The organism is Alloalcanivorax sp. C16-2, assembly GCF_046507615.1.
GTDB lineage: Bacteria > Pseudomonadota > Gammaproteobacteria > Pseudomonadales > Alcanivoracaceae > Alloalcanivorax > Alloalcanivorax marinus_A.
The window spans coordinates 401,947-458,300 of sequence record NZ_JBKFTL010000002.1 but is presented as its reverse complement, the minus strand read 5'-3'; the positions used below and the strand labels follow the sequence as shown (position 1 = coordinate 458,300).

Annotated in this window: 49 protein-coding genes and 1 tRNA gene (2 of these 50 only partly in view); 26 read left to right on the top strand and 24 right to left on the bottom strand. The window is 66.0% G+C overall.

The features are described 5' to 3' along the window. The 8 genes from flhA to ACLD02_RS12285 all read left to right on the top strand — a co-directional run. Positions 1–1,243, top strand: partial view of a flagellar biosynthesis protein FlhA gene (gene flhA / locus ACLD02_RS12320; RefSeq protein WP_203105123.1) — the 3' portion only. The gene continues 842 nt to the left of window position 1, outside the view; 1,243 of the gene's 2,085 nt are visible here — the last part of the coding sequence; its start codon lies off the left edge, out of view; it ends in the stop codon at positions 1,241–1,243. Between the two features lie 10 nt (positions 1,244–1,253). Further along, positions 1,254–3,200 (top strand): hypothetical protein, encoded by a 1,947-nt coding sequence (locus ACLD02_RS12315; protein WP_410298831.1) that lies wholly within the window; start codon positions 1,254–1,256, stop codon positions 3,198–3,200. 34 nt (positions 3,201–3,234) lie between these two features. After that, positions 3,235–3,651, top strand: coding sequence for a flagellar protein FlhE (locus ACLD02_RS12310; RefSeq protein WP_203105121.1), 417 nt, complete (start codon positions 3,235–3,237; stop codon positions 3,649–3,651). Positions 3,652–3,740: 89 nt separating this feature from the next. Then, the gene (locus ACLD02_RS12305; protein ID WP_203105120.1) at positions 3,741–4,445 is read left to right on the top strand and encodes an RNA polymerase sigma factor FliA; all 705 of its coding nucleotides are present in this window, start codon (positions 3,741–3,743) and stop codon (positions 4,443–4,445) included. 81 nt (positions 4,446–4,526) lie between these two features. Further along, positions 4,527–6,107 (top strand): peptide chain release factor 3, encoded by a 1,581-nt coding sequence (gene prfC / locus ACLD02_RS12300; protein WP_410298830.1) that lies wholly within the window; start codon positions 4,527–4,529, stop codon positions 6,105–6,107. Between the two features lie 398 nt (positions 6,108–6,505). Then, the gene (locus tag ACLD02_RS12295; RefSeq protein WP_203105118.1) at positions 6,506–7,984 is read left to right on the top strand and encodes a SulP family inorganic anion transporter; all 1,479 of its coding nucleotides are present in this window, start codon (positions 6,506–6,508) and stop codon (positions 7,982–7,984) included. A gap of 26 nt (positions 7,985–8,010) precedes the next feature. Then, entirely contained in the window at positions 8,011–8,856 is an 846-nt protein-coding gene (locus tag ACLD02_RS12290; protein WP_203105117.1) for a universal stress protein, read from the top strand. Positions 8,857–9,012: 156 nt separating this feature from the next. After that, positions 9,013–10,608 carry an isocitrate lyase gene (locus ACLD02_RS12285; protein ID WP_203105116.1) on the top strand — a complete coding sequence of 532 codons (1,596 nt, stop codon included), beginning with the start codon at positions 9,013–9,015 and terminating at the stop codon, positions 10,606–10,608. A gap of 191 nt (positions 10,609–10,799) precedes the next feature. Here the strand turns inward: ACLD02_RS12285 and ACLD02_RS12280 are convergent, their stop codons facing one another. Further along, complete coding sequence (locus ACLD02_RS12280) at positions 10,800–11,000, bottom strand: CsbD family protein (RefSeq protein WP_203105115.1); 201 nt, start codon at positions 10,998–11,000, stop codon at positions 10,800–10,802. A gap of 199 nt (positions 11,001–11,199) precedes the next feature. On the opposite strand from ACLD02_RS12280, the gene ACLD02_RS12275 reads away from it, so the two are divergent. Next, a complete protein-coding gene (locus ACLD02_RS12275; RefSeq protein ID WP_410298829.1) occupies positions 11,200–11,487 on the top strand; it encodes a hypothetical protein in 288 nt (95 codons plus the stop codon). Between the two features lie 48 nt (positions 11,488–11,535). Here ACLD02_RS12275 and guaD read toward each other — a convergent pair whose 3' ends face one another. The 5 genes from guaD to ACLD02_RS12250 form a co-directional block, all read right to left on the bottom strand. Continuing rightward, the gene (gene guaD / locus ACLD02_RS12270) at positions 11,536–12,918 is read right to left on the bottom strand and encodes a guanine deaminase (RefSeq protein WP_410298828.1); all 1,383 of its coding nucleotides are present in this window, start codon (positions 12,916–12,918) and stop codon (positions 11,536–11,538) included. 1 nt (position 12,919) lies between these two features. After that, entirely contained in the window at positions 12,920–13,873 is a 954-nt protein-coding gene (locus ACLD02_RS12265; protein WP_410298827.1) for an isopenicillin N synthase family dioxygenase, read from the bottom strand. 32 nt (positions 13,874–13,905) lie between these two features. After that, entirely contained in the window at positions 13,906–14,943 is a 1,038-nt protein-coding gene (locus tag ACLD02_RS12260) for an ABC transporter substrate-binding protein (RefSeq protein WP_410298826.1), read from the bottom strand. Between the two features lie 216 nt (positions 14,944–15,159). Further along, on the bottom strand, positions 15,160–16,611 hold the full coding sequence (locus ACLD02_RS12255; protein WP_410298825.1) for a phospholipase D-like domain-containing protein: 1,452 nt from the start codon (positions 16,609–16,611) through the stop codon (positions 15,160–15,162). A gap of 350 nt (positions 16,612–16,961) precedes the next feature. Further along, a complete protein-coding gene (locus ACLD02_RS12250; protein ID WP_410298824.1) occupies positions 16,962–19,469 on the bottom strand; it encodes a membrane-bound PQQ-dependent dehydrogenase, glucose/quinate/shikimate family in 2,508 nt (835 codons plus the stop codon). Between the two features lie 254 nt (positions 19,470–19,723). On the opposite strand from ACLD02_RS12250, the gene ACLD02_RS12245 reads away from it, so the two are divergent. Continuing rightward, on the top strand, positions 19,724–22,399 hold the full coding sequence (locus ACLD02_RS12245; protein WP_203105111.1) for a DUF6351 family protein: 2,676 nt from the start codon (positions 19,724–19,726) through the stop codon (positions 22,397–22,399). Positions 22,400–22,430: 31 nt separating this feature from the next. Here ACLD02_RS12245 and ACLD02_RS12240 read toward each other — a convergent pair whose 3' ends face one another. Continuing rightward, positions 22,431–24,233, bottom strand: a complete 1,803-nt coding sequence (locus ACLD02_RS12240; protein ID WP_410298823.1) for a beta-ketoacyl synthase — start codon at positions 24,231–24,233, stop codon at positions 22,431–22,433. A 114-nt stretch (positions 24,234–24,347) separates the two neighbouring features. Next, positions 24,348–25,529, bottom strand: a complete 1,182-nt coding sequence (locus ACLD02_RS12235) for an acetyl-CoA C-acyltransferase (protein WP_410298822.1) — start codon at positions 25,527–25,529, stop codon at positions 24,348–24,350. Positions 25,530–25,806: 277 nt separating this feature from the next. Here ACLD02_RS12235 and ACLD02_RS12230 point away from each other — a divergent pair, with 277 nt between their 5' ends. The 3 genes from ACLD02_RS12230 (at position 25,807) to ACLD02_RS12220 (ending at position 27,821) form a co-directional block, all read left to right on the top strand. Beyond that, positions 25,807–26,391, top strand: a complete 585-nt coding sequence (locus ACLD02_RS12230) for a superoxide dismutase (protein ID WP_203105108.1) — start codon at positions 25,807–25,809, stop codon at positions 26,389–26,391. Positions 26,392–26,758: 367 nt separating this feature from the next. Next, a complete protein-coding gene (locus tag ACLD02_RS12225; protein ID WP_410298821.1) occupies positions 26,759–27,661 on the top strand; it encodes a hypothetical protein in 903 nt (300 codons plus the stop codon). Between the two features lie 75 nt (positions 27,662–27,736). Continuing rightward, positions 27,737–27,821: transfer RNA gene (locus tag ACLD02_RS12220), tRNA-Leu, on the top strand. Positions 27,822–27,863: 42 nt separating this feature from the next. On the opposite strand, the gene ACLD02_RS12215 is transcribed toward ACLD02_RS12220, so the two are convergent. After that, entirely contained in the window at positions 27,864–28,682 is an 819-nt protein-coding gene (locus tag ACLD02_RS12215) for an enoyl-CoA hydratase-related protein (RefSeq protein WP_410298820.1), read from the bottom strand. Positions 28,683–28,719: 37 nt separating this feature from the next. After that, positions 28,720–29,223: a hypothetical protein gene (locus ACLD02_RS12210; RefSeq protein ID WP_203105105.1), complete on the bottom strand. Its 504-nt coding sequence runs from the start codon at positions 29,221–29,223 to the stop codon at positions 28,720–28,722. 85 nt (positions 29,224–29,308) lie between these two features. Between ACLD02_RS12210 and ACLD02_RS12205 the strand changes: the two genes are divergently transcribed. From ACLD02_RS12205 to ACLD02_RS12195, 3 genes are read left to right on the top strand one after another with little or no spacing between them, the layout of a single operon-like run. After that, complete coding sequence (locus ACLD02_RS12205) at positions 29,309–29,887, top strand: TetR/AcrR family transcriptional regulator (protein WP_410298819.1); 579 nt, start codon at positions 29,309–29,311, stop codon at positions 29,885–29,887. Between the two features lie 3 nt (positions 29,888–29,890). Further along, entirely contained in the window at positions 29,891–30,157 is a 267-nt protein-coding gene (locus tag ACLD02_RS12200) for a PaaI family thioesterase (RefSeq protein WP_203105103.1), read from the top strand. After that, complete coding sequence (locus ACLD02_RS12195) at positions 30,150–30,746, top strand: DUF6436 domain-containing protein (protein WP_410298942.1); 597 nt, start codon at positions 30,150–30,152, stop codon at positions 30,744–30,746. Before ACLD02_RS12200 ends, ACLD02_RS12195 begins: the two co-directional genes overlap by 8 nt. Here ACLD02_RS12195 and ACLD02_RS12190 read toward each other — a convergent pair. After that, positions 30,686–31,255, bottom strand: a complete 570-nt coding sequence (locus ACLD02_RS12190; RefSeq protein WP_203105101.1) for a TetR/AcrR family transcriptional regulator — start codon at positions 31,253–31,255, stop codon at positions 30,686–30,688. The genes ACLD02_RS12195 and ACLD02_RS12190 overlap by 61 nt on opposite strands. A gap of 130 nt (positions 31,256–31,385) precedes the next feature. On the opposite strand from ACLD02_RS12190, the gene ACLD02_RS12185 reads away from it, so the two are divergent. Both ACLD02_RS12185 and ACLD02_RS12180 read left to right on the top strand, forming a co-directional pair. Then, on the top strand, positions 31,386–32,180 hold the full coding sequence (locus tag ACLD02_RS12185; protein WP_410298818.1) for a crotonase/enoyl-CoA hydratase family protein: 795 nt from the start codon (positions 31,386–31,388) through the stop codon (positions 32,178–32,180). A gap of 38 nt (positions 32,181–32,218) precedes the next feature. Beyond that, positions 32,219–32,662 carry a hypothetical protein gene (locus ACLD02_RS12180; protein WP_203105099.1) on the top strand — a complete coding sequence of 148 codons (444 nt, stop codon included), beginning with the start codon at positions 32,219–32,221 and terminating at the stop codon, positions 32,660–32,662. A 27-nt stretch (positions 32,663–32,689) separates the two neighbouring features. Here the strand turns inward: ACLD02_RS12180 and ACLD02_RS12175 are convergent, their stop codons facing one another. From ACLD02_RS12175 to ACLD02_RS12160, 4 genes are all read right to left on the bottom strand, one after another. After that, positions 32,690–35,152, bottom strand: a complete 2,463-nt coding sequence (locus ACLD02_RS12175; RefSeq protein WP_203105098.1) for a TonB-dependent siderophore receptor — start codon at positions 35,150–35,152, stop codon at positions 32,690–32,692. An 84-nt stretch (positions 35,153–35,236) separates the two neighbouring features. After that, complete coding sequence (locus tag ACLD02_RS12170; RefSeq protein ID WP_410298817.1) at positions 35,237–36,232, bottom strand: FecR domain-containing protein; 996 nt, start codon at positions 36,230–36,232, stop codon at positions 35,237–35,239. After that, complete coding sequence (locus ACLD02_RS12165) at positions 36,225–36,752, bottom strand: sigma-70 family RNA polymerase sigma factor (protein WP_410298816.1); 528 nt, start codon at positions 36,750–36,752, stop codon at positions 36,225–36,227. The genes ACLD02_RS12170 and ACLD02_RS12165 overlap by 8 nt, the downstream gene beginning before the upstream one ends. Before the next feature lie 67 nt (positions 36,753–36,819). Next, positions 36,820–37,623, bottom strand: coding sequence for an SDR family NAD(P)-dependent oxidoreductase (locus ACLD02_RS12160; RefSeq protein WP_203105095.1), 804 nt, complete (start codon positions 37,621–37,623; stop codon positions 36,820–36,822). Between the two features lie 144 nt (positions 37,624–37,767). Here ACLD02_RS12160 and zigA point away from each other — a divergent pair, with 144 nt between their 5' ends. Beyond that, positions 37,768–38,979, top strand: coding sequence for a zinc metallochaperone GTPase ZigA (gene zigA / locus ACLD02_RS12155; protein WP_410298815.1), 1,212 nt, complete (start codon positions 37,768–37,770; stop codon positions 38,977–38,979). 84 nt (positions 38,980–39,063) lie between these two features. Further along, a complete protein-coding gene (locus ACLD02_RS12150; RefSeq protein ID WP_410298814.1) occupies positions 39,064–39,519 on the top strand; it encodes a Fur family transcriptional regulator in 456 nt (151 codons plus the stop codon). 8 nt (positions 39,520–39,527) lie between these two features. Here ACLD02_RS12150 and ACLD02_RS12145 read toward each other — a convergent pair whose 3' ends face one another. Beyond that, positions 39,528–40,028 carry a DUF1289 domain-containing protein gene (locus tag ACLD02_RS12145; protein ID WP_410298813.1) on the bottom strand — a complete coding sequence of 167 codons (501 nt, stop codon included), beginning with the start codon at positions 40,026–40,028 and terminating at the stop codon, positions 39,528–39,530. A 98-nt stretch (positions 40,029–40,126) separates the two neighbouring features. On the opposite strand from ACLD02_RS12145, the gene ACLD02_RS12140 reads away from it, so the two are divergent. Together ACLD02_RS12140 and ACLD02_RS12135 are read left to right on the top strand one after the other, a co-directional pair. Further along, entirely contained in the window at positions 40,127–40,909 is a 783-nt protein-coding gene (locus ACLD02_RS12140; protein ID WP_410298812.1) for an AraC family transcriptional regulator, read from the top strand. A 68-nt stretch (positions 40,910–40,977) separates the two neighbouring features. Further along, positions 40,978–41,592, top strand: a complete 615-nt coding sequence (locus ACLD02_RS12135; protein ID WP_203105090.1) for a LysE family translocator — start codon at positions 40,978–40,980, stop codon at positions 41,590–41,592. 96 nt (positions 41,593–41,688) lie between these two features. Here the strand turns inward: ACLD02_RS12135 and ACLD02_RS12130 are convergent, their stop codons facing one another. The 3 genes from ACLD02_RS12130 to egtB form a co-directional block, all read right to left on the bottom strand. Beyond that, positions 41,689–42,231, bottom strand: coding sequence for an acyl-CoA thioesterase (locus ACLD02_RS12130; RefSeq protein ID WP_203105089.1), 543 nt, complete (start codon positions 42,229–42,231; stop codon positions 41,689–41,691). Positions 42,232–42,418: 187 nt separating this feature from the next. Continuing rightward, positions 42,419–43,393, bottom strand: a complete 975-nt coding sequence (gene egtD / locus ACLD02_RS12125) for an L-histidine N(alpha)-methyltransferase (RefSeq protein ID WP_410298811.1) — start codon at positions 43,391–43,393, stop codon at positions 42,419–42,421. Next, positions 43,365–44,669 (bottom strand): ergothioneine biosynthesis protein EgtB, encoded by a 1,305-nt coding sequence (gene egtB / locus ACLD02_RS12120; RefSeq protein ID WP_410298810.1) that lies wholly within the window; start codon positions 44,667–44,669, stop codon positions 43,365–43,367. Before egtB ends, egtD begins: the two co-directional genes overlap by 29 nt. A 160-nt stretch (positions 44,670–44,829) precedes the next feature. On the opposite strand from egtB, the gene ACLD02_RS12115 reads away from it, so the two are divergent. Further along, the gene (locus ACLD02_RS12115) at positions 44,830–45,600 is read left to right on the top strand and encodes a 3-hydroxyacyl-CoA dehydrogenase (protein WP_203105086.1); all 771 of its coding nucleotides are present in this window, start codon (positions 44,830–44,832) and stop codon (positions 45,598–45,600) included. 45 nt (positions 45,601–45,645) lie between these two features. On the opposite strand, the gene ppnN is transcribed toward ACLD02_RS12115, so the two are convergent. Further along, complete coding sequence (gene ppnN / locus ACLD02_RS12110; protein WP_203105085.1) at positions 45,646–47,010, bottom strand: nucleotide 5'-monophosphate nucleosidase PpnN; 1,365 nt, start codon at positions 47,008–47,010, stop codon at positions 45,646–45,648. Between the two features lie 225 nt (positions 47,011–47,235). Here ppnN and ACLD02_RS12105 point away from each other — a divergent pair, with 225 nt between their 5' ends. Beyond that, positions 47,236–47,469, top strand: coding sequence for a hypothetical protein (locus ACLD02_RS12105; RefSeq protein ID WP_203105084.1), 234 nt, complete (start codon positions 47,236–47,238; stop codon positions 47,467–47,469). Between the two features lie 25 nt (positions 47,470–47,494). Here the strand turns inward: ACLD02_RS12105 and dinB are convergent, their stop codons facing one another. Further along, the gene (gene dinB, locus ACLD02_RS12100) at positions 47,495–48,586 is read right to left on the bottom strand and encodes a DNA polymerase IV (RefSeq protein WP_338015227.1); all 1,092 of its coding nucleotides are present in this window, start codon (positions 48,584–48,586) and stop codon (positions 47,495–47,497) included. 106 nt (positions 48,587–48,692) lie between these two features. On the opposite strand from dinB, the gene ACLD02_RS12095 reads away from it, so the two are divergent. Further along, positions 48,693–50,348: an FAD-dependent monooxygenase gene (locus tag ACLD02_RS12095; protein WP_410298809.1), complete on the top strand. Its 1,656-nt coding sequence runs from the start codon at positions 48,693–48,695 to the stop codon at positions 50,346–50,348. Positions 50,349–50,441: 93 nt separating this feature from the next. Here ACLD02_RS12095 and ACLD02_RS12090 read toward each other — a convergent pair whose 3' ends face one another. Both ACLD02_RS12090 and ACLD02_RS12085 read right to left on the bottom strand, forming a co-directional pair. Continuing rightward, the gene (locus ACLD02_RS12090) at positions 50,442–52,124 is read right to left on the bottom strand and encodes a trypsin-like serine protease (RefSeq protein ID WP_410298808.1); all 1,683 of its coding nucleotides are present in this window, start codon (positions 52,122–52,124) and stop codon (positions 50,442–50,444) included. Positions 52,125–52,219: 95 nt separating this feature from the next. Further along, on the bottom strand, positions 52,220–53,179 hold the full coding sequence (locus ACLD02_RS12085; protein ID WP_203105080.1) for a GGDEF domain-containing protein: 960 nt from the start codon (positions 53,177–53,179) through the stop codon (positions 52,220–52,222). 120 nt (positions 53,180–53,299) lie between these two features. On the opposite strand from ACLD02_RS12085, the gene ppc reads away from it, so the two are divergent. After that, positions 53,300–55,963 carry a phosphoenolpyruvate carboxylase gene (gene ppc / locus ACLD02_RS12080; RefSeq protein WP_410298807.1) on the top strand — a complete coding sequence of 888 codons (2,664 nt, stop codon included), beginning with the start codon at positions 53,300–53,302 and terminating at the stop codon, positions 55,961–55,963. Positions 55,964–56,053: 90 nt separating this feature from the next. Here the strand turns inward: ppc and ACLD02_RS12075 are convergent, their stop codons facing one another. Then, positions 56,054–56,354: the end of a hypothetical protein gene (locus tag ACLD02_RS12075; RefSeq protein WP_410298806.1), read on the bottom strand. Its footprint extends 314 nt past the window's final position; 301 of the gene's 615 nt are visible here — the last part of the coding sequence; the start codon falls outside the window, past its right edge; the stop codon is at positions 56,054–56,056.

Here is a 56,354-nt window from a genome sequence, read left to right as displayed (position 1 = left end):
GATCGAGCAACTGCTCGTCAATCCCAAGGTGTTGATCCTGTCCGCCGGTGTCATGGGCCTGCTGGGCCTGGTGCCGGGCATGCCCAACTTCGTGTTCCTGCTGTTCACCGCCGGGCTGGCCGGCGCCGCCTGGTATCTGAGCCGGCGCAACGACCAGCGCCTGGTGGAAGAACGGATCCAGGCCGAGCCGCCGCCCCAGCCGGAGGCGCCGGAGGCGAGCTGGGACGACGTCCAGTTGATCGACACCCTGGGCCTGGAAGTGGGGCACCGCCTGATCCCCATGGTCGATTACCGCCAGCAGGGGGAATTGCTCGGTCGCATCAAGAGCGTGCGCAAGAAATTCGCCCAGGAGGTGGGGTTCCTGCCGCCGGTGGTGCACATTCGCGACAACCTGGAACTGGGCGCCAACACCTATGTGATCACGCTCAAGGGGGCCGAAGTAGGGCGTGGCGAGGCCTATCCGGGCAAGTGGCTGGCCATCGATCCGGGCCAGGTGTCCGGCGAGGTCAATGGCACCGCCACCCGCGACCCGGCCTTTGGCTTGCCGGCGGTGTGGATCGAGGAAAAACAACGGGAGCAGGCCCAGGTGTATGGCTACACGGTGGTCGACGCCAGCACCGTGGTGGCTACCCATCTTAATCACCTGCTGCACGGCCACTCCGCCGAAATGCTCGGCCGCCAGGAAGTGCAGCAACTGCTCGACAAGCTCGGCGACGCCAACAAGGGGCTGGTGGAGGATGTGGTGCCCAAGGTGGTCTCGCTCACCACCCTGCAGCGCATTTTGCAGAACCTGCTCGACGAGGATGTCTCGATTCGCGATCTGCGCACCATCCTCGACACCCTGGCGGAGCACGCGGCGGAAGGTGCCGGGGCCCATGATCTTACCGCCCTGGTGCGGGTGGCCCTGGGCCGGGCCATCACCCACCGGTATTTCCCTGGCCAGGAGGAGTTGCGCGTGATCGGCCTGGACAACCAGCTCGAACAGGTGCTCAACCAGGCCCTCAATGGCGGTGGCGCCCTGGAGCCCGGCCTGGCGGACACGCTCATGAATCAGGCCGCCGTCGCCCTGGAGCGTCAGGAAGCCGCCGGCGATCCTCCGGTGCTGGTGGTGCCCCACAATCTGCGGCCATTGCTGGCCCACTTCCTGCGCCGTCGTCTGCGTCACCTGGCGGTGATGTCCCAGGCGGAGATCCCCGACGACCGGGGGGTGCGCGTGACCCAACTGATCGGCGGACCGTCCTGAGGGAGCCTGCATGAGCGTACAGCGATTCACCGGCGCCAATAACCGCGAGGCCATGGGCCGGGTGCGTGCCGCCCTCGGCGACGATGCCCTGATCCTGGCCAACCGCAGCACCCCGGAAGGGGTGGAGATCCTGGCGGTGTTGGAGGAAGACGCGGGCCCGGCCCCGCCGCGCCGACCGGCGGCGCCCCGATCGTCCGCCGGCGCGCCCGCCGGCGACGCCGGTCCCGACGAACAACTGCTGCGCGAGGTGCGCGAACTACGCGCCAGGCTGGACGCTGGCGGCGAGCAGGAGGCGCCGGCGCGCCGGGCGTTGCGCCGCCGCTTGGCGGCGCTCGGCTTCAGCGCCGCCCTGAGTGACGATCTGTTGGCCGGCTGGCCGGAGGAAGCCGGCGTCGCCGGTATCGAACCCTGGCTGCGCCGGCAACTGCAGCGCCGTCTCTTGATTGGAGACCGTCTGGAACGGGCCGGCACCCTGGTTCTGCTGGGCCCGGCCGGGGTTGGCAAAACCAGCATCGCCCTGAAGCTGGCCGCCCGCGCCGGCGCCACCCGCGCGCGGCTGTGGATGGAAACACCGCCGCCGCCCATGCTGGCGCGCCGGGCGGAGCATTTAGGCCTGACCTGCCAGGTTCTGGAACACGGTCAGTCTCCCGCCGTGGATGATGCCACCCTCTGCCTGATCGATACCCGTGGCCTGGGCTTGCGTGATCCAGACCAGGGCGCGCTGCTGCACCGGTTGGGGCCGAATGCGCGCCCGCTCCTGGTGTTGGCGGCCGGCACCGCTCTGGAAACTCTGGAAGAAACCCTGGCGGTGCACCGGGGCCTGGCCCGTGCCGCCGGTCTGCGGCTGGACGATATCGTCGTTACCGGGCGGGACGACGCCGCCCGCCTGGGGCCGTTGCTGGATCTGGTGATACGCCACGGCTTGCGCCTGCATTACGTGAGCGGTGGCCAGCGCATTCCCGAGGACCTGACCCCGGCCCGCGCCGACGCGTTGCTTGACGACCTGCTGGCGACGCCGGACGGCGATGGAGAAGACCGGTTACCGGCGGTGGGCGACCGCCGCTGGGCGGCCCGGCTGCTGGATCAGAGCCGGGCCCTGGACGCCGCCAGCCGTCTGCTGCGAGAAGGCGTGCCGGCGTTCCGCGAATTGCTCGAGGCGGCCCCCGGTGGCGGCCTGGCCACCGCCGGCCCGGACGCCATCGTGCAGGGTGCCGAGGACGCCCGGGTGCGCCTTGCCCTGGACCCCGGCGGCCTGCCCCTGGGCCCGGTGAGCGACCATGGCGATGGCGCCCGGTTATTGCCGTCGCTGCCCGACGCGGCCCTGTGGCATCGCCTGGACAACCGCCCTTGGTTGGCCACCGCGCGGGGCAATAGCCGTGTCTTGCATCGTGGTGAACGGCGCGCTTTGGAAGAAAGCCAGGCCCAGGCCATGGCCTGGGACAGCCGCTTGCTGCGCCACCGGGGCCGCGCCGTGCAGGCGCGCCTGCGCCGTCTGGAGGTGGCGGCGCCGGTGGCCGGCGGCGGTGGGGCGCCGCTCAGCGCCCGGCTTGGCGCCTGGTTCGCCAGCCTGCATGACCTGGATACCGGCGCCGAATTGGGCCGCCGCTACTGGCTGGCGCCCGGCGACCAGGACCGTGAACGCACCCTTTCGTTGCTGGTGGCGTCGCTCAGCGCCGAGGGGCTGGTGTCCCTGGAGCGGCGCGCCCGCCTGGCGTTGCAGCGGGAAGGGTTGGCCGCCCCGGGCGGTGCCGCCGGGCTGCTGGCGTCCCTGGCCCTGCGCCTGGACCTGGACGACGGCGACTGGGCCCTGGACGCCCGTGGTCAGTTACTGGCCCTGCTCGGCGGGCCGCGCAGGCGTAAGCCGGAGACCCTGCTCGATGCCCTGCTGGCCCTGCTGCGCGCCCGCCACAGCCTGCGCGATCTGGGCCACGATCTGGGGTTGGAGCCCTCAGCGTGAGGAAAGCCCTCAGCGTGAATAAAAGGCCCTCAGCGTGAGGAAAGCCCTCGGCGCCGCTTTGCTGTTGCTGGCCGGGCTGGCACCGGCGGCGCCGGGAAGCTGGACCGCCAGCGCGCCGGCGGTGCGCGTGGCCGGCCCGGACCGGGATTACCTCAGCCGGCCGCTGACACCGCCACCGTTGGCCGCCGGGGCCACTCCGACCCAGGTGAGCTGGCGCTATCGGCTGCCCATCGGGCCGGCGCCGCGGGCCTGGCTGTGCCAGGGGCGACATTGTCTGGCCCTGGATCAACCCCGTGGGCGCGCCCCGGTGCCCGCCGACTGGCGCGGTGACCGGCCACTGCGGTTCCGGTTCCGGCTCGCCGAAGGCGCCCGGCAGCCGCTGCGAGTGCGCGATCTGCGCCTGACGCTGGCTTACCAGGCGCGCGCCGGTATGGATCGATCCGACAAATAAGCCCGCCCAACGGGCGTTATTCCCCGCTTCCAAAGCCCGCCATATCCCAATAATGAAAGCAGTCACCGGCGCCCCTTGCGGAGAACTTCATGTACACGGCACAGGGTAAAATCGATCACCAGGCGCTGCTGGAACAGCATCTTCCGGCGGTGCGACGCCAGGCGCTGGCCCTGCAGGTCAAGCTGCCCGCCGGTATCGACCTGGACGATCTTATCCAGGCCGGTACCGTCGGTTTGCTGGACGCCCTGCGTCGTTTCGACCCCCACGCCGGTGCCAGCTTTTCCACCTTCGCCAGCCAGCGCATTCGTGGCGCCATGATCGACGAACTGCGCACCCGTGACTGGTTGCCGCGCAGCGTGCGCCGTAATGCCCGCAACCTGGACCAATGCGTGCACCGTCTGGAGCAGCGTCTCGGGCGCCCGCCGGAGGAACGCGAAATCGCCGCCGAGATGGGCATGGAGCTGGCCGACTACCAGCAACTGCTCACCGACACCAATAACGGCTACCTGCTGCCCTATGAGGAAATGGTGGAAGAGCGGGGTGAGCCGGAAGCCGGCAGCGGCGCGCCGCCGTCGCCGTTCGCCGCCCTGGTGGACGGCCGGCAACGCGAGTGCCTGACCGCCGCCATCGAGGCCCTGCCGGAGCGCGAGAAGCTGCTGGTGGCGTTGTACTACCAGGAGGAGCTTAACCTCAAGGAAATCGGCGCCGTGCTCGGTGTTACCGAATCCCGGGTCTGTCAGCTGCACAGCCAGGCGGTCAGTCGCCTGCGCGCCCGGCTCGCCGAATCTGGTTGAGGTGGGGCGTCCGGCATCCCCCCGCCTACAAGATTTCCCGGCCCGGTTGTACAATGCGCGCCGACGCAGACCGAGGATTCTATGAACCCCAGCGACGAGATTCACCAGCGGCGCACTTTCGCCATCATTTCCCACCCGGACGCCGGTAAGACCACCATTACCGAGAAGTTGCTGCTGTACGGCAACCAGATTCGCATGGCCGGCACCGTCAAGGGCAAGAAGAGCGGCGTGCACGCCACCTCCGACTGGATGGAGATGGAGAAGGAACGGGGCATCTCGGTGACCACCTCGGTGATGCAGTTCCCCTACCGGGACGCCACCGTGAACCTGCTCGATACTCCCGGCCACGCCGACTTTTCCGAGGACACCTACCGCACCCTGACGGCGGTGGATTCGGCGCTGATGGTGATCGATGCCGCCAAGGGCGTGGAGGAACGGACCGTCAAGCTGATGGAGGTGTGCCGGCTGCGCGACACGCCGATCCTCACTTTCATCAACAAGCTGGACCGGGACGTGCGCGATCCCATCGAGGTGCTTGATGAAATCGAGGACGTGCTCAAGATCGAGTGCGCGCCGGTAACCTGGCCGATCGGCATGGGCAAGAGCTTCAAGGGTGTCTACAACCTGTTACGCGATACCACCGTGCTGTACAAGACCGGCCAGGGCCACACCGTGCAGGAAGTGCGCGAGGTGAAGGGGCTGGACAACCCGGAGCTGGACCAGGCGGTGGGCGCCGACTATGCCCAGGAACTGCGTGACACCCTGGAGCTGGTGCAGGGCGCCAGCCACGAATTCAACCTTGAGCGGTTCCTGGCCGGCCAGTTGACGCCGGTGTTTTTCGGCACCGCCCTGGGTAACTTCGGCGTCGATCATATGCTCGACGGCCTGGTGGACTGGGCACCGCCGCCCCAGCCCCGCGACGGCGGCGCCCGCCAGGTGCAACCCGACGAAGGCAAAATGACCGGCTTCGTGTTCAAGATCCAGGCCAACATGGACCCGCGCCACCGGGATCGCATCGCCTTCCTTCGCATTTGCTCCGGCAAGTACCAGAAGGGCATCAAGCTCAAGCAGTGCCGCACCGGCAAGGATGTGCGCATCGCCGATGCCCTGACCTTCCTCGCCGGGGAGCGTGACAACGTGGAGGAAGCCTTCGCCGGCGACATCATCGGCCTGCACAACCACGGCACCATCCAGATCGGCGACACCTTCACCGAAGGCGAGGAGCTGCGCTTCACCGGCATCCCGCACTTCGCGCCGGAGTTGTTCCAGCGGGTGGTGCTCAATGATCCGCTCAAGAGCAAGCAACTGCACAAGGGTCTCACCCAGCTGGCGGAGGAAGGCGCTACCCAGGTGTTCTTCCCACTGCGCAACAACGACGTGATTCTGGGCGCCGTGGGCACCCTGCAGTTCGATGTGGTGGCCGCCCGCCTGAAGGCGGAGTATGGCGTGGACTGTCGCTACGAGGCGGTCAACGTGAGTACCGCCCGCTGGACCGAGGCGGACAGCGACCGCGAGCTGGAAGCCTTCGAGCGCAAGGCCTACGAGCACCTGGCCCGGGACGGCGCAGGCCACCTCACCTATCTGGCGCCGACCCGCGTCAACCTGCAGCTTGCCCAGGAACGCCACCCGGAAATCCGCTTCCGGGAAACCCGCGAGATCTGAGGCGCAAGCGCGCGCAACACGCTTGCACGCATACACGCTTGCACGCTACCCCCTCATCCTGAGCGGTGGGGTGTGTTTCCTGCCGTTCAGGAAACACACCGAACCTTCCAGCTCCGGGTTTAGCGTGCAAGCGTGCAAGCGTGTATGCGCGCAAGCATGTTGCATGCCCGCGTGCTGTGCTAGACTCGCCGCCCTCTTTGGCACCGACCCCGATTTCGATATGTTCATGGCGTCCAATCCGCCCTAGCGTTCCCGCCCCCCGGCCACTCTGAGTGGCTATCGTCGGCCGTCCTTCCGTGACGGCGTATCCCGGCCGCCCGGCCGTCATTTTTGTTGTTTATGGTTTGCCGCGTCGGCGTGGCCGTCGTCGTGTTCCGTGCTGTTAAAAGGATTCCGTTTTGCTGCCGTTGAAAGAAAACTGGTTTTCCAATCTCCGTGGTGATGTGCTCTCCGGTATCGTGGTGGCGCTGGCCCTGATTCCGGAGGCGATCGCCTTCTCGATCATCGCCGAGGTGGACCCCAAGGTGGGGTTGTACGCCTCGTTCTGCATCGCCGTGGTCACCGCCTTCGCCGGTGGCCGGCCGGGAATGATCTCCGCCGCCACCGGCGCCATGGCGTTGCTCATGGTGACCCTGGTGCGCGAGCACGGCCTGCAGTATCTGCTCGCCGCCACCATCCTCACCGGGGTGCTGCAGATCATTTTCGGCCTCTTCAAGCTGGCCACGGTGATGCGCTTCGTATCGCGCTCGGTGGTCACCGGCTTCGTCAACGCCCTGGCGATTCTGATCTTCATGGCCCAGATCCCGGAGCTGATCGGCGTCACCTGGCACGTCTATGCCATGACCGCCGCCGGCCTGGGCATCATCTATCTGTTCCCGCTGCTGACCCGGGCGGTGCCGTCGCCGCTGGTGTGCATTCTGGTGCTCACCGCCGTGGCGGTGTACTTCGGCCTGGAGATGCCCACGGTGGGTGACAAGGGCGAGTTGCCCAGCAGCCTGCCGGTGTTCCTGCTGCCGGATATTCCCCTGTCCCTGGAGACCCTGCGCATCATCTTCCCGGTGTCGCTGACGATGGCGGTGGTGGGGCTGCTGGAGTCGATGATGACCGCCACCATCGTCGACGACATCACCGACACGGACAGCGACAAGCACCGCGAGTGCCGGGGCCAGGGCATGGCCAACATCGCCTCCGGCTTCCTGGGCGGCATGGCCGGCTGCGCGATGATCGGTCAGTCGGTGATCAACATGAAATCCGGCGGTCGCACCCGGCTGTCCACGTTGATCGCCGGGGTGGTGCTGCTGGTGCTGGTGGTGTTCCTGGGCGACTGGGTGTCGCGGATTCCCATGGCCGCCCTGGTGGCGGTGATGATCATGGTGTCCATCGGCACTTTCAGTTGGGAGTCGATCCTTAACCTGCGTCGCCACCCGCCGAGCAGCAGCGTGGTGATGCTGGTCACCGTGGCGGTGACCGTGTTCACCCACAACCTGGCCATCGGGGTGGGCATCGGCGTGCTGCTCAGCGCTTTGTTCTACGCCAACAAGGTGGGCCGGGTGTTCTATGTGTCCAGCGAGGCGGACGACGCCGGTTACCAGCGCCATTACCAGGTGGTGGGGCAGGTGTTCTTCACCTCGGCGGACCGTTTCCTGGCGGCGTTCGACTATAAGGAAGGGTTGGAAAAAGTCACCATCGACGTACACCGGGCCCGCTTCTGGGACATCACCGCCATCGGCGCCCTGGACAAGGCGGTGATCAAGTTCCGCCGCGAAGGCACCGAGGTGGAAGTGATCGGCCTGGACGAGGCCAGCGCCACTCTGGTGGATAAGTACGCCGTCCACGACAAGCCCGACGCCGTGGAAAAAATGATGGGCGGCCACTGAGCCACCCCCGGATTCGAGGATCGACCATGAGTCATGTGATTGCCTGCATCGACGGTTCCGCCGCGGCGGACACCATTTGCGACCACGCCGCCTGGGCGGCCCGGCGCCTGGACGCCCCCCTGATGTTGCTGCACGTGTTGGACGAGGAACGCTACCCCAGCGAGCCCAACCTGAGCGGCAGCATTGGTCTGGGCACCCGGGAAGCCCTGCTCAAGGAGCTGGCGGACCTGGATGCACGCCGCAACCGGCTGGCCCTGGAGGAGGGCAAGGCGCTGCTGGAGGCGGCCAAGGAGCGGCTGGCGTCGGCCGGCCAGCCGACGCCGGTGCTGCGCCAGCGCCATGGCAAGCTGCTCGACGCGGTGCGCGAGCTGGACGATGAGACCCGCCTGCTGGTGATCGGCAAACAGGGCACCGATCACCCCGGCCACGACCGGATCGGCGACAATGTGGAGAAACTGATTCGTGGCGTGGACCGCTCCGTGCTGGTGGCGGTGGGAGCGTTCAAGGCGCCCACCGGGCTGATGCTCGCCTACGACAACAGTCCTTCCATGCGCGACGGCGTGCGCCTGATCGCCAGCAGCCCGCTGCTGCGCGAGCTGCCTTGTCACCTGGTGCAGGTGAACGGTTCCGAGCGGGATCGGGAAGGCGCGGCCTGGGCGGCGCGGCGCCTGGAGGACAACGGGCACCCGGTGACCGTCGCGGCCCTGAAGGGGGATGTGGAAACGGAGTTGCACCTTTACCAGGAGGAGCACGATCTCGACCTGGTGGTGATGGGCGCCTACGGGCACTCGCGAATCCGTGAGTTCCTGATTGGCAGCACCACCGACCGGCTGATCCGCCATGCCCGGGTGCCGCACCTGATTCTGAGGTGACATTCATCGCGCGAATACCGGTTATCATCAAGATTGATTGTTTTTATGAGAAACGCGCTCCTAGAATGCGCGGCATCGGTAGTCGGCGTCGGGCGGGGCATGCCCCCGCGTGACCGGCGGCTTCGGTGTTCATTCTTCTACTGACAAGGATTGACCATGTCACAGTACCTCAAAGAGATCGAAGCACTGAGCTCCGTGGTTGGTGCCAACAAAACCTGGCACGACATCAACCCGGAATCCGCTGTCCGCATGCGTCTGCAGAACCGTTTCAACACGCATCTGGATATCGCCAAGTACACCGCGAAGATCATGCGCGAGGACATGGCGGCGTATGACGCGGACAACTCCAAGTACACTCAGTCCCTGGGTTGCTGGCACGGTTTCATCGGTCAGCAGAAGATGATTTCCATCAAGAAATACTTCGGCAACACCAAGGGCCGCTACCTGTACCTGTCCGGCTGGATGGTCGCCGCGCTGCGTTCCGAGTTCGGTCCGCTGCCCGACCAGTCCATGCATGAGAAGACCGCCGTCGCCGACCTGATCCGTGAACTGTACACCTTCCTCAAGCAAGCCGACGCCTGGGAACTGAACCACCTGTTCCGTGGCCTGGACGCCGCCAAGGAAGCGGGCGACGAAGCCAAGCAGAAAGAAATCATCAGCAAGATCGACAACTTCGAAACCCACGTTGTGCCGATCATCGCCGACATCGATGCTGGCTTCGGTAACCCGGAAGCCACCTACCTGCTGGCCAAGAAGCTGATCGAAGCCGGTGCTTGCTGCATCCAGATCGAGAACCAGGTTTCCGACGAGAAGCAGTGCGGTCACCAGGACGGTAAAGTGACCGTTCCCCATGCCGACTTCATCGCCAAGCTGAACGCCGTTCGCTACGCGTTCCTGGAACTGGGCGTTGACGATGGCGTGATCGTTGCCCGTACCGACTCCGAAGGCGCCGGCCTGACCAAGCAGATCGCCGTGACCAACGAGCCGGGCGACCTGGGCGACAAGTACAACAGCTTCCTGGATGGCGAGTTCATCGACTCTCCCGAGCAGATCAACAACGGCGACGTGGTGATCAAATCCGAAGGCAAGCTGCTCAAGCCGACCCGTCTGGCTTCCGGCCTGTTCCAGTTCCGCGAAGGCACCAACATCGACCGCGTGGTTCTGGACTGTGTCACCAGCCTGCAAAACGGCGCCGACCTGCTGTGGATCGAAACCCCGACCCCGAACGTGGCTCACATCAAGCACATGGTCGATCGCATCCGCGAGCAAGAGCCGAGCGCCAAGCTGGTGTACAACAACAGCCCGTCCTTCAACTGGACCCTGAACTTCCGTCAGCAGGTATTCGATGCCTGGAAGGAAGAAGGCAAGGACGTATCCGGTTACGACCGTGCCGACCTGATGAACGCCAAGTACGACGACAGCGATCTGGCCGCCGAAGCCGACCGCTGGACTCAGGAGTTCCAGGCCAAGGCATCCCGTGAAGCCGGTGTGTTCCACCACCTGATCACGCTGCCGACCTACCACACCGCTGCTCTGTCCACCGACCAGCTGGTGGAAGGCTACTTCGGTGAGGAAGGCATGCTGGCCTACGCCGCCGGCGTTCAGCGCAAGGAAATCCGCCGTGGCATCGCCACCGTGAAGCACCAGGACATGGCCGGTTCCAACATCGGTGATGACCACAAAGAGTACTTCTCTGGTGAAGCCGCTCTGAAAGCAGCGGGTAAAGACAACACCATGAACCAGTTCGGCTAATACGGTTCGGTGTTAAAAAAGAAGGGCGGGGTCCTCGGACCCCGCCCTTTTTTTATGTTGCTTGGTTCAGGCTGTGAAAGCCGTGCTAACGCGCCCTGGGAGAGGCTGTAGGAGCGACTTCAGTCGCGACTGAAGTCGCTCCTACGGTCGCTCCTGCGGTTTCTACAGCCGTTCCTGCACGTCCGCTCCCGTCAGCCTTTCTTGCCCAGCCATTCATCGGCCTGACGTTCCGCGTCCTCGCGGGTGGAGCCGTAACGCTCCTGGATCTTGCCCACCAGCTTGTCCTTGTGACCCTCTATCTGCTTGAGGTCGTCATCGGTGAACTTGGCCCACTGTTTTTTCACATCGCCTTTCAACTGTTTCCACTGGCCTTTCAGCGTGTCGCTGTTCATTACTACCTCCATGCGGTAACGATTTCGGAGCCTTCAGTATGCGCTGATGGAGGCGGTCCGTAAGGGGGTGAGACGAAGATTTAGCAGTTTTTATCGTACTTGCCGGCGGCGGGCGTTGGCCCCATCATGGGCGCCGCGCGGCCCCGGCGGACGGGGGCGCGGCGTGAATTCGGCGTGACCAGCGGAAGGAGAGGCATTCATGGCGGCGGTACTGGCGGGCGGCATCATCGTGATCTGGCTGGCGTTAAGCGGCGGCCGGGCCTTGCTCGGCGCCCTGGGCGTGACCTTGCACCGCCGCGCCGCCCTGACCGCGCCGCTGGCTCTGGCGGCGGTCGAAAGCGCGCTGTTCCTGCTGGCGGTGCCCGCCGGAGAGTTGCTGCCCGAGCCCCAGCGCTGGCCGGCGGCCTGGGCCCTGGTGGTCCTGGCCTGGCTGATCAACGGCGCCGTCAGCGCCCGCCTTTGGCGCGTTCGGATCGATCCGCTTTAGCCGCTATACCGCGACGCTCCGTCGAGCGTGCTGCACCATGGGGCGCGCTCAGCTTTCCCCTTTGGCCGCCACGACCCGGCCGTTCACCCAGGTGCGGCGGATGTCACCAGGGGTGGCGTTCAGAACGATCTTCTCGAACCATTGCTCATCGCTGGTGCGGCCTGGCCAGTAGCGCAGGCCGGAGCCCGATGATCCGGCGGCGATTTGCAGGGCGTCGAACTTGTAGCCCTCCGCCAGCCGACCCACCGGCAGGCCCAGGGTGTCGGCGCCGCCGGCCGTGGCCAGCCAGAAGGCCTCGCGCGCGGAAAGGGCGTCACCGGGCAGGCCTCTTTGTTCCGGTGCCAGGGTCGGGTCCACCCCCGAGGAACGCAGCCGTGATACCGCGATGCCCTGCCGGGCGCTGTCCAGAAGGAAGGGGCTGTACCCACCGGAAATGTCCGTGCCCAGGCCCACCCGCGCGCCGTGTTCCAGGGCGTGCCGCAACGGAAACACGGCGTTGGCGAAGTACAGATTGGAGAGCGGGCAATGGGCGACCCCGGCGCCCTGCGCGGTGATCAGCCGCAGGTCGTCGTCGCTGACGAAGTTGCAGTGCGCGAGCACGGTATGCTCGCGCAGCAGGCCGTGGCGATGCAGCACCTGGCAATCGGTACCGCCGTGTTCGGCTCGCACATAGCCCACCTCCCAGTCGCTTTCCGAACAGTGGGTCTGTATCCGGCAGCCGGTTTCCTCCGCCAGCCGGCCCAGACCACTCAACAATGCCGGCGTGCAGCTGGGGATGAAGCGGGGCGTGATCACCGGTTGCACCAGGGGCGTGTCGCCGTCGCACAGGGCGCGCACGTCCTCGATGAAAGCACGGCTGTCGGCCAGGGCGCGGGTGGCATCCGCGTCGCGGCAGTTGTCGGGGTTGGCGCGAGGGTCATCCATGGCCACCTTGCCGACCAGCGCGCGCTGGCCCCGGACGGCGCAGATTTCCGCCAGTGCCAGGGACGCTTCCCGATGCACGGTGGCGAAGTACAAGGCCGTGGTGGTGCCGTGATGGAGCAGGGTGTCCACCAGATCCTGGTACACCCGGCGGGCGAAATCCACGTTGGCGTATTCCGCTTCCAGCGGGAAGGTGTACTTCTGGAGCCAGACTTCCAGGGGATCATCCAGGGCGCCGCCCAGTTGCGGCCATTGGCTGGCATGGATGTGCAGGTCCACCAGACCTGGAATCAGGCAATGCCCGGTGGGCAGCGTGGATAACCGGCCCTGTTGCCGGGCCGCCCGCAAGCGCCGCTCGTAATCCGGTTGCCCGGGGACCGACACCCGTTCGATCCAGCCCTCGCCATCCACCAGAATCAGGGCGTCCTTGAGAACTTCCAGGTGCCCTTGCTCGGGGGTGTGAAAGGCGGTGCCGAGGATGGCGCCGCCGCGCGGATCATCGCCGTCCATTTCAGTAGGTCACCCCGAGCCGCTCCAGCAAATAGGTCTTGGAGTTGATCGGTGGGTAACGGCCAGCACCGCTCTCGTCCGCGCAGGCGGGCAGGCATTGGATATCGGATTCGTAGTTCGGGTGGCCGAAGAAGGCGATGGAATAGCGGTCCCGATGGGCATGCTCGGGCAGTGATGCGCCGACCCGGTGCGGCGTGGACTGGAACACATCGTTGGTCCATCGCTGCATCAAATCGCCGGTATTGACCAGGATGGTGCCGGGCAGCGGCGGGGCCGGACGCCATTGGCCGGACAGGTCGCGCACCTCCAGGCCGCCCACGTCATCCTGGAACAGCAGGGTGATGCTGCCGTAATCTGTGTGGCCGCCAGCGCGCGGCGCCGTCTCCGGCTTGCCGGCGCTCACTGGTGGGTAGTGCAGCAGTCGCAGGCCATGGTCATGCTTGTCATGGTGTTCGACGAAAAAGTCCCGGGGCAGATCCAGGTCCAGGGCGAAGGCGCGCAGCACCTGGTCGGACGTGGCCAGGCAGGCCCGGTAGAAGGCTTCCATCAGCGGCCGGAAACCGTCCGGCCGGTCCGGCCAGTAATTGTCCGGGCGGCGGCCCGCCGCCACCGGGTCCATGGCGGCGTCCTCGGTAATGTTGAAGGCTTCCTTGAAATCGCCGGGCTGCTCTGGGTCCAGGCTTTCCCGGCCGGTGGCCACATAGCCGAGATTGTCCTCGGCGGTGCGCCAGGCGACCCGGTTCTTGGCCTCGGCGGGCAGCGCGAAAAAGGCGGCGGAGGCCTCGAATACCGACCTGAGCAGCGCCGGGTCCACGCCATGGTGGCTGAGATAGAAAAATCCCACCTGCCGACAGGCGCGACCGATTTCCTCGGCCACCCTGGCCTGGTCCCGTGCGTTTCCGGTGATGAAGGCGGAGAAATTCACCACCGGAACCGGGTTGTTGCTGGTCTTCATGCACGTCTCCCCGTGGGCGGTCATTGCTGGTATCAGGGGCAAAGCGAGGCTTTGGCGGCGTCCGCCTTGGCGTCCTGTTCCGGGTGGTTGACGAAATGCAGGGTGTAGCCTTGCTGGTAGTCGAGATCCTCCGGCAGCACGCCGGCATCCACCATTTGTTCGAAGAAGGTTTCCCAGCGGGCGTGGTTCATGGTGCCGATGCCGTATTCCTCTGCGTCGCCGGAATCGACAATGCGGTACTCATGCATCTTGTCGAAGGAATACTGGATCAGGTCGTCGGTGAGCTCCGGGTTGCGTTTCTTGGCCTCGGCGTTGCCCAGCCGTGGATCCTCCAGGTAGCTTTTGTAGCCCTCGATGCTGGCGGCCACGAAGCGGCGCACGATGTCCGGGTGTTCGCACACCATTTCCCGGGTGGTGTCGATGGTGTAACCGTAGGGGCTCCAGCCGTAGTCGGCGATCAACAGGCTTTTGCCGTCCACCCCCGCCTGCGCCATGTAGTAGCCGTCGTTGGTGATGTAGCCCTGCTGGGCGGCTTTCGGGTCCTGGGCGAAGGGGCCGAGGGTGAAAGCGTAGGGGCGCAGCTGGGAATCGTCGAAGCCGTATTTGGATTTCAGCCACGGCCAATAGGCCACCCGGCCGGTGGTGGGGATCATCATGTAGGCATCGTCCAGATCGCCCAGGGAATCATAGCCCTGGCCATCGTGCACGATCAGAGTCTGCGGGTCGGTCTGCATAACCGCCGCCACGCTCACCAGGGGAATGCCTTCGCGCACAGCGTTGAAGGTGTTGAGGCTGAAGCCGGTGTGGAAATCCACAGCGCCACCCATCAATAGCTGCATGCCGTTGGTGCTGGGGCCGCCGTCGCGCACGGTCACGTCCAGGCCGTGCTTCTCGTAGAGGCCTTCCGCCAGAGCCTGGTAGAAGCCGCCTTGCTCCGCTTCGGCGTACCAGCTCATGCCGACGGTGATCTTATCCAGGCCATCGTCGGCGATGGCCTGGCCGGCGATCGCGATCAAGGCCGCGGCCAGCAGGCTCCGCGCTCGGGTGTCCGGCAGGTAGGTGGCGCGCATGGTGTTTCCCCCTTTTTTCATGACCGGTGGACGTTGATGACCGGCGAGGATGCAGATTCCATGCCATGGCGGGAGACAGTAATGTATACAGAATTTCGGAAAAACGGTGGGGAAGGGCCCGTTAAAGGCCCATCTTGGGGACGGGGAGGACCGGTTTTGGTGCAAGGCGCCCGGTGGAAGGTCGGGCGGTCGATTCAGAATGTATACAGGAAATCGTCAGAAAGTGGACCAGCCGGTGAACTCCATCACCCGGTACAGCCCGTAGCGCCAGCGGGAGTCGTCCGCGAATGCCTCGTAGGGCAGGCTGAACACCTCGCCGTCCGGATTCGACCAGCGTTTTTGAAACGTCTCCCGGGCCGCGCGAATCGCCGGGTTGGCGGCATCCGCCACCAGCTCCACGCTGGTTTCCAGATTCAGATTGTCCAGGTTGCGGCGTGTGTAGTTGGCCGAACCCAGGATCAGCATGGCCGGCCCCTGGCCACCGTGGCGCAACAGCATCTTGGTGTGGCATTGCTCGCCGTGGGTGGCGCACCAGCGTATCGGCACGCCGGCACGGTGCAGTTCCCAGGCCACCTGGCGGTTGGGCACGCCATTCTTCTCGCGGCCAAAGGCATCCTTGTTGGGGTCCAGCAGCAGACGCAGCCGTACGCCCCGTTCCCGGGCGGCCGCCAGGGCCTCCACCAGCGGTCGGTGGGACAAGTAGAACACGCCCACCTCCAGCTGCTGGCCGGCGCGGGCGCCGTTCACCGCGTCCAGCAGGGCGTCGCGGATCGCGCCTTCGCTGAGCACCCGCAGGCGGGCGCCGTTTTCCGGGGCGTCTTGTTCCGGCGGCATGGGCCAGTCATCCCCCAGCCGGACGCCGGAGAAACGTGCCGCCGCCAACTCCGAATGGAGCAGGTCCAGCGCCGCCGGGCCGCTGAAGCGCAGCGCCAGATTGGAGTGGGCACTGCTGGCGTCGTGGGCATTGGCGGAGGTCACCAGGCCGGTCCACCGGTCTCCCTCGTCCACCACCAGGGTCTTGCGGTGGTTGGCCTTGAAGTTGATCAGGGTGAGATAGGTGCGCAGGGTTACCTTGCCGTCGCCGGTGGGGTTGGGCAGCCAACCGCCCTGTGTGGTGTTGCCGAGCCACTGGCAGCACAGCCGCCACAGGCCGGACCAGGTGGGGTTGGAATCACGCAGCCGGTTGAGATCGGTGAACACCACCTCCACACCGGCCTGGCGCAGGCGCTCCAGATGCGGCGCGGCCACGCCACCGTACAGGGTGTTGAAGGGATCGGTGATCAGCACCATGCGCAGGTTCGGGCGCTGGCGTTTGCGGGTTACCAGGGCTTCGGTGAGCTGCTCGCTGAGTGGTCGCAGGCTGTCGGTGGTGGCGCCGGCCATGTTGTTGTAGAGGAACATGTCCACCACCACCAGTTTTTCCGCCTGGCCGATAAGGCGGAAGAATTCATCGAAGATCGCCTGGTCATAATGGCGTGCCGGGTCGTCGTCGGCGTTCGCGTCGACCCAGGTGTCGTCGGCCAGCAGCGCCAGGTTTCGCGCGTCGCGCGCCGGCCAGGCCCGGCCCACGTCCTCCGGGAGCGGCTTGTAGCGGTGATAGAGGGCGGTGAGCAGCCAGGCGGAAAGCAGTAGAAGCAGAAGCACGCGGATCGGGTGGCGTTTTTTCATGGGTTTTTGGGGCCAGCGGGCGAAGGGGGTAAAGCTACCTGTTCGGGGGTGTGGGCCGCAAGCGCCCGCGTCCTGGGTTCTCCATCCGGGCCGCGTCTCGGTGTGGGCCCCTTTCCGGGAACGCCGTGAACCCGTCCCTGGGGGCTCCCTGTTTGACATCCTGTCAAACAGGGTCCCGGAAAGGGGCCCACACCGAGACGCTTCGAGGTAGCGTCCCGTGCGGCTCCGTAGGGTGGGGGTTGGTGTAGGAGCGGCCGGGCGGCGTTCCGCTTCAGTGGCGATGCCGATGGCACGGCTTGTGATCGCGGCTAAAGCCGCTCCTACGGCGGTCTGCCTCCCGTGGCGGGCGCCTACCGATCCGGGAGGGCGTAGGTGATGACGTAGTCGCCGCTTGGGGTTTCCATGAAATGGTGTCCGGTGGCGACGATCATCAGGTACTGGCGTCCGTCCGCCTCGTAGATCAGCGGGTTGGCCTGGCCGCCGGCGGGGAGGGCGTCCTGCCAGACGGTCTCGCCGGTTTCGATATCAATGGCGCGGATCAGGTCGTCGGTGGCGGCGGCGATGAAGATCAGGCCGCCGGCGGTGACCACGGCGCCGCCATTATTGGGCGTGCCGATGGTGATCGGCAGACCGCTGCGAATGCCCCAGGGGCCGTTGGCGCGGGCGGTGCCGAACGGGCGGTCCCACAGGGTTTCGCCGGTTTTCACGTCCACCGCGCGGATGCCGCCATAGGGCGGCTGCTTGCACAGCAGGCCGGTCCATTTGACGCGCCAGCCGGCGTTGACGTCGATGGCGTAGGGCGTGCCGGCCTGCGGGTCGCCCTGGCCCTCGGCGCCGCCGTGGTCGCCGCCTTCCTTTTCCTCACGCGGTACCCAGCCGTATTCATCGGCCTTTTCCCGGGGCACCAGCCGGTTGTAGTTGGGGGTGATGTTGTAGTTGGCGATCATCACGCCCCGGTTCGGGTCAAGCGCCACGCTGCCCCAGTCGGAGCCGCCGTTGTAGCCGGTGAATTCGATCCAGGGCCGGTTGGCGTTGGGCGGTGTGTACATGCCCCGGTAGTCGGCCTGGCGGTATTGGATGCGGCAGTACATCTGGTCGAAGGGCGTCATGCCCCACATGTCATGTTCGGTGAGGTCCGGCTGTTTGAGCGAGTGATAGTTGGAGAACGGCTGGGTGGCGCTGCGTTGTTCCGGCTCGGCGCCGCCCTGGGGCACCGGTCGCTCCTCGATGTCCACCAGCGGTTCACCGGTGCGCCGGTTGAACACGTACACCTCGCCTTGCTTGGTGGGCAGCAGCAGGGCCGGCACCGGGCCGTCGTCGGTGGGGAAATCCAGCAGGGTGGGCTGGGAGCCCAGGTCGTAATCCCACACGTCCTTGTGCGCCACCTGGAAATGCCACACCGGCTTGCCGGTGGTTACGTCGAGGGCGACCAGGGACGTGCCCCATTCATTTTCCGCGTCGCTGCGCGGCGTGCTCCAGTAATCGGCGGCGGAATTGCCCATCGGCAGATAGACCAGGCCCAGTTGGTTGTCGCCCACCGCGGTGGTCCACATATTGGGAGAGCCGCGAGTATAAATCGCATCGCCGGTCAGCGGTTCGCTGTGGTCCGGGCGGCCCGCGTCCCAGGCCCATTTCAGTTCACCGGTGATGGCGTCGTACGCCTTGATGACGCCGGAGGGCGCGTCGCGGCGCTGGCCGTCGAGCACCTGATGGCCGGTGATCAGGGTGTCGCGGACGACCACCGGCGCCGAGTTGATGGACACGTAACCCGGTGGGGTTTCGCCCATGTTGTTCTTGATGTCGACCTGGCCGCCGTCGCCGAAGTCCTGGCAGGGTTCGCCGGTGGCCGCGTCCACGGCGATCAGGCGGCCGTCCAGGGTGCCGGAAAAAATGCGCTTGGCGCAGGCGCCGCCGTCGTCGACGTTACCGGTGCGCCGGGCGGCGGCTTCGCCGCTGGCCGCCACCAGGTGGTCGCCGTCGTTGTCCGGCGCGTCGCCGCCGGCTTCATTGCCGTCGCGACCGCCCGGCGGCACCTCATAGTAGGTAACACCCCGGCAGGCGGCGGTGTAGGGGATGGCGTCCTTGGACACCTCGGGGTCATGGCGCCAGTTTTCCTCGCCGCTGGCGGCGTCCAAGGAGATCAGGATGTTGCGTGATGTACACAGGAACACATCGTCGCCCACTTTCAAGGGCGTGGTCTCCGCGCCCCAGCGTTCCTCCAGCAGGTCGCCGGTGCGATAGGTCCAGGCCCGTTTCAGCTCGCCCACGTTGTCGCGGTTGATTTGCTCCAGAGTGGAATAGCGCTGGGCGGCGTGGTCGCCGCCATAGGCCGGCCAGTCGCCCGGTTCCGGGCGGTCGGCGGTCTGGTCCTGGCCGACATGGGTGCCCAGGGCGGCGCTGCCTGGCGCCGGCACCGGGTTCGGGTGGCTCACTCCGAACGGCATCAACACCAGGCCGAAACCGGCCACCACTGCCAGCACCAGCAGCCCGGCGACGCCGTAGCTGGCGCCACGGGCCACCCCGTCGCGCACCCGTGGCGCCACCAGGGCGACCAGCACCGCCAGGCCAGCGATCACGTCCATGCGCGGAATCCAGCCCCAGACGTTGGCGCCGGCTTCCCACAGGGTCCAGAGCAGGGAGCCGACGAACACCAGGGCGTACAGAGTGACCCCGAGACGCCGGCCGGCGGCCAGCAAGCCGCCGGAAAACAGCATCCCCAGGCCGGCGATCAGGTAGTACCAACTGCCGCCCAGCGATGCCAGCCAGCCACCACCGCCAATAAAGGCGGCGCCGACCAGGGCCACCAGAACGCCGATGAACATCAGGGGGAGGTCCCGCTTGCGAGCGTGATCGGCCATGATGCGACTCCTTCCTTTGTTTGTTTCCGGGCCATCCTTAGCCGGTCACTGTAACCACGAAAGAGGGTCAACACCTTATACGCTTCCGCCGGGTTCCCGCTTTTTAACCAATTTTTAAATTTGCCGCCGTCGCCGTGTAACACAGCTTTAACCGGTGTAACCAGGACGCAACGGTTGCGCAATAGTGTTCCTATCGCCCGCCGCCGACACTGGAATTCTGCCGGGTGACCGGCCTGAATCCAGGAGTCATAACAATGAAAAAAACGACCATGGCCGCCCTGCTGGCGGCGCTCTTCACGGTGACCGCCTGTGGCGGCGGGGGAGGTTCCTCCAGCGGCGCTGCAAGCGGCGGCGGTAACGACGGTGGCGGCACGCCGACCCCCTCGCAGCCGGACCCGGAACCGGAGGCCGGTGAGGGCCGCGTCCAGGTGCTTTCCAACCGCGCGGATCTGATCAGCGGCGGTGACGCCCTGATTCGCGTGGAAGCCGGGGACCCGGCCAACCTGCAAGGCGCCCGCCTGCTGGTCAACGGTGAACCGGCCACGGTGACCTGGGCGACCGGCACCGACGGCGCCGTCAAGGGCCTGGTCAGCGGCCTCGCCCTGGGCGAGAACCGGTTGCGCATGGTGCTCGCCGACGACACCGTGCTCGACCGCACCGTGATCAATCACCCCAATGGCGGGCCGGTGTTTTCCGGGCCGCAGGTCCAGCCCTGGCGCTGTACCAACGAGGCGGCGGTGGACGCGCAGTGCAATCAGCCGGCGGAGTACCGCTTCAAGTACGTGCCCGCCGATCGTCTGCAGGCACTGATCACCGGCTTCGATCCGATGAACCCGGGCTTGCCCGCCAGCTTCCTGGACTATGACCCGGCACAGCCGCCGGCCGCCGGGGACATCGCCACGGTGACCACCGACGAAGGCGTGGAGGTGCCGTTCATCGTGCGCGTGGAAACCGGTGTGCAGAACCGCGACCGCTACCAGATCATGACGCTTTACCGGCCTGGTGAACCCTGGACCGCCACCGCGCCCCAGGATCAATGGAACGGCAAATTGCTGATCCATCACGGTGGCAACGTGGGCGTCAGCTTCGGCATGGGCTCGCCGCCCAACGGCGATATCGCCGGCACCGCCCCGGACGGCGCCGAGCTGCTGCTGGGCGACAGCATCAGCGTGGCGCTGGGGCGCGGCTTCATGACCCTGTCCACCGCCCAGGCCAATCTGGGCCACAACGTCAATCTGGTGACCGCCGCCGAATCGCTGATGATGGCCAAGGAACGGATCGTCGAGCAGTACGGTGAGCTGCGCTACACCATCGGCACCGGCTGTTCCGGCGGCGCCATCGCCCAGCAGCATATCGCCAACGCCTACCCCGGTATCTACCAGGGGCTGATCGTGCAGTGCTCCTACCCGGATGTGTGGACCACCGCTTCTCAGTTCGCCGACTACAACCTGCTCAGTCGTTACTTCGGCAACCAGATCCCGGAAGGGCCGGAGGATTTCGTCTCGGTGATCAGCCGGCTGCTCGGCTCCGGCGTGATCCCGGTGGCCCAGTGGTCCGCTTTCTACGGCCATCTGCCGCTCAATCCGGTGGTGTCCGATCTGGCGTTTTTCCCGTCCGCCTATCCGGACCAGGACGACTGCCCGGGGCTGGAGGAAGGCGTCACCGTGTATGACAAGGAAGAAGCTCCGGACGGGCTGCGCTGCGGCTTGCTGGATTACATGAAGAACCAGTTCGGCACCCGCCCGCCGGAAGTGTGGAGCGCCAACGAGTCGCTGCTGTCGCGGGGCTTCACCGGTATACCGCTGGATAACACCGGCGTGCAGTACGGGCTGCGCGCGTTGCAGCAGGGGCTGATCAGCGGCGACCAGTTCATCAATCTGAACCGGGATATCGGCGGCCTGGACGTGGACATCGATCCGCAGCCGGCGCGCACCCTGGCCGACCCGCAAACCCTGGAAAATGCCTACCGCACCGGCGCCATCAACACCGCCGAGCACCTGGCCAGCGTGCCGATCATCGATCTGCGCGGGCCGGACCCGGGGCTGGCCCACGACGCCTACCATTCCTGGCAAATGCGCGCCCGGTTGGAAGCCGCCCAGGGCCATGCCGACAATCAGGTGATCTGGTACGGCGCCTTCCCGCTGGCCGGCGACACCGTTTACACCACCGAGGCGCTACTGGTGATGGACCGCTGGCTGGCCGACATCGAAGCGGACGATGGCGAGGCGCCGGTGGCGGACAAGGTGGTGGCGCACAAGCCGATCCAGGCCCGCGACCGCTGCCTGTCGGTGTCATCGCTGTTGGGCGCCGACGGACCGATCGTGCCGTTCACCGGCAATCTGCTGTACCCGGACCCGATCCTTCCGGGCCTCGACCCGGGCCTGCTGCCGCCGCCGCCCTCGGAGCTGGGCGTGGTGGTGGACGCGGTCACCGGGCAACTGTGCGGCCTGGACGTGGACGGGCTGGTGGACACGGTGGGCGGGTCCCTGGGCCTGGACGGCCTGCTGGGCCCGATTCTCAATCCACTGCTGGAGCTGGCGGACCCGCTGCTGGCGCTCACCGACCCGGTGGTGGACCTGCAACAACTGCTGGTGCAAACCCGCTTCGGCACGCCGCGCACCGTGGCCGGCGACGACGTCACCACGCTCACCAACAAATGCGCCCTGCGACCGGTGGACCCGGCGGATTATCCGGTCAATCCGCTGACAGGGGTGTTCAGTTCCGAGGCGTTCGCGGCCCGCGTCAGTGAAATCTTTCCGGACGGTGTCTGCGACTACTCACAACCGCCGGTGGGCCGGGTACCGACCCTGACCTGGCTGGGCTACGGCGATGCCGACAAGGTGATCACCGGCGGTGAACCGATGAAAGACGAAAGCGCCGGCGACTCCCGTGACGGCTGGGCCGCGCCGGCGTTTCAGGTGGGGATGTGATCATGGCGTATCGCGGTCGTTCGACCGCGATTCAACGGTACTCGTCGAAGCCGTGGTCGTCCTGGAACGTCAGCGGCTGGTCCCAGCCCGGCAGGCGAATGTCCTTGTCGGTGACGGTCAGGTCGTCGCCGTTCAGAACGCCGTCGTTGAAATGGTATTCCGGCACCACCTGGCCGGCCAGGGCACGGCGGTCGTAGTCGGCGGCGGCGTCCCGGGTGGCGGCCACCCGGTCGCGCCAGCCGTCCAGCGCCGCTTTGCCGTGGCGTCGGCGCAGCAGCTCGGTGGCACTGTCCGGCGACAACACCACGGCGGTGGCGTTATTACCGCCGAAGCCCTTGGAGTTGAGCAGTGCCGCCGAGGGGCGTCGTTCCTGATGGGTGATCGACAGCGACAGCCGGTCGGCGTGAAGGTCATCGGCGAAGCGGTCCACGGTGGCGATGCCCGGCAGGATGCCATCGTTGAAGGTACCCAGGCTGGCGGCCAACTGGTCGCCGCCGGCGCTGCCCAGGGAATGCCCCACATAGGCCTTGATCGCCGCCACCGGCCAATCGCGGATGCCGAACGCCTCCGCCACCTGGTTGATGACGTGGGATTCGGTAATCCGGTTCTGCGGCGTGCCGGTGCCATGGGCGTGCACCAGGGTGCCCTGGCGCAGGCCGTCCTCGCCCAGCAACTGGCGGACCAGGTGAGCGCCACGGCCCAGGGTCAGATAGTTGCCGATGCCCGGGGAGGAAATGGATTTCTTGGCGCCATCGGCGTGCACGAACACGTCCGGCACGGCGCCCAGGATGTCGGCGCCCAGCTCCAGGGCCAGTTCATCGTCCATCAGCACCGCGAACTGGGCGGATTCCGCCATGGTGAAGCCGCAGTTGGCGCCGAACGGCCGACAGGCCCGGCGCAGGTCCGCGGTGGCGGCGCCGTCCAATGCCGCCAGGGCCTCGTCCTCGGCCAGGGCGCCCATGGCCCGGTAGCCTTCCATCACCTCCGGCACCAGCGGCGCCTCGCTGGTGCCGACCACCACCAGCCGCGCGCGACCGGCGCGGATCGCGTGCACCGCGCGCTCCAGGTTATAGAGGAAGGTGGCGCAGGCGCCCAGCAGGCCGCCGGTGCCGCCGGCGCTGCGTAGCACATAGGCGTTGATGAAGTCCGCGGTCATCTCGCCGAGGCCCAACGGGCATTGCTTGGAGGTGGTGCGTTGGCCCAGGGCGGGGGCGCGCATCATGCCACCCAGGCCCTGATCGTCGAGCTGGGCCATGGCGTTGGAGGCGAACACCGCCACCTGGTCCGGCGCCAGCCGACCGCGCAACTGCTCCCAGGGAATGCCGAGCATGCCGAAGGCATCGCTGACGCCATAGATGGCCATCTGCAGAGCCCGGGGATGGTTGCGCGACGCATACAGGGCACTCGGGTCGAAACCGTCCGGCAACTGGCCGGCGGCGCTCACCCGGCGAGCGATGGGGGTGGGCACACGCAAATCAGCGCCGGCGGGCACCGTGACCCGGCTACGCTGGCGGTTGATTGCTTCCACCCGCCAGCCGGCGGGCAGCGGGTCCGGCAGATCCAGGTTGCGCATCTCAAGGGTCACCGGCCCATCGCTATGGCCGTTCACCGCCAGGTTCAGGCGCCGGTCCTCGGGCAGGCCACGGATCAGCGTGCCGTCGAGCAGCGCCTGCCGCCCGGAGGCACCGGTCAGCGCCGCCAGGGCGCCCAGGGTGCTCTCCTGCCGGGCCGAATCCAGGGCATCGAACACCAGGCGACGGAAACCGTGGTGCATGGAAGTGCGGCCGGCGGCATTGATGCCACCCATGGCGGTAATGACGGGCAGGGCGGACATAGAACTCCCCAGAATGTGACTGAACGGTCAATTCTAGGCGTCCACGCTGGCTTTGCGTATTGGTCAGAGGGGTTGATGTTGCAACCGGATATTACGGCCGCCGCCACCCGCCGCTCAGATGATTTCCACCGCCACCGCCGTGGCCTCGCCGCCACCGATGCACAGGCTCGCCACGCCGCGCTTGCCGCCGGTGCGCTTGAGCGCGTGGATCAGCGTCAGAATGATGCGCGAACCGGTGGAGCCAATCGGATGACCCAGGGCACAGGCGCCGCCATGGATGTTGAGTTTCTCGTGGGGAATGCCCAGATCCAGCATCGGCATCATCGCCACCATGGCGAACGCCTCGTTGATCTCGAACAGATCCACGTCGTCCACGCTCCAGCCCACTTTCTTGAGCAGTTTCTCGGTGGCGCCGATGGGGGCCACGGTGAACTCGCTGGGATGGCGGCTGTTGGTGGCGTGGCCGAGCATCCGCGCCAGCGGTTGCAGGCCGCGCTGTTCGGCCACGCTTTCCCGGGCCAGCACCAGCGCCGAGGCGCCATCGGAAATCGAGCTGGCGTTGGCGGCGGTAACGGAGCCGTCCTTCTTGAACGCCGGCTTCAGGCCCGGGATCTTATCGATGTTGGCGTTGCCCGGTTGTTCGTCGGTGTCCACCACGGTTTCGCCTTTGCGGGTGGTCACCGTCACCGGCACGATCTCGTCGGCGAACCAGCCATTGGCGATGGCCGCCTGGGCCCGCTTCAGGGACTCGATGGCGAAGTCGTCCATCTGCTCGCGGCTGATGCCGCGCTGGTCCGCCACGTCCTGGGCGAAGGCGCCCATCAGGCGACCGGTTTCGGCGTCTTCCAGACCATCCAGGAACATATGGTCGAACACCTGACCGTGGCCCATGCGGTAACCGGCGCGGGCCTTGTCCAGCACGTAGGGGGCATTGCTCATGGATTCCATGCCGCCGCTGACCACGATGTCGTGACTGCCGGCCTTGATCATGTCGTGACAGAACATGGTGGCGCGCATGCCCGAGCCGCACAGTTTATTGACGGTGGTGGCGCCGGTGCCATCGGGCAGGCCGGCCAGGCGCATGGCCTGGCGGGCCGGGCCCTGCTTGAGACCGGCGGGCAGCACGCAGCCCATCACCACGTCCTCGATGTCGGTGGCCTGGAGGCCGGCGCGGGCCACTGCTTCACGGATGCTGGCCGCTCCCAATTGCGGTGCGCTCATCGGCGCCAGGGCACCCTGGAAGCCTCCCATGGCGGTGCGGGCACCGTTTACGATCACGATGGCGTCGTTGGACATGCTGTTACCTCCGGAAAACGAATTGGGCCCGCGTGGAATTCCACGCGAAAAAACGGCGTCATTCTACTTGAGAAGCGAGGGAACGTCCCCATGTGCCCCTTGCATACGTACTCGGACTTTTTTGAAAAGCAATCATTCTCAAATAGGCGTCAAAGAAGGTAAAACGCGGGCCGCGAAGCACTGTGTACTCAGTGGTTCACCCCCCGGACGCTTGTTATGATGCTTCCACATTTCACAGTCCGAATGGTTTTTCGACCAACAGTCAGGGGATATGACTATGGCTTTTGAACTTCCGGCGCTTCCGTACGAGAAAGACGCTCTCGAACCGCACATTTCCGCGGAGACCCTCGAATACCACCACGGCAAGCACCACAACGCCTACGTCACCAAGCTCAACGACATGATCAAGGGCACGGATGACGAAGGGAAATCCCTCGAAGACATCATCAAAAGCGCCAAGGGCGGCCTGTTCAATCAGGCGGCACAGGTGTGGAACCACACCTTCTACTGGAACAGCCTCAGCCCCAACGGCGGCGGCGAGCCGTCCGGCGCCGTGGCCGACGCCATCAACGCCAAGTTCGGTTCCTTCGACAAATTCAAGGAAGAGTTCAACGCCAAGGCCGCCGGCAACTTCGGCTCCGGCTGGACCTGGCTGGTGAAAACCGCCGATGGTGGCGTGGACATCGTCAACACCGACGACGCCGACACCCCGATCGCCCACGACAACGGCTACACCCCGCTGCTGACCGTGGACGTGTGGGAACACGCCTACTACATCGACTACCGCAATGCGCGTCCCAAGTATCTGGAATCCATCTGGAACCTGATCAACTGGGACTTCGCCGCCAAGAACTTCGGGTAAAGGAACCTCCGGACACTCCCCATCACCCGTTCCGCGGCCGCCGTTGGCGGCCGCCCTGCGGGGCGTCGAGAGCGGCCCGCCCTCCGCGTTGCGGCCTCTTGACGTAGCGCTGCTACGCCGGCGAGGCCGCGCCTTGATTGCGAACCGCTCTCGACGCCGGAACGGGTGCTGGGAAGCGCCCGAAGGTTCCGGCGCAATCAACGATCCTTATTTTACTCCCCGCCGCCTGACATCTCGTCGACCGGACGGTCGTGACGGCTGGGGTGGAACTTTCCCCCGCTTTCCCCACACCAAGCCCCACCGCCGTGCGCCGACTCCGGCGGACAGGTAAGATGCGTGTTTTCATCCAATCACACAGGAATCCGCCATGACCCGAGAGCGCGACGTCAAACTGGGTGATATCGACGACGTCCCCGTGGACGAACCCCGCCGCCGGCCCACCGGCGAACAACCGCGCCCGCCAAAAAGCGGCGGAGGTGGCAACGGTGGCGGCAATGGCAATGACAAAGGCGGTCGCCGGCCCACGCCGCGCCAGCCGGAACCACGCCGTGGCGGCGGTGGAGGCGGCTGGGTCTTCCTGACCCTGGTGCTGGCCGTGGTGCTGGCGGTAGCGTGCACTTACTTCTATCGCGAGATCAGCCGCCTGCAAGGGCAGATGGAAACCCGCATGGGCATGTCCTCCGAGCAACTGGAAAACCTCCAGGCACGGCTTTCCGCCACCGATGAATCCCTGGACCAATCCTCCGGCAAACTGCGCGACACGCTCAGCGAGCATAGCAAGGCCATCGACACCAACGGCGACGAAATCCGCAAACTCTGGGATGTCAGCAACAAACGCAACAAGGAATGGATCCAGGAAAACCAGAAAACCCTGGATAGCGTGGAGAAAGCTCTCAAGAGCAACCAGAACGCCCTGGCTGATCTCAAGAAGACCGTCGGTGGCTACGATCAGAGCATCAAACAGGTGCGCGGCCAGATCGACGAACTGCAGAAGAAAGTCGCCAGCGCCATCGAAGCGGTCAACGACAGCAGCGAGCAGTGGCGCACCCAGATCAACCAGGTGGAAACCCAGGTCGATGTGGTGGTCGACACCGTCAAGCAGCTCGAGCAACAAAACCAGACCCAGAAGCAGGCCATCGCCAGCCTGAAAAACAACCAGAGCGGCGCCGCCCAGCTCGACCAGCGCCTCTCCGAAATCGAGGACGCCATCCGCGCCTTCGACCAGTACCGCCTGCAGGTGAACAACCGCCTGGACAGCCTGGAACGATAACGCCGCCCACCGTAAGAACGGCTTCAAAAGCGTTCCGGTGGTATTCCGTCGGCCGGCTGCTACAATGGCCGGCCTGCGCCAGTGGTGGAATTGGTAGACACGTCAGGTTTAGGTCCTGATGCCGCGAGGTGTGGGGGTTCAAGTCCCTCCTGGCGCACCATTCCCTTTCTTCAGCCGATGCCCCGTCCGGATTGGCATCGCCTTACTCTCCAGTGAATCCGGGCTCGCGTTTGGCGAGAAAGGCGTTGATGCCTTCCTGGGCGTCCCGACCCTGTCCAAGCTCACTTTGCAGCGTCGCTTCGGCGTGAAGCTGTGCCTCCAGATCCTGTTCCGTGCTTCGGTCGATCAAGGACTTGATGCCCGCCAAGGCACGGGTGGGTTGTGCCGCCATCTTAAAAGCCAGCGACATGGCGTTGTCCATCAGCTGGTCGTTGTCGTGCACGGCATTGATCAGGCCCCAATCCAGAGCGGTCTCCGCTTTCAAGGCATCGCCACTCATCATCCACTGTAACGCCCTGGCGCGACCGATCAGGCGCGGTACGGTCCAGGTGCCGCCGGCATCGGGGATCAGCCCGAGCTTGATGAATGCCTGGATAAAGGTGGCGGATCGGGCGGCGAGGACGATGTCGCCGGCCAGGGCGAGGTTGCAGCCGGCACCGGCGGCAACACCGTTGACGGCGACGATAACGGGTTTTGGCATGCCGCGTAGCAGGCGAATGATGGGGTGATAGCTCTGGTGCAGGGCGGTTCCCAGGTCGGTGGCGTCTTCGCCGGCGCTGTCCGTGCCCTTGAAATGGCCCAGATCGGCACCGGCGCAAAAGCCGCGGCCATTGCCACTGAGTATCAGGGCGCGGCAGGAGGCGTCTTCGGCCACCGAGCCGATCGCCTGGCGCATTTCCTTGAGCATCAATGGTGACAGCGCGTTGAGGCGCTCCGGTTGATCCAGTAGAACCACGGCAACGGCGCCCTGGCGGGTGAGCCGGAGCGTGTGAAAGTCATGATCAGCGGCGTTCTTGGTCATGGGGTCTTTCCTTTCGAGTGTGAAAACAGGATCGGGCTTATAGCCACCAGGTCTGGAAGTCGGAGGGCCAGAACCATTCCAGAGTGAAAATGGTGACGCCATAGAAGGCGATGAGTTTGGCCCAGATTCTGGTGAAGTAGGGCATGGACTCCCGGTGGAAGCGCAGCTGCATCCACAGCGAGTAGAAAAAGAGAACAGTGGCGAGCGTGACCTGGATGGCGATGATCAGGTTGATGCGAGGGAGAACATCGACGGGGCTGGCGAACAGGTAGTGGCCGAAGGACAACCAGTTACCGACCACGAAGCCCTGGATCAGCGTGTAGACATGGTCGGGGTAATCCCCGGACACCGTGCTGGAGGCGCGCCAGGCGGCCAGGGCCAGCGGAATCCACAGGGCGGCGACAATGGGGGCGTTCAGCCAGGCGGGTTCCGGGTACTGATCGAAAAACACCACGTTGTCAAAGAAATGCAGGGTACAGCCGGCCAGGGTCAGCCAGATCAGCACCTTGAAAATCGTGAAGTACTTTGAATCGGGTTGCATAGTCGGTCCTTATGACGGTTGTTATAAGTCATGGCCGGACGGTATTCTATGACGATCGTTATATCAATGGCCGGAAGTGATGGAGATGAGAGAAAAGGCGTCACGGCAGCGGCTGGTCGCCGGTGCCGCGGATTTGCTCAGTCGCAGAGGCGTGAAGGCCACCAGTATCCGCGAACTGGCCAAGCATGCCCGGGCCCCTCTGGGTTCCACGTACCACTACTTTCCCGGTGGCAAGGCTCAACTGGTCACCGAGGCGGTGCGTTTTATCGGCGATAAGGTCAGCGAGGTATTGGCGAGCTCCCTTCAGCAAGGGCCTGTCACCGGGCTCCAGGAGTTTCTGGCGTTATGGCGCCGGGAAGTGGTGCGCTCGGATTATCGCGCCGGTTGCCCGGTGCTGTCGGTGGCGGTGGAGGAGCCGGACAATGAGGAGGGGATGGCGGCGCTGGCGGTGGCTGAGGCCGTTTTCGCCGACTGGATCGGTCTTCTGACACGCTCTCTGGTCAATCAGGGGGTCGAGGAACAGAAGGCTGAGCAATTGGCCATCTTGGTGGTTGCCTCGGTGGAGGGGACCATCGCGCTGTGCCGTGCGCGGCGCAGCGTCGAGCCTCTGGAGCAGGTATCGATGCAACTTGAAGCGCTGATCAGGCAGGCCCTGGGGGAATAACCGATGACTCCGGAACAGAAAGCGGAACAATACAATGGTCACGGTAGTAGCGGGTTGCCGGGCCTGGTGGGCGCGCGGATGACCCGTATCGACGACCGGACTGGAAGAGTCGAAGCGGAGCTGCCGGTGGCGGGTAAACTGATGGCTCCCAACGGGTTTCTGCATACCGCCTCGGTGCTTGCTCTGGCCGATACCTGCTGTGGCAACGGTACCATGGCCAGCCTGCCGACTGTTCCCACGATAGGCGTCGGTCGTGTCCAGAATGTATGACCGGCTTTTACTGGTCGCCATTGTCGTCGTTCCACTGGTGCCGATGCTGCTTTATAAATGGTCCTATTCGTTGGATACCTGGTATGTGCCCTGGGGCGAGAATCGCCTGGATTACTTCGACACGGGCTTCGAACAGGCTGCCCGACAATGGCTGCGCAAGGTGGCCGAGCGAGGCGACGCGGTCTATGTGATCACCGATAGTCAGTGTCCCTGCGCCAGACCCGTTTTGAAAAAAATGAACCGTGCGCTGGATGGTGATGTGCCGGTGCGGGTCCATGACCTCTACCGGGATCGGGCCGACCAAGACGGTTTGTCGTCATTGGTCCGCTATCTGCCTGCCGTGCCCACCGCACTGGTGGTGAAATCCGGAAAGCTCCGTTATGTCGGCCCGCTGGTCACCGGTAACCTTTGCTCCCGGGAAGCGCGATTCTCGCCACCTCTCGCCGCGTACCGGAGCGTCACCGACGGCACTGTGTTCAACTGGCTCTCGAAGGGCTGTTATTGCCGTGTTGTTCCGGAACGGCTGGATCAGGCGGCGGAGGCGTCGGAGAGCAGACCCAGAAGCCTTTCCGTGACTCTGTCGAAATAGCCGGTGTCGCCATAAATACGAGCCATCAGGATGGCCCCCTCATAGTCCGACACCGCTTGCCGGCCAATTTCCCGTGCCGCCTTCCGGGGAAGCTGGCTGCCGAGGATATGGGCCAGGGCCTGGGCCCATTCGTCCATGAAATCCCGCACCTGCTCCATCAGTTCGGGGGCATCGCCCATCGCGTCCACCGAGATGATCCCCATCAGGCAGCCGATGGTGGGGTTCATGAAGAGCTTTTTCCCCTTGCGTCCGAGTTTCGTCAGGCGATCCCGTGGGGCGTCATCCTGGTAGGCAATGCTGAACAGGCCATCGCGAATCTGTTCGTGTGTCCAGGCCAGAACGTCGTGTACCAGGGCTTCCTTGCTTCTGTAATGGTGGTAGAAGGAGGCCTTGGTCAGCCCACAGGCGGTGGCGAGCGCGTCCATGCTGGTACCGTGATAGCCGCTTTGTTTCAGGGTGTTGGCGCAGCGGGACAGCAGTTCCGCGCGGGGCAGCTTTTGCGGGCGCATGGAAGGTCTCCGGGGTAAGTGGGAAAGGAATGCTAGAACAGCGTCCTCGTATTCACAACTTGAAGTCTACCAAACGTTCATTTATAAACTAAACGTTCGGTAAGTAATCTGTTTGTTCTAGGAGAGAAAGATGTCGGAACTCAATAGTGGAGCAGGTCGGGTAAGCCGGGAAAAACGAGGCGCGGTATTCCTGATTGGCCTGGATCGCGCTGGCAAGCGCAACGCCTTCGACAGTGCCATGATCACGGATCTCTCCCTGGCGCTCGGGGAGTATGAGCGGGATGACGATTTGCGCTGCGCGGTGATTTTTGGTCATGGCGATGTATTCACCGCCGGCCTGGATCTGATGGAACTGGCGCCGAAACTGATGTCCGGGTTTGGCTATCCTGATAATGGCATCGACCCCTGGGGCTTGGAAGCGCCGCGCAGGACTAAACCGGTGGTGGTCGCGGTCCAGGGGGAATGTTGGACGGCGGGCATTGAGTTGATGTTGAACGCCGACATCGTGGTGGCCTCGGAGGAGGCCCGCTTCGCCCAGGTGGAGGTGCTGCGTGGCATCGCGCCGGTGGGTGGCGCCACGGTGCGCTTCGTGCAAGCCGCCGGCTGGCACAATGCGATGCTCTACATGCTGACCGGTGAGGCGTTCACCGCCGAGCGGGCCTTATCCATGCGTCTGGTGAACGAGGTGGTGGCGACCGGTGAAGCACTTCAGAGGGCGCTGGTGTACGCCGAGCGTATCGCCAAGGCGGCGCCGCTTGGCGTCAAGGCCACCTTGCAATCCGCCTTCAAGGCCCGGGATGAGGGCGAGGCGGCGGCGTTGTCGCAACTGAACAATACGCTGCTGGGGCTGATGAAAACACAGGACGTGCAGGAAGGTATCGCCGCGATGATGCAAAAGCGCGAACCTCAATTCAGGGGTCACTGAACCACGCCGGGAAGCAGAATAATAAAGGAGACATGCTCATGAGCGATTCGATACTGCTGAAACTGCACCTGTTCGGCGTGGCGTTCTGGTTCGGTGTGGTCGGTGTGGAGTTCATCGTTGAGCGGCAGCGGGCGGCCAGCCGGGAACAAGGTTTTCTGGTGGCCCGCGTTCATGAACGCATTGATCTTTTTCTCGAAATGCCGGCCTTTGTGCTCGTTCTGATCACCGGCGTCATGATGGTCGACATGGACCGTTTGACGGGCTTCTATCTATTGAAGGTGAGCGCCGGCGCGATCGCGGTGCTGGGCAATGTTTTGTGCCTGGCGCCGGTCTTCGCGCGAAAAAGCGCCGCGGACAGGCAGGACCTTGGTGCCGTGATTCGCTATTCCGCCGCCATCGATCGAATCACTCTGGTGGCCCTGCCCGCGGGTTTGCTGGCGTTTTGCCTGGGTGTCGCGTTGATGCTGAACGTGATTCAGTGAACGTCGCGCACCCAGGCCCGCTTTTCCTCAGTAGCTTACTTCCACGGACGCCATGTAGTTGCGCGGGTCGCCGTAGTAGTTGTTCACCCCGCTGCCCACTTTCTTGTAGTACTCCTTGTCGAGGATGTTGTTGGCGTTGAGCCGCAGGCGCAGGCCGTTGCCGAAGTCGTAGCTGGCCATCAGGTCGTAGACGGCGTAGCCGGCCTGGCGGTATTTCACGTCGCCGGAGCCGGTGGTGTAGATGTCGCTTTGCGCGCGCACGCCGCCGCCCACGGTGAGGCCCTGGGGGCGCTTGTTCAGGTTGTAGCTGGTGAACAGCCGGAACAGGTGGCGCGGGTCGGCGGTGCGGATCGGGTCGCCGATGTTGTCCGGGTCGTCGTCTTCCACGTATTCGGTGCGGTTGTTGGTGTAACCGGCCAGCAGTTGCCAGCCGGGCAGCACTTCGCCGGCGAGTTCCAGTTCCCAGCCTTCGCTTTGCGTTTCACCGTCGGCGACGCGGCAGTGGCCGTTGGTGTAGTAGGGGGTGCAGGGGTCGGGGCTGCTGGCGTCCTCGACGGCGGCACCTTCGTTGTTGATGCGGAAGGCGGCCAGGGTGACGTTGAGGCGGCCGTCGCGGAATTCCCCTTTGAGGCCGGCTTCGTAGTCCTTGCCGACGATGGGGTCGAGCAGGCTGCCGCTGGCGCTGTATTCATCCTGGGGCTGGAAAATGTCGGTGTAGCTGGCGTAGACGCTGTAGGTGTCGTTGAGGTCGTAGACCAGCCCGAAATAGGGGGTCAGTTCCTTGTCCACGTCGTAGTCGCTGTCCGGGTCGCTGGGCACTTCGAACTCCCACCAGGTGGCGCGGGCGCCGGCGATCACGGTGAGCGGGTCGGTTACCGAGAAGCGGGCGGTACCGTAGACGCCGTGCTGGCGGGTGTAGGTCACGCGGCCGGAGGTGGTGATGTTGGCGTAGGGTTCCGGAATGTCGTGGTAGGGGTCCCAGTCGCGGATGTCCACGTTGGTGAGCACGTTGGGGGTCCAGACGCCGGACGTGCCCCGGGTGCGCACGCGCTGGTGGTCGGCGCCGATCACCAGTTCATGCTCGCGGCCGAACAGGCGGAACGGGCCGTCGGCGGTGACCGAGTAGAAGCGCTGGTCGCTGGCGTCACCATCATAGATGGAGGTGGAGACGTTCATCAGATAGGGGTTGGTGGCGCTGGCGGGCTCGAAGTAGGTTTGCTTGAAGCCCTCGTCCTCCATGCGGAAGCGTGTCTTGGTGGCGGAGGCTTCCAGGTGCCAGCCGTTCTCGAAGTAATGGTCCAGCTCCAGGAACAGTTGCTCGTTGAAGCGGTTCCACTGGTTCCAGTCGGCGCCCAGATAGGTGTCCCGGGGCAGGTCGAGCTGGCTGCCGTCGAAGTCCGCGGGCAGGCCGCCCCAGGAGCCGGTGGCGTCCAGGTGGGTGTACTGGTAGCCGGAGGCCAGGGTAGTGCGGTCGGTGAGGTCCATTTCCAGCACGCCGTAGAACACCTTGCGGTCTTCCTGGCGGGCGTCCTGGAAGAATTCCCGATCATCGGAGACCGCCACCAGCCGGCCACGCAGCCGGCCGGAGGGGATCAGGGCCCCGGAGATGTCGCCTTCGATGCGCTGGCGTTCCCAGGAGCCGTAGGTGGCCTTGGCGGAGGCCTGGAACGCCTCGGTGGGTTTCTTGCGGACCATGTTCACGGTGGCGGAGGGGTTGCCGGTGCCCTTGAGCAGGCCGGCGGAGCCGCGCAGGATTTCCACCCGGTCCAGGGTGGCCATGTCCGGCTGGATGAAGATGGAGCCGCCCTGGTCGACGCGGCCGCCGTCGATCTGCAGGGATTCGATCCGGTAGCCTCGGGAGTAATAGTTGACCCGTTCGCTGTCGGTGTAGTCCACGGTGACGCCGGGGGTGGCGCTGAGTACGTCGTGCATATCCAGCAGGGCGCGGTCGTCCAGGCTGCGGCGGGTGACCACGGTCACCGGTTGCGGCGTGCGGCGTACCGACTGGGTGCCCTTGAAAGTGCTGATGGCGTTGGCGGTATAGCCGCCGGAGCCTTCGGTCATCGGCGTCAGGGCCACGTCATGCACGTTCACCGGCGCCAGCACGTTGCCGCCGGCCTTGATCAGCGTGATGCTGTCGTCGGCTTCCACCCGGTAGCTCAGGTCGGTGCCCTGGAGCAGGGTGTCGAGGCCCTCGCGGACGGTGAACTCGCCGTTCAGGCCGGGGCTGCGCTTGCCGGCGGTGAGGCTGCTGTCGCCGCTGAGGTAAACGCCGGCCCGTTCGGTGAAGCGGTTCAGGGCCTCGGACAACGGGCCCGGGGGAATGTCCACGCGCACGCGGGCGGCTTGGGCCTGGGCGTGGGCGGGCGCGGACCACAGTGCCGGCAGGGTGGTGGCGGCGATCCCGGCCAGACCGGTGACGCTGAGTTGAATCGCCAGGGCCAGCGAGCCGGCCCGGCGAGGGATGAACAAAGTGGGTGTCGAGGGCATGTCGTGCCTTCCTCCGGTTTCAATGTCGGCGTTCTACCTCTCAACACGGATGAGCCGGAAAAAGGGGAAGAAAAAGTTTCGCGGTTACGCCGGAACCAGGGTTACCCACCAGGGCAGCAGTCGCCGGGCACGCACCGGCAGGGCGTTTTCCAGCATCGCCAGGGCCTGTTCCGGGCGTCCGGTGGGGTAGGTGCCCAGCGCGCGCAGCTGGGCCACCGACGGGTCCACGCCCAGGTGACCGTGGCGGTAGCGGGCCAGCTCCGCGACCAGTTCGCCCAGGGGCAGGTCGTTGGCGACGATCAGCCCCTGGGACCAGGCTTGCCGGGCCGGGTCGGCGGGGCCGGCGGAATGAATCGAATCGGTCTGGAAGGTGGTTTGCCGACCGGCATTGATGATCGCCTCCCGACCGTTGCCGGTGCGGATCGCCACGGCGCCCTCATAGACCGCCAGAAAGCTGTGATCCGCATGTCGGCGCACGGTGAAGCGGGTGCCCAGGGCACGCAGACGGCCGTGCCGGGTGTCCACCACGAACGGGCGCTGGCGCGGGTCCGGGGCGGTCTGGATAAGGACCTCGCCATCATGGAGGGTGAGCCGGCGCAGGGCTTCGCCGTAGGCCAGGTCCACGGCGCTGGCGCTGTTCAGCCAGAGGTGCCCGCCGTCGGGCAGGGCCAGGTCGCGGATTTCGCCGGTGGCGGTGCGCTGATCGGCGCTCAATTCGGCCATCAGGCGCCCGCCGGCCTCCGGCAGTGGTGTGCGGCTCCACACCAGCCAGGCGGCGAGACCGGCGGCGCCGCCGGTCAGCAGACGCCGTCGGGTGAGGCGTTCGCCACGGGTGTGCCGCAGAATACGCCCGGCACCGTCGCGCCCGGCGCCATCGCGGGCCTGTTGGAAGCGGGCGCTGATCTGTTCCACGTAGCGCCAGGCACGGCGGTGCTCCGGGTGGTCCTCGATCCACTCGCGCCAGCGGTCGTGCTGCTCCGGGCCGGTGTCTTCGTCGCCGAGGGTGGCGAACCATTCCGCGGCCTGTTCAAGGATGTGCGGCTCGGGAAGCGGGGGCGCGTGCTCGGGTTTGTTATCCACGGGCGTCCTGGAAGCGGGCGTTGATCTTCATGCATTCGAGCATGGCCTTGGCCATGTAGCTTTTCACGGTGCGTTCGGACACCTCCAGGCGGTGGGCGATGTCCTTGTAGGTAAGTCCGTCGATCTGGGAAAGCAGGAAGGCGCGGGCCACCTTGGCCGGCAGGCGGCGTAGCATTTCGTCGATTTCACAGAAGGTTTCGACGATCACCGCCTGGTCTTCCGGCGAGATGTCCACTTCCTCGGGGCGTGCGGCGAGTACCTCCAGCCAGGCCTGCTCCACCGCCCGGCGTCGCCACAGGTCGATGCACAGGCGCTCGGCCACGGTGCGCAGATAGCCACGGGCACCGTGGGTATTGTTCAGGCTACGGGGCCGCGCCAGCAGGCGCACGAAAGTGTCGTGGGCGAGATCGGCGGCCAGCGCCGGGCAGCCCACGCGCTGGCTGAGCCATTGGCGCAGCCAGCGGTGATGCTCGGTGTAGAGGGTCTCCACCGTTTGGTGGGGTTTTGCCACCCCGGACATGATTTCCGCCCCCAGGCATGAATTCGCGTGAAGGGCGGATTATGAATGAGAATGGTTTTTATTACAATTATGGGCGTTTGAGCTTCGCCTTGAGTCGCTTGTCCATGCGCCGGAAAAATGGCTGGGTGTACTTCACCGCCGGGCCGGGCACCGCGGCCAGCACCAGGCTGCCCACCGTGCCCAGGGGGCTGCCGACCCGCGCCGGCTGGTCGCGCAGGGCCTTGAGAATCCAGCCGGCGGCGTCTTCCACCTTCATCATGCGCATATGCTTGTAGATCGACGTGCGATCGGACATGGGCGTGCGCACCATGGGGAAGTACACCACGGTGGCATGGATGCCCTTGTGGCCCAACTCCGCGTTCAGCGAGCGGGAGTAGGATTCCAGTGCCGCCTTGCTGGCCAGATAGGCGGAGAACAGGGGGATCGGCACCTGGGCGGACAGGGTGGAGGCATTCACCACATGGCCGTGGCCCTGTTCCAGAAAACGCGGGATCAACCCCATGGTCATGCGCAGGGCGCCGAAGTAGTTGAGCTGCATGGTGCGTTCGTAGTCGTGGATGCGGTCCAGGGCCTCGACGATGGGGCGGCGGATGGAGTGGGCGGCGTTGTTGACCAGGGCGTCCACCCGGGGGTGCTCGGCGAGCAGGGCGTCCAGGGCGGTGTCGACGCTGTCCGGGTGGGTCAGGTCCGTGGGATAGATCCAGGCCCGTCCGCCTTCGGCGTGGATATCAGCCTGTACCCTGGCCAGTTCCTCCTCGCGGCGGGCCAGCAGGCACAACCGCGCGCCCCGGCGCGCCAGTTGTCTCGCGGCTTCCTCGCCGATCCCGCTGGAAGCGCCGGTGAGCACGATGGTCTTGCCTTTGAAGCTCATGGAGGGTCTCCGCTGTGGGCATCCAAACACGCATGGTGACCGGCGCGGCGGGGAAAGAAAATGACCCGGTTCGCGATAGCTTTTGCTTTACTGTTGTTATGTTATAACATATTTATCCCCAAACGATTTCCCGGGAGACCTCCCATGACCGACCACCGCTTGCCGGTGACCGTGCTGTCCGGCTTTCTTGGCGCCGGCAAGACCACGGTGCTTAACCACATTCTCAATAATCGTGATGGCCGCCGGGTGGCGGTGATCGTCAACGACATGAGCGAAATCAACATCGACGCCAGCCTGGTGAACCAGCAGGTGAGCCTGAATCGCGCCGAGGAAAAACTGGTGGAGATGAGCAACGGCTGCATCTGCTGCACCCTGCGCGAGGATTTGCTGCTGGAGGTGCGGCGGCTGGCCGCCGAAGGCCGGTTCGATTACCTGGTGATCGAGTCCACCGGTATTTCCGAGCCGTTGCCGGTGGCCGAAACCTTCACCTTCGAGGATGAAAACGGCGAAAGCCTGTCGGCGGTGGCGCGGCTGGATACCCTGGTGACCGTGGTGGACGGCGCCAACTTCGCCAACGATTACCGGCGCGCGGCGGAGTTGCGTGACACCGGCGAGAGCCTGGGCGAGGACGACGAACGCAACGTGGCCGATCTGCTGGTGGATCAGATCGAGTTCTGCGACGTGCTGCTGGTGAGCAAGACCGATCTGATTGACGAAGCCGCGCGGCGGTCGGTCATCGGCACGTTGCGAGCGCTCAACCCGGAAGCGGAGATCATTCCCATCCGCCAGGGCGCGGTGCCCCTGGACAAGGTGCTCGACACCGGGCGCTTCGATTTCGAGCGCGCCAGCCTGGCGCCGGGCTGGCTCAAGGAAATGCGCGGTGAGCATACGCCGGAAACCGAGGAATACGGTATTTCCAGCTTCACCTACACGGCGCGCCGGCCGTTTCACCCGAAACGTTTTTATGACTTCCTGCACCGCCAGTGGGACAACGGCAAGCTGCTGCGCTCGAAAGGCTATTTCTGGCTCGCCACGCGACCGAGACTGGCCGGCACCTGGAGCCAGGCCGGCGGTATCGCCCACCATGGGGTGGCCGGCTTCTTCTGGAAGGCGGTGCCCGAGGCGCGCTGGCCGGAGGACGCCGAGACCCGGGCCTTCATCCTTGAGAAGTGGGAGGAGCCGTTCGGCGACATGCGCCAGGAACTGGTGTTCATCGGCCAGGACATGGACCCGGCTCTTGCACGCGCGGCTCTGGACGCCTGTCTGTTGGACGAGAAGGAGATGCTGGCCGGGGTGGAGTACTGGCGCACCCTGGAGGACCCGTTCCCTGACTGGGGGTTGGCCGAGGCGGTATGAACGGCCTGTTCAAGCGCTCCGGATGACCGGATAATGTAACACTCCGCCCGGTGTCGGGCGGAGTGCACCGGGTCGGGAGAGAACATGCCGTACACGCAGGAAGAACAACTGGATATCGCCCAACGGCGCTGCCACGAGCAGGGCCTGCGGCTGACGCCCCAGCGCCGTCAGGTGATGTCGCTGCTGCTTGGCCACCAGGGCCCGGTGAGCGCCTATGACCTGCTCGACGAGCTGCAGCGCGAGCACCAGCCGGGCGCCAAGCCGCCCACCATTTACCGGGCTCTGGATTTCCTGGTGTCCGCCGGCCTGGCGCACCGCCTGGCCTCCACCAATCGCTACCTGGCCTGCGATCACCTGGCCTGCGATCATGGCCACGACGCCGGCACGCTGTTTCTGGTGTGCGATGAATGCGGCACCGTGCGCGAGGCGCCCATGGACGCGGCGCTGCGCCGGCAGCTTAACCGCAGCCTGGGGCAGGAAGGTTTTCGCGCCGGCCCGCAACCGGTGGAGATACACGGCCGCTGCCGGGACTGCGCCTGATCCAGCCTCTAAAACAACCCCTTTTCGCGCGCCGCGTGGCGCACCAGCTCCCCGGTGATGCCCACCGGTCGCCCGAATGAACGGTCATAATGGGCCTGGTTCAGGGCGTGGCATTCCTTGCTGATCTGGTCATACAGCTCCCGGGGCGCCAGGCCTTGGGCCTCGGCCAGTGGTCGCAGCCCGAATACGGCGTAATCAAGCCGCTGGCGGCCGGCCGCCTTGAGCAGTTCCGGAACCCAGCCCTCCGGCGAGAGCTGGGTCTGGTAGCGCAGATTCTGATAGTCCAGCTGGGCGGCCAGGGCGGTCGCGTCCACCACCTCGAAGTAGTTGCGTACCACCAGGGTGAGCAGTTCGTCGAGACGCTGCCAGACCAGCCGTTTCTGTTCCTCGGAGTAGGCGTTCCAGTCCACCACTTCATGGCTGAAGCGGCGGCAGCCGCGACAGACCGTGTCGCCGAAGACGGTGGAACAGACGCCAATGCAGGGGGTGCCGATGCGGGTTTTGCTCATGGGCCGGATTGTAACGGGGAAGCGGGGAGGGGGTCGACGGTATCGTGCATCGGGCCGGCCACGGTAAAATGGAATCGTTGCCATCCAACGGATCGATCATGACCCAGTCTTCCGCCCGATTGTGGCGCGACCCGCGCCTGCCGTTCGTTGAGAGCCGGCGCGCCACGGACAGCCACGCCTGTTACCGCCCGCACAGCCACTCCACCTGGTCCATCGGTGTGGTCGATCGCGGTCGCAGTGATTTCAGCTGCCCTGGCGCTGGCCGCGTTCTGGAGCCGGGCACCTTGATCAGCATTCCAGCCTGGCTGCCGCACGCCTGTAACCCCTTGCCGGGGCGCACTTGGGGCTACCAGATGCTGTATGTGGACGTGGCCTGGATGCGGCGTTGGGCGGGCACGTTGCCCACCGGGGTCGAGGTGCGCCGGGACCGGTCCGCCTATGAGCGTTTCCAGCACCTCAATGATTGCCTGTTTTCACGTCGTGGCGCCGATGCCAAGGCCGCGGCGCTGGCGGCGTTTCTGAGCCGGAACGATTGGCGTGGCGAGCCCCTGGCGGGCCCGCCGCCGGCGGCGCCGGAGCTGGAACCGGTACGCCGCTGGTTGGCGGCGCCCCTCGCCGAGACGCCTTCGCTGCCGGCGCTGGCGGCGCGGCTGGGGTTGAGCCGTTATCAACTGAATCGCCGTTTCCAGGGCGCCACCGGCATGACCCCCCACGCCTACCGGCTGGACCGGCGCATCGACCGGGCAAGGCGCCTGCTTCGCGAGGGCGCGGCGCTTACCGAGGTGGCCCATGATCTCGGCTTCGCCGACCAGAGCCATTTTCAGCGTGCTTTCAAGGAGCGCGTGGCGATGACGCCGGGCGCCTATCAGCGGCCGCGCTGAGCGCACTTTTCTTCAATCCCGCCGTGCCGCTTTTCTCTAAGGTGCCCTCTCCGTGCACGGAGAGGCCCATGCTGGATTCGTTCATTCCCGTCGCCGGTGCCCATTTTCTTGCCCTGTTGAGCCCCGGCCCCGATTTCATTCTGATCGCGCGCAGCGCCCTGGTGTCCGGGTGGCGGGCGTCGGTGGCGGTTTGCCTGGGCGTGGCTTTGGGCAACGGCATCTTCATCGCCTTGGCGGTAAGCGGCTTCGCGCTGCTGGATTCCGGCGGGCTGCTGTTCCGGGTGGTGCAGTGGGCGGGGGCCGGCTATTTGCTCTACCTGGGCATGCGTTTCTGGCAGGCGGCCTCGGCGGCACGTGGTGGCATGATCGGGGTGGGCGGCGCCATCACAGACCCCCGGGCGGGGCTCCTGGCCGGGCTGGCCTCGGCGCTGCTCAACCCCAAGAACGGGCTGTTCTACATGAGCCTGTTTTCGGTGCTGGCCGCCCGGGGCACGCCCACCGCCGTGCAGGCGCTTTACGGGCTGTGGATGTTTCTGGTGGTGTTGTGTTGGGATCTGCTGGTGGCGCGGCTGCTGATCGTCCGGGGCCGGGCGCCGGCGGGGGCGCTGCGCCACGGGCCCTGGGTGGAGCGCGTCGCCGCCGTGTTGATGGTGGCTCTGGCGGTGGGGGTGCTGCTGGCGTGAATCGCGACTGAAGTCGTTCCTACGACGCGCGCCACCGAAGCCTTCCGCTGTAGGAGCGACCGGGCGGCGTTCCGCTTCAGTCGCGATCCGTCGCGATCAGAAACGCTCCGGGTCGATATCCCGTTCGGTGAGGCGCCGCTTGTTCTGCAACAGGGTCTTCCAGTCCTGCACGTATTCCGGCAGCGGCGGGGACACCAGATTCAGGCCGGTCATTTCCTGGAATGCCTGCGGGCTGATGGTCTTGCCGCCGTACATGTGCGCCAGCCGGTGCAGGGCGTGGGTATGCAGCTTGCGCTGTGATTCGAAGCGCTGGTCGTAGTAGCTGTATTTGTCGTCCCAGCCGAGCATGCGGGTGTGCACCTGGAAGCGCTGGTAGGGGCGCAGTTCGCGGATGTAGGCGATTTCGGTGTTGGCCACCACGGTGCTGGTGCGTGCCTCGACGGCGCGGTTCAGCAGGCCGGTGACCACGGCGTGTTCCAGCCGGCAGCGGTCCATGATCTTGACGTATTTGCCGGTATTGAGTTGCAGGTTCAGGTCGATGTCGAGCAGCCCGACGCGGAATTCCATCCGCACCGTGTCGAACAGGTCGTGGGTCGGCGTTCTCTTGCGGCGCCGTGCCGCGCTGATCAGTTCCAGCATGGATGCTCGTTCCTTCCCCGGTGGCGCCGCCGGTCCGGCGCGGTACAGACTTCAGGATACAGGATACAGCGCGGGCGGCCACACCGCGCGGCGGCGCTCGCTTTCGCCGCGGCCAACCGCCGGGCTATCGCGGCTGAAGCCGCTCCTACAGCGTTCGAGAATTACCGGACGGTTCCCCGATGGGGGCTCAGGCCGCGCGGGCCAGATGAATGCTGAACAGCTCCTCGTCGTCCACCCAGCTCGACAACGGCGCGAAACCGGCCTCCACCAGCTCCCGGGAAAACCCCTCCACGGTGAACTTGTAGGAGCTTTCGGTGTGGATGCGGGTGCCCGTCGGCAGCGCGATCCGTCGCCCGGCCACGCTGACGGTCTGGTCGCGGAGACATTCCAGGTGCATTTCAATGCGTTGCGCGGTCTCGTTATAGAAAGCCAGGTGCTCGAAGGCGTCCGGCTCGAAGCCGCAGTCCAGCCGCCGGTTGAGGTGGTGCAGGGCGTTGCGGTTAAAGGCGGCGGTGTGGCCCTCGGCGTCGTTGTAGGCGGCGTTGAGGCGGCCCGGGTCCTTTTGCAGGTCGGCGCCGATCAGCAGGAAACCGTCGTCACCGGCAAGGCGCCGCAGGCCGGCCAGGAAGTCCGCCCGCGCGACCGGTTCGAAGTTGCCGATGGTGGAACCCGGGAAAAACACCAGCCGTGGCCGGCCCTGGTCGTCGGCGGGGAAGCTGAGCGCCTGGGAATAGTCCGCGCACACGGCGGTAAAGTGCACCGAGGGGTGGCGCGGCGCCAGTGCGCGGGTGGCGTCGAGCAGGCATTCCCGGGAGATCTCCAGGGGCATATAGCCGCTCGGCCGCCAGCGGTCCAGCAGCAGGCGCGCCTTGTCGCAGCCGCCGGCGCCGGGCTCGGCGATCACCAGCTCGCCGGGCAGTTGCGCGGCCATGGCATCGGCGTGCTCGGTCAGCAGGGCCGCCTCGGTGCGCGTCGGGTAGTACTCCGGGGTGCGGGTGATGGCGTCGAACAGGGCGGAGCCGCGCTGATCGTAGAAGTACTTCGGGTCCAGGCTTGGCGAGGGGGCGGACAACGAGGCCGCCACCTCCCGGGCGGCGTCGGTCACCGGTGGCCGCAGGTCCAGGAAGGTCAGATTAGGCAATAGCTGTTGGGGATGGGCCACGGGGCGCCTCCATGCTTTGGGCCAGACGAACGCCGCTGAACTGCCAGCGCAGGTGGGGCTGGAAGAAATTGCGGTAACTGGCGCGCAGATGGTCGCGGCTGCTGGCGCAGGAGCCGCCGCGCAGTACCATCTGGTTGCTCATGAACTTGCCGTTGTATTCCCCCACGGCGCCTTCTTCCGGGGCGAAACCCGGGTAGGGCAGGTAGGCGCTGGCGGTCCATTCCCAGACGTCGCCGAACATCTGCAGCAGGGTGCCCGGCGCGTCGGCGCGGGCCACGGAGGGGTGAAACCGGCGGTTGTCCACGAAGCCGCCGGAAGCTACCGGCAGGCCGTTGGCGGCATGTTCCCATTCCGCTTCGGTGGGCAACCGCTTGCCGCACCAGCGGGCGAAAGCGTCCGCCTCGTAATGGTTGAGGTGGGCGACCGGCTCGTTGAGCCGGATCGGGCGCCGCCCGGCCAGGGTGTAGTATTGCGGGGCGCCATCGTCCAGAAACCAGTACAAAGGCGCCTTGGCGCCGGCCTGGCGCACCCAGTCCCAGCCGTCGGAGAGCCACAGCTCCGGGCGGCGGTAGCCGCCGTCCTCGATGAACGCCAGGTACTCCGCGCAGGTGCTGGGCCGGTTGGCCAGGGCGAAGGGTTCCAGCCACTGGCGGTGGCGTGGGGTCTCGTTGTCGAAGTGAAAGCCGTCGCCGGGCCGGGCGCCGATTTCCACCAGGCCGCCCGGGTGGTTGATCCAGGCGAACTCCGCTGCCCGGGCGTCCGCATCCTCCCGATCCTGGTAGACCGGCCACAGCGGGTTGTAGGAAAAGCTGTGTTTGATGTCGGTGAGCAGCAGTTCCTGATGTTGCTGTTCGTGCTCGATGCCCAGGGCCACCAGCGCCAGTAGAGCCGGGTTGTCATCACGGGCCAGAAGGTCCTGCATGGCGTCGTCCACCCGGGCCCGCCAGCGGTACACGGTGGCGGTGTCCGGGCGCGATAGCAGGTGCCGGCGCGGGCGCGGGTATTGGGCGCCGATGCCGTTGTAGTAACTGTTGAAGAGGTATTCGAAACGCTCGTCGAAGGGGTGGTAATCCGGGCAGTGGGGTTTGAGGATGAAGGTCTCGAAGAACCAGGTGGTATGCGCCAGATGCCAGCGTGGCGGGCTTACCTCCGGGCAAGCCTGCAGGCCCATGTCCTCGACGCTCAAGGGTTGGCACAGGGTTTCACTGAAACGCCGGGTGTTGGCCAGCCGGTCGGCGAGGCCGGGGTGGTTTGGCGGGCTGTCAGGCTGGCTCATGGGCAATCCCCTTGCTGGTGCCGGATGGTATCCAGAATGCGCACACCGTTGAGCGGAAGCAACAATGTCGGCACACCGGCGCTTCGTTATAGTGTGCTTTTAACAACCTTTGATCGCGGCTGAAGCGAAACGCCGCCGGGCCATAAAACAAGGAGTCAGTATGAACATTGAAGGTAAAGTCGCCGTGATCACCGGGGCCGCCTCCGGCCTGGGCCGGGCCACCGCCGAGGCGCTGATCGCCAAGGGCGGTAAGGTGATGATCCTGGACCGGGACGAGGAAAAGGGCGCCCAGGCCGCCGCCGAGTTGGGCGAGGCTGCCGGTTTCGTGGCCACCGACGTCACCGACGAAGCCTCGGTGAAGGCCGCCATCGACGCCACTCGGGACAGGTTCGGTGCCATCCACCTGTGCGTGAATTGCGCCGGCGTGGGGTCCGCCATGAAGACCGTGGGCCGGGACAACCAGCCCCATGATCTGGGCGTGTTCAACATGGTGGTGCAAATCAACCTGATCGGCACCTTCAACGTGGCGCGGCTGGCGGCGGCGGTGATGGCCGAGAACGAACCCGGCGAGGACAATGAGCGCGGCGTGATCGTCAACACCGCCTCGGTGGCCGCCTTCGACGGTCAGGTGGGTCAGGTGGCCTACGCCGCCACCAAGGGCGGCGTGGTGGGCATGACCCTGCCCATGGCCCGGGACCTGGCCAAGCTGGGCATCCGGGTGAACACCATCGCCCCGGGCATTTTCAACACCCCGCTGATGAACGCCGCCCCGGACAAGGTGAAAATGCCGCTGATCGAGATGACCCAGTTCCCGAAACGGCTCGGTGAACCGCCGGAGTACGCCGCCCTGGTGTGCCATATGGCGGAGAACACCTTCCTCAACGGCGAGACCATCCGCCTGGACGGCGGCATCCGCATGCAGCCCCGCTAAGCGGCCGGTGCATCGCGGTGGAACCACCGCGATTCCGCTTCTCGATCATTCCAAAACGTAGCAGGGCTGGTAATGGCTGCCCGGCAGCTTCATGCGGCTCTGCGCCACGAACGATTGCAGCAGGATGTCCAGCTGGGCCATCAGGCCCGGCTCCGCGGTGAGCCGGTAGGGGCCGTGTTCCTCGATGGCCTGGATGCCGGCTTCCTTGACGTTGCCGGCGACGATGCCGGAGAAGGCGCGGCGCAGGTTGGCGGCCAGATCGAACACCGGCAGGTCCTTGCGTAGGGCCAGCGCCGTCATGGCGGCGTGGGTGGGCTGAAACGGCTTCTGGAATTCCAGTGGTACCGTCAGGCGCCAGTTGTAGTAGAAGGCGTCGTCCTGCTTGCGGCGGAAGGCGGTCAGGTCGTCGACGCCCTCGCGCACCGCCAGCGCCACCGCCTCCGGGTCGTCGACGATGATCCGGTAGCGTTTGGCGGCGTCGTCGCCCAGGGCGTAGCGGATGAAGGTGTCGATCTGGCGGAAGTACTCGGCGCTTTCCGCCGGGCCGGTGAAGACCACCGGCAGCGGGATGTCCCGGTTGCTCGGGTGCAGCAGCACGCCCAGCAAATAAAGAATCTCCTCGGTGGTGCCGACGCCGCCGGGGAACACGATGATGCTATGAGCCATGCGCAGGAACGCCTCCAGCCGTTTCTCGATGTCCGGCATGATCACCAGTTCGTTGACGATCGGGTTGGGGGCTTCGGCGGCGATGATGCCCGGCTCGGAGATGCCCAGGTAGCGGCCCTGGCGGTTGCGCTGCTTGGCGTGCGCCACATGGGCGCCTTTCATCGGGCCCTTCATGGCGCCCGGGCCGCAGCCGGTGCAGATGTCCAGGCCGCGCAGGCCGAGCTGGTAGCCCACGCTCTTGGAGTAATCGTATTCCTCGCGGGAGATGGAGTGGCCGCCCCAGCACACCACCAGGTTGGGCAGCACGCCGGCATGCAGCACACCGGCGTTGCGCAGGATGTGGAACACCGCGTTGGAGATGCCGTCGGTGTCCTCCAGATCGAAGCGGCCACCATGCTCGATTTCGTTGGCCACGTAGACGATATCGCGCAGTACCGCCGAAAGGTGCTCGCGAATACCACGAATCATGCGGCCGTCCACGAAAGCACCGGCCGGCGCGTTGTCCAGCTTGAGCATCAGGCCCCTGTCCTCCTGAATCACCTGAATCTCGAAGTTTCGATAGGTTTCCAGCACCTGGCGGCTGTCGTCGGTGGGGGTGCCGGCGTTCAGCACCGCCAGGGCGCAGCGGCGCAGCAGGTCATGGAGCCCCTTGGTGGAGGTATCGCGCAGGCGCTCCACCTCTTGCTGGCTGAGAACTTCCAGGCTGCCTTCCGGGGCGACGATGGTGGATACGGTCGAAGTCATGGAATCCAGTGTGTGTTGAAAGTGAAAGGCGGGCAGTATAACCCCAGGGCCGTGACTCCCGTCTCGTTTGATGGAAATCAGTTTTTACAGGATTTCATGCCCGGAGACCGCCGGAGTCGCTGCCAAAACCCGCCAACTGGGTCACTATGGACCCATTGGCGTGGAGGCCCTGTCATGGGGGCGTCATTCCCGCCCCCTAGGCTGTGACGATCGCTGGAGTCTGGCATGTTGCTGAAGTATCTGAATCAACTCGATGACGCGGTGCATGAACTGCTGGCGCGCCCGGACCCGGATGCCCTGACACGATGCAACGAGTGCGTGCGGGTACTGGACCAATACCTGGAAACGCAGATGGAGCCGGTGGCCCGGCGTGGCCGCGAGATCATGGCCCAGTCCCTGGCCCGCCTGCCGACGCCGGTGGGCGAGGGCGCGACCCCGGTGGCGCGGGTGGCCGGCTGAAAGCGCCTCGCCATCGCGGCTGGCCTCAGGGCCCGCGGTGCTGGCGCAGGGCCTTCTCCCGTTCCTCGGGGAACAGATCGGGCTGTCGCGGGCTCTTCAGGTCCCTGAGCCGCACGCCCACGCCCAGCAGTCGCGCCGGCGCCGGATGGCGTTCCCACAGCTGGGTCAGCATCCGCTCGAAGGGTTCCCGCTCGACCCGGTCGCCACCCTGGTCGGTGCTGACGATGCGGAAGTCGTTGTAGCGCACCTTCACCGTCAAACCCTGGATAATGTAATTGGCGTCCAGCCGGTCGATGCGCTGGCGCAACCGCTCCAGAAGATCGTCCAGTTCCCGCAGCCATTCCGCCAGGGTACGTTTGTCCTCATGGTAGGTTTTCTCCACGCTGGCTGACTTGCGCCGCCGGCTGGTCTGCACCGGCCGGTCGTCCTCGCCCCGGGCCAGGTGGTAGAGGCGCTCGCCGAAGCTGCCGAAGTGGTGGGCCAGGTCCAGCCGGCTGATGCCCTGCAGGTCTCCGCAGGTATGAATGCCCAGCGCCGCCAGCTTTTCACCGGTGACCCGGCCTACCCCGGAAATGCGTTTCACCGGCAGGGCCGCGACGAAGGCCTCGACCTGCTCCGGTGGAATCACGAACAGGCCATCCGGCTTGTTCCAGTCGCTGGCCACCTTGGCCAGGAACTTGTTCGGGGCCACGCCGGCGGACACGGTGATATGGAGGGTGTCGCGCACTTTGGCGCGGATCGCCTCGGCGATGCGGGTGGCGCTGTTGGCGTGCAGCGGGCTCTCCGACACATCCAGAAACGCTTCGTCCAGGGAGAGGGGCTCGATAATGTTGGTAAAGGTGCGAAAAATATCGTGAATCTGCCCGGAGACCCGGCGGTATTTATCGAAATCCGGGCGCAGAATCACCAGTTCGGGACACAGCCTCAGGGCCTGGGACGAGGACATCGCCGAGCGCACGCCGAATTCCCGGGCCGGATAGTTGCAGGTGGCGATCACCCCGCGCCGGTTGGGATCGCCGCCCACCGCCACCGGTCGCCCGCGCAGGCGCGGGTCGTCGCGCACCTCGACGGCGGCGTAGAAACAATCACAATCCACGTGGATGATCTTGCGGCTCACGGAAGTCCGGTATGGTCGCGGGTAATGTAAGGAGTCAATTGCGCATGACGGGTTTTCATCGGGAAGCTCGATCCCGGTTCCAGGCAACCATGGTAGCACCACGATCATGATGACGGGATCCAACGCCCCCAAGGTATTGATCGTCGGCGCCGGGCCCACCGGCCTGACCCTGGGCATCAACCTGCTGCGCGCCGGCGTGCCCTGCCGGATCATCGACCGGCAGGAGGAACGCTCCGAGCACTCCCGGGCCCTGGGGCTGCATGCCCGCAGCCTGGAGATTTTCGATGCCATGGGCGTGCTGGACGCGGTGCTCGCCGAGGGGCGGCCCTTGTCCATGATCCGCGTGCATGGCGAAAAAGGGCCGCTCATGGACCTGGATTTCGGCGCGCTGGCCTCGCCGTTTCCCTATCTGCTGTGCTGCCCGCAACCACGCCTTGAAGCGATTCTGGAGCGGCGCTACCGGCGCCTGGGCGGCGACCTGTGGCGTGGCGCCGAGCTGCTGCAGGCGCAACAGGATGGCTCCGGCGTCACCGCCGTGGTGCGCCATGACGGCGACGAAGTGGCCATTGGCACGCAACTGATGGTGGGCGCCGACGGCGCCCACTCCAAGGTCCGGGAGCTGCTCGGCCTGCCGTTCGAAGGCCATGACTATCGGGAGCATTTCCTGCTTGCCGATGTGGACTGGGCGCCCAACCTGGCCGACGACGCTTTCCACGGCTTCCTGCTCGCCGACGGCAACCTGGCGGCGATACCCATGCCCGATGGCTGGCGCCTGGTGATCAGCGAAAACGGCGAGCCGGACGAGGAGGCCGGCGAACCCACCCTGGAGGATTTTCACGAACGCCTGCGCGCCGCCCTGGGGCCGGAGACGCCGCTGCCGGAGCAGGCCCGCTGGCTGAGCCGCTTCACCATCCAGCGGCGGTTGGTGAGCCACTACCGGCGCAACCGTATCCTGCTCGCCGGCGATGCCTGCCATGTGCAGAGCCCGCTGGGCGCCCAGGGCATGAACACCGGCATCGCCGACGCTTTCAATCTGGCCTGGAAACTGGTGCTGTTCTGCCGGGGTAGGGGCGGCGGCGCGCTACTGGACAGCTACCAGCGCGAGCGCCGGCCGGTGGCCGAGGACATGCTGCGCGGCGTGGATGCTCTGTCGCGGGCTTCCCTGGTGCGCGCCCGGGCGCTGCGCGGCGCCCGTGATTCCCTGCTGCGTCTGGCCGGTGGCCGGCCACAGCTGGCTCGCCGGCTGGTGCGCCGGGCCAGCCAGCTGGACGTGCATTACCGCCATTCACCGCTGGTGGAGGCGGGCCCGGACGCCGAGGTGGGCCGCCGCCGCCAGGGCCCGCTGCCCGGTGACCGGGTGCCGGACGCCGCCCTGGTGTCGCTGCGCGACGGTGGGCCAAGGCGGGTGCAGGGGCTGCTGCGCCAGCCGCTGCACCATCTCCTGCTGCAGTTGGATGAAGCGCCGGATCACCGCACCCGGGTGATTCTGCACGCGCTGTTGTCACGGCTGCCCGACGAGTATCTCAACGAACTGCGGGTGACGCTGATCGGTCGTGGTGATCTGGAGCTGGACCCGCCCCAGGGTGCCATGGCCAAGGCGGTGCATCGCTGGCGGGACGAGCACGGCGAATTCCAGGCCGCGTTCGGACCCGGCAGCCGGCTGTGGCTGATGCGCCCGGATGGCCATCTGGCCTACCGGGCGCCGCTCACCGACGCGGATTATCTGCTTGCCTATCTGGAGCGCATGCTGCGCGGGGTCTGAGCCGCGCGGGTAGGAAGATGGGTGGTTATCGCGACTGAAGTCGCTCCTACAGCGGGCCGCATCGGCGGTAGGAGCGACTTCAGTCGCGAAGCCTCAGCCGCGCTTGCGCAGCGCTCCGGCCAGCGCCAGCGCCAGGGCCGCCAAACCCAGGGTGCCGCCACCACCACCGCCGCCACCACCACCGCTGTCGGTGTCGGTGGTGGCGGAATAGGACAACGCCACCGCGTCCTGATTGTTGTCGGTGGGGAAGTCGCCGCCGTTGGCGTCCACGCTCAGCCCCAGGGTGCCGTTCTCGGCGGTGCCGGTGGCCAGGGTCAGGGTGAAGTCGGTGCTTTCGCCGGGGGCCAGATTCCCGGGGCTGCACACCGTGTCGCAGAGCACCGAGCTGTCGCGCACGGTGGTGCCGGCCGGCAGGGACAGGCTCACCGCCACCTGACTGGCGGCAGCGCCGTTCACGGTGGTCAGGTTGCTCACCGTCACCCGTACCCGCGCCACGCCCTGGCCGTCGCCGTCGCGGCTGGCCTCGGTGACCTGGCCGCTGACCGACAGGTCCGCCTGGTCGGAGAAAATCAGCGTCAGTTCGTGGCGATTGTTCTTGCTGCGGTATTCTTCCTGGTCGGCGCCGGCGTCCAGCGTCAGGGTGGCCCGGGCCGGCGTGGCCAGGCCGTCGTAGCGGGCGGTCAGCTCCACCTGCTCGGCGCGGTTGATAAGTGTGGTGCCCAGGGTGTTGGAGGAGGTGTAGCAGGTGTTGTTCAGCAGCGTGCAGCTTTGCCCGTCCAGGCGCACGTCCAGATCACCGCCACCGCTGACCGCGATGTTGGCGCCGGTGACGCTGTTGCTCTGGCCGCGGTTGGCCAGGGTCAGGGTGCGCGAGAGGGTGCCCGCCGCCGCCGTGTACAGCCGCTCGCCGGTATTCTCCAGAGCCAGGTCCACGAGCGGGTCGCCGGCATCGGCGGTGGCTGCTTCCACGAAGCCGATCTGGCTGCTCAGTTTGGTGTACACCGACGGCAATTCGTCGGCGCAGTTGACCTGACCATAGCTGGTCAGGCCGACCACATAGGGATCGCTGTCCTGGCCGATGAACAGCGGGCCGCCGCTGTCGCCGATGCAGGTATCCTGCTGCTGGCCGTCCGGCGGGTTCAGTTCATCGGCGCACACCATGGTGGCGGTATTGAAGTTGCCGCTGCCCCACTGGGCCAGGCAGCTGTCGGTGCGCACATAGTCCAGTTGCACTTCCTGAAGCCGGGACGCCGGGGTGTCGCCGCCGGGCTGGGTAACGCCCCAGCCGAGGGCGGTCAGCGCCTCGTCCCGTTCGGCGGCGGCTCGATTCTGCAGATCCTGGAACTGGGCATCCCCGATCAGGCTGGGGCGCTCGCTCATGGTCGGGCCGTTAATGCGCACCAGGGCGATGTCGTTGTCGAACTCGCGACCCTGGGTGCGCCGGAAACCGCTCGGAATATACAGCGCGGTACCGGTGTAGGCGGTGCCACCGTCCAGGAACACGCTGCCGAGCCGTACCTGCACATCGCCGGCGGTCACGCTTTGGTCGTTTTCGTTCACCACGCAGTGGCCGGCGGTGACGACCCAGTTCCGGGCCAGATGGGTGCCGCCGCACAGCCCCACTTGGCTGCTGGCGGAGAAAAATATGTCGACCTGGGCCATCCAGGGCCACTGCCCCTGTTGGGCGTCGTCGCCGCCGATGATGCGGGGGGCGGCGGTCTGGGCCCAGAGCGGCGTGCACAGCAAGGAGAGAAGGACGGGCGTCCAACGAATCATGGGTTTCCCCCGGTCATTGTTGTCCACCCGAGCATACGCCAACGGCGCGATGAAAAAGTGAGGAAACCGTTACCGTTTGGTTAAGGCCTTCACCATCAGGCCAGGGGCGTGGCGTGAGCCAGCCAGTGCCCGTCGTCCGGCCGGGTGCGCGGCATCGCGGTCTGCAGGTGGTGCAGCACCTGCTCCAGGGCGGCGTTGGCACTGTGCAGGGTGAGCAGGGCGGCGCGCAGCCCGGGCCGCGAACCGCGCAGGTCGGCGAGCAACTGCTCGGCGGCGCCGGTGGCGGTACACGGCAGCAGCAGGGCCAGGTGCTCCTCATCGTAGCGGGCGACGATATCGCTGCGCCGCAGCCGTTGGGCCACCGCGTCCGCCAGGGCGTTGAGGTCGTCGTCGTGCACCAGCACCAGAGTCAGCGGCGAGGACAGCCGGTCGTGCAGGGGAATCAACCAGCCGGCGGTGCTGGACAGGGCGGCGCGGCTGATGAAGCCGGTCTGCGGATCACGCCAGGCATTCTCCACCGACTGCCGGGCCAGTACCTGATTGCGCCAGATCATCAGGCCGAAATACAGCATGCACACGGTGAGCGCCGCCAGCAGAAACAGGCTGGCGGAGGCCGCCGGGTTGAGCAGCGCGCCGCTGTCATCCCCATAGCCCAGACGGATCGGCATGACGATGGCCAGCACCACCTCGGCGGCGGCCAGCATGATCAGGAAACGTCGCAGCCCGTACAGCAGCCCGTTGCTGAGCACCGCCAGAAACAACAGGGCCATGGTCGGCGGTGGCTGACCGGCGTCGATCAGAATCACCACGCCCAGGATCACCACATCCAGCCCGGAGGCGAGCAGGGTGGCATGGGGGACGCGTGCCAGCAGGAACAGCAGCTGCAGCCCCAGATAACTGCCGGCCAGCACCCAGGGCGTCACCGCCGGCAGGGCGAAAAAGAAGCCGTCGGAATGATTGAAGTAGATCACCGCGAGAACGGCGAACAGTGCTCTGGCGACATATTGAAGGATGATCACGCCCTGTTCCGTGGACATGCGGCTTGGGGTTTCCATGAAGCTGTTTCCTCGATCCGATCCGCGCTATGTTGCGTCAGCCCCGCCATGGAATAAAGATATCCGGTGGACCCTTGTTGTAAAAAAGCGCTTCATCGAAGCGCTTCATAGAGAGTGACTATGGATCAGGACCCACACGCGCCATTGCGCGATGACGTTCGCCTGCTGGGCGAGGAACTGGGCGCGGTGCTGCGCGAGCAAGCCGGCGAGCGGTTGTTCGACACCGTGGAAACGATTCGCCAGGCGGCGGTGGAAAGCCGCTCCCAGGGTGAGGTGGAACTGACGCGCCTGCGCGAACTGCTCGGGCCCCTGGACGACGCCACCCTGCTGGAAGTGGCGCGCGCCTTCAGTCAGTTCCTCAACCTGGCCAACATCGCCGAGCAGCATCACCGCGAGCGCCTGCACCGGCGCCACGAACGTTACCCCGGCGACCCGGACACCGACCAGGGCCTGCGTCAGGTGCTGGCGGAGCTGAAAAAACAGGGTGTTTCCCCGGAGCGCATCCAGGAAACCCTGGCGCCGCTGTCCGTGGAACTGGTGCTCACCGCCCACCCCACCGAGGTGACCCGGCGCACCCTGATCCGCAAATACGATCAGATGGCGGACCTGCTCGCCGAACGGGACCGGCCGGACCTCACCACCGAGGAAGAGCATGGCCTGCGCCAGCGCCTGCGCGAACTGATCCTGTCCGCCTGGAGCACCGACGAAATCCGCCGCGAGCGGCCCACCCCGGTGGACGAAGCCAAGTGGGGTTTCGCGGTGATCGAGCAGTCCCTGTGGCGGGCGGTACCGCGCGCCATGCGTGACGTGGAAGCGGAGCTGGCGGTGGCCGGTCTGGACGCGCCGCCATCCGCCTGGGTGCCGATGCGCTTCGCCTCCTGGATGGGCGGTGACCGGGACGGCAATCCCAATGTCACCGCCTCGGTGACCCGGGAAGTGCTGCTGCTGGCCCGCTGGATGGCCGCCGACCTGTATCTGCGCGACGTGGAAAACCTGCTCGCGGATTTGTCCATGCACCGCGCCAGCGAGGAGTTGCTGGCCCGCACCGGCCCCAGCCATGAACCCTACCGGGTGGTGCTGCGCGATGTGCGCGACCGCCTCAAGATCACCCGCCGGCGTATGGAGGCCCTGGTGGAGGGGAGCCCGGTGCCCGACGGCGAGGGCTTCATCGAGGGCCGGCAGTTGCTTGACGAGCTGCTGCTCATCGATCGTTCCCTGCGTGCCGTGGGTCTGGCGGCCATCGCCGACGGTGAGCTCAAGGATACCCTGCGCCGCCTCAACTGCTTCGGTATCACGCTGCTGTGTCTGGACATCCGCCAGGAATCCACCCGCCACACCGCCGCTCTGGATGCCATCACCCGCTATCTGGGCCTGGGCGGCTACGGCGACTGGGACGAGGATCAGAAGCAGGCCTTCCTGCTCAGCGAACTGGAAAGCCGTCGCCCGCTGATCGACGAGGCGTTCTACCGCTCCGATCTGTGCGACGGCGACGTGCGCGAGGTGCTGGACACCTGCAAGGTGATCGCCGAGCAGGGCCCGGAAGGCCTGGGCGCCTATGTGATTTCCATGGCCCGGGGGCCGTCCGATGTGCTGGCGGTAATGCTGCTGCAGAAGATTGCCGGAGTGCGCCACCCGATGCGCGTGGTGCCCTTGTTCGAAACCCTGGACGACCTGGACAATGCCGGCGACACCATGACCGCCCTGCTCGGCATCCCGCTCTATAAACAGCGGGTGGTGGACGGTCAGGAAGTGATGATCGGCTACTCCGATTCCGCCAAGGACGCCGGTTTCCTGGGCGCCGCCTGGGCCCAGTTCCGCGCCCAGGAAAAACTCACCGGCCTGTTCCGTGACCATGGCGTGCCGCTGACCCTGTTCCACGGTCGGGGCGGCTCCATCTCCCGGGGGGGCTCACCGACCCGTATGGCGCTGCTGTCGCAGCCGCCAGGCTCGGTGGCCGGGCGCATCCGTGTTACCGAGCAGGGTGAGGTGATCCGCTTCAAGTACGGTCGTCCCTCGGTGGCCGCCTACAACCTGGAGCAGTACCTGGCCGCCACCCTGGAGGCCACGCTGCTGCCGCCCGGTGAGCCCGAGGATGCCTGGCGCGAACGTATGCAAGCGCTTACCGATGTGTCCGTGGACGGCTACCGCCAGGTGGTGCGGGACGACCCGGCTCTGGTCGGCTACCTGCGCACCGTTACCCCGGAAACCGAACTCAGCCGGCTCGCTCTGGGCAGCCGCCCGGCGCGCCGCAAACCCGGCGGTGGCGTGGAAACCCTGCGCGCCATCCCCTGGGTGTTCGCCTGGACCCAGATCCGCCTGATGCTGCCCGCCTGGCTGGGTACCGGCGCCGCCCTGGAAGCGGCCCTGGACAGCCCGGAGGAAACCGCCACGGTGCGGGCCATGGCCGAGCAATGGCCGTTCTTCCAGGGCGTCATCGACATGCTGGAGATGGTGCTCGCCAAAGCCGATCCGCGGGTGGCCGCCTGGTACGAGGAGCGCCTCACCGACGACCCGGACCTCAAGCGTTTGGGCGATACCCTGCGCCAACGCCTGGCCGCCAGCGTGGACGCCCTGCACCGGCTCACCGGCCGCGACGACCTGTTGGTCAACAACCCGGTGATGCGCTGGTCGATCCGCGTGCGTGACCCCTACACCGACCCACTGCATCTGTTGCAAGCGGAGCTGATGGCCCGTCTGCGTGACCGCGACGGAGACGACACCCTGGAAAGCGCCCTCATGGTGACCATCGCCGGCATCGCCGCCGGCATGCGCAACACCGGCTGAGTATCGCGGCTGAAGCCGCCCCTGCCGCGTGTATCGGGCGGCGGCGGGAGCGGCTTGAGCCGCGATCGATCAAGGCCCGCCGGCCACGAATCAAGGATTCCGTCGCGCCGCGAACCAGACCAGCAGCGCCTGCGGCACGGCCAGCACCCAGTCCACCACCAGTAGGACGGAGAAGTGCTGGCCGGTGGCGCGCAGGGTCTGCTCGATCTCCAGCGTCTGCATGCCCTCCAGCCAGGGCCTGCCGAGACCGCCAGCGCCGACCACGGCGTTGGCCATGATCAACCCGCTGATTACCATCAAGGCGGTGCGGCCGGCACGCACCGCGCTTAACGGCAGGCTACGCGGCCCGCCGGCACGGGTGGCGCCGCTGGCGGTGAGCCACAGGCCGGCG

Excerpts from the sequence above, each read along its gene's own strand:
- ACLD02_RS12315 (WP_410298831.1), top strand. The coding sequence starts at position 1,254 with ATGAGCGTACAGCGATTCACCGGCGCCAATAACCGCGAGGCCATGGGC.
- ACLD02_RS12305 (WP_203105120.1), top strand. The coding sequence starts at position 3,741 with ATGTACACGGCACAGGGTAAAATCGATCACCAGGCGCTGCTGGAACAG.
- prfC (WP_410298830.1), top strand. The coding sequence starts at position 4,527 with ATGAACCCCAGCGACGAGATTCACCAGCGGCGCACTTTCGCCATCATT.
- ACLD02_RS12290 (WP_203105117.1), top strand. The coding sequence starts at position 8,011 with ATGAGTCATGTGATTGCCTGCATCGACGGTTCCGCCGCGGCGGACACC.
- ACLD02_RS12285 (WP_203105116.1), top strand. The coding sequence starts at position 9,013 with ATGTCACAGTACCTCAAAGAGATCGAAGCACTGAGCTCCGTGGTTGGT.
- ACLD02_RS12280 (WP_203105115.1), bottom strand. The coding sequence starts at position 11,000 with ATGAACAGCGACACGCTGAAAGGCCAGTGGAAACAGTTGAAAGGCGAT.
- ACLD02_RS12275 (WP_410298829.1), top strand. The coding sequence starts at position 11,200 with ATGGCGGCGGTACTGGCGGGCGGCATCATCGTGATCTGGCTGGCGTTA.
- guaD (WP_410298828.1), bottom strand. The coding sequence starts at position 12,918 with ATGGACGGCGATGATCCGCGCGGCGGCGCCATCCTCGGCACCGCCTTT.
- ACLD02_RS12265 (WP_410298827.1), bottom strand. The coding sequence starts at position 13,873 with ATGAAGACCAGCAACAACCCGGTTCCGGTGGTGAATTTCTCCGCCTTC.
- ACLD02_RS12260 (WP_410298826.1), bottom strand. The coding sequence starts at position 14,943 with ATGCGCGCCACCTACCTGCCGGACACCCGAGCGCGGAGCCTGCTGGCC.
- ACLD02_RS12255 (WP_410298825.1), bottom strand. The coding sequence starts at position 16,611 with ATGAAAAAACGCCACCCGATCCGCGTGCTTCTGCTTCTACTGCTTTCC.
- ACLD02_RS12250 (WP_410298824.1), bottom strand. The coding sequence starts at position 19,469 with ATGGCCGATCACGCTCGCAAGCGGGACCTCCCCCTGATGTTCATCGGC.
- ACLD02_RS12245 (WP_203105111.1), top strand. The coding sequence starts at position 19,724 with ATGAAAAAAACGACCATGGCCGCCCTGCTGGCGGCGCTCTTCACGGTG.
- ACLD02_RS12240 (WP_410298823.1), bottom strand. The coding sequence starts at position 24,233 with ATGTCCGCCCTGCCCGTCATTACCGCCATGGGTGGCATCAATGCCGCC.
- ACLD02_RS12235 (WP_410298822.1), bottom strand. The coding sequence starts at position 25,529 with ATGTCCAACGACGCCATCGTGATCGTAAACGGTGCCCGCACCGCCATG.
- ACLD02_RS12230 (WP_203105108.1), top strand. The coding sequence starts at position 25,807 with ATGGCTTTTGAACTTCCGGCGCTTCCGTACGAGAAAGACGCTCTCGAA.
- ACLD02_RS12225 (WP_410298821.1), top strand. The coding sequence starts at position 26,759 with ATGACCCGAGAGCGCGACGTCAAACTGGGTGATATCGACGACGTCCCC.
- ACLD02_RS12215 (WP_410298820.1), bottom strand. The coding sequence starts at position 28,682 with ATGACCAAGAACGCCGCTGATCATGACTTTCACACGCTCCGGCTCACC.
- ACLD02_RS12210 (WP_203105105.1), bottom strand. The coding sequence starts at position 29,223 with ATGCAACCCGATTCAAAGTACTTCACGATTTTCAAGGTGCTGATCTGG.
- ACLD02_RS12205 (WP_410298819.1), top strand. The coding sequence starts at position 29,309 with ATGAGAGAAAAGGCGTCACGGCAGCGGCTGGTCGCCGGTGCCGCGGAT.
- ACLD02_RS12200 (WP_203105103.1), top strand. The coding sequence starts at position 29,891 with ATGACTCCGGAACAGAAAGCGGAACAATACAATGGTCACGGTAGTAGC.
- ACLD02_RS12195 (WP_410298942.1), top strand. The coding sequence starts at position 30,150 with ATGTATGACCGGCTTTTACTGGTCGCCATTGTCGTCGTTCCACTGGTG.
- ACLD02_RS12190 (WP_203105101.1), bottom strand. The coding sequence starts at position 31,255 with ATGCGCCCGCAAAAGCTGCCCCGCGCGGAACTGCTGTCCCGCTGCGCC.
- ACLD02_RS12185 (WP_410298818.1), top strand. The coding sequence starts at position 31,386 with ATGTCGGAACTCAATAGTGGAGCAGGTCGGGTAAGCCGGGAAAAACGA.
- ACLD02_RS12180 (WP_203105099.1), top strand. The coding sequence starts at position 32,219 with ATGAGCGATTCGATACTGCTGAAACTGCACCTGTTCGGCGTGGCGTTC.
- ACLD02_RS12175 (WP_203105098.1), bottom strand. The coding sequence starts at position 35,152 with ATGCCCTCGACACCCACTTTGTTCATCCCTCGCCGGGCCGGCTCGCTG.
- ACLD02_RS12165 (WP_410298816.1), bottom strand. The coding sequence starts at position 36,752 with ATGTCCGGGGTGGCAAAACCCCACCAAACGGTGGAGACCCTCTACACC.
- ACLD02_RS12160 (WP_203105095.1), bottom strand. The coding sequence starts at position 37,623 with ATGAGCTTCAAAGGCAAGACCATCGTGCTCACCGGCGCTTCCAGCGGG.
- zigA (WP_410298815.1), top strand. The coding sequence starts at position 37,768 with ATGACCGACCACCGCTTGCCGGTGACCGTGCTGTCCGGCTTTCTTGGC.
- ACLD02_RS12150 (WP_410298814.1), top strand. The coding sequence starts at position 39,064 with ATGCCGTACACGCAGGAAGAACAACTGGATATCGCCCAACGGCGCTGC.
- ACLD02_RS12145 (WP_410298813.1), bottom strand. The coding sequence starts at position 40,028 with ATGAGCAAAACCCGCATCGGCACCCCCTGCATTGGCGTCTGTTCCACC.
- ACLD02_RS12140 (WP_410298812.1), top strand. The coding sequence starts at position 40,127 with ATGACCCAGTCTTCCGCCCGATTGTGGCGCGACCCGCGCCTGCCGTTC.
- ACLD02_RS12135 (WP_203105090.1), top strand. The coding sequence starts at position 40,978 with ATGCTGGATTCGTTCATTCCCGTCGCCGGTGCCCATTTTCTTGCCCTG.
- ACLD02_RS12130 (WP_203105089.1), bottom strand. The coding sequence starts at position 42,231 with ATGCTGGAACTGATCAGCGCGGCACGGCGCCGCAAGAGAACGCCGACC.
- egtB (WP_410298810.1), bottom strand. The coding sequence starts at position 44,669 with ATGAGCCAGCCTGACAGCCCGCCAAACCACCCCGGCCTCGCCGACCGG.
- ACLD02_RS12115 (WP_203105086.1), top strand. The coding sequence starts at position 44,830 with ATGAACATTGAAGGTAAAGTCGCCGTGATCACCGGGGCCGCCTCCGGC.
- ppnN (WP_203105085.1), bottom strand. The coding sequence starts at position 47,010 with ATGACTTCGACCGTATCCACCATCGTCGCCCCGGAAGGCAGCCTGGAA.
- ACLD02_RS12105 (WP_203105084.1), top strand. The coding sequence starts at position 47,236 with ATGTTGCTGAAGTATCTGAATCAACTCGATGACGCGGTGCATGAACTG.
- ACLD02_RS12095 (WP_410298809.1), top strand. The coding sequence starts at position 48,693 with ATGATGACGGGATCCAACGCCCCCAAGGTATTGATCGTCGGCGCCGGG.
- ACLD02_RS12090 (WP_410298808.1), bottom strand. The coding sequence starts at position 52,124 with ATGATTCGTTGGACGCCCGTCCTTCTCTCCTTGCTGTGCACGCCGCTC.
- ACLD02_RS12085 (WP_203105080.1), bottom strand. The coding sequence starts at position 53,179 with ATGGAAACCCCAAGCCGCATGTCCACGGAACAGGGCGTGATCATCCTT.
- ppc (WP_410298807.1), top strand. The coding sequence starts at position 53,300 with ATGGATCAGGACCCACACGCGCCATTGCGCGATGACGTTCGCCTGCTG.